The 55,351-nt window shown below is 60.1% G+C and carries 60 protein-coding genes and 4 tRNA genes (2 of these 64 running past the window's edge); 52 read left to right on the top strand and 12 right to left on the bottom strand.

The window, feature by feature from the left end; genetic code table 11:
• Positions 1-992: the beginning of a ribonuclease E/G gene (locus BSG19_RS11110; protein ID WP_170865930.1), read on the bottom strand. 2,188 nt of this gene lie to the left of the window's left edge; only the first 992 of its 3,180 coding nucleotides appear in the window; its start codon is at positions 990-992; the stop codon falls past the left edge of the window.
• A gap of 722 nt (positions 993-1,714) precedes the next feature.
• Here BSG19_RS11110 and BSG19_RS11105 point away from each other — a divergent pair.
• The 3 genes from BSG19_RS11105 to prfB all read left to right on the top strand — a co-directional run bounded on the left by BSG19_RS11105 (position 1,715) and on the right by prfB (position 7,167).
• Positions 1,715-3,013 (top strand): N-acetylmuramoyl-L-alanine amidase, encoded by a 1,299-nt coding sequence (locus BSG19_RS11105; RefSeq protein ID WP_092987816.1) that lies wholly within the window; start codon positions 1,715-1,717, stop codon positions 3,011-3,013.
• 473 nt (positions 3,014-3,486) lie between these two features.
• Positions 3,487-5,940 carry a penicillin-binding protein 1A gene (locus BSG19_RS11100; protein WP_092987814.1) on the top strand — a complete coding sequence of 818 codons (2,454 nt, stop codon included), beginning with the start codon at positions 3,487-3,489 and terminating at the stop codon, positions 5,938-5,940.
• A 95-nt stretch (positions 5,941-6,035) separates the two neighbouring features.
• A protein-coding gene (prfB, locus tag BSG19_RS11095; protein WP_170865929.1) for a peptide chain release factor 2 occupies positions 6,036-7,167 on the top strand; the annotation gives its coding sequence in 2 pieces (ribosomal slippage) (positions 6,036-6,104 and positions 6,106-7,167; 1,131 coding nt in all).
• Between the two features lie 176 nt (positions 7,168-7,343).
• Here the strand turns inward: prfB and BSG19_RS11090 are convergent.
• The 4 genes from BSG19_RS11090 to BSG19_RS25695 all read right to left on the bottom strand — a co-directional run bounded on the left by BSG19_RS11090 (position 7,344) and on the right by BSG19_RS25695 (position 10,224).
• Positions 7,344-7,793 carry a hypothetical protein gene (locus tag BSG19_RS11090; RefSeq protein WP_244529235.1) on the bottom strand — a complete coding sequence of 150 codons (450 nt, stop codon included), beginning with the start codon at positions 7,791-7,793 and terminating at the stop codon, positions 7,344-7,346.
• Between the two features lie 125 nt (positions 7,794-7,918).
• The gene (locus BSG19_RS11085) at positions 7,919-8,692 is read right to left on the bottom strand and encodes an NAD kinase (RefSeq protein WP_092987808.1); all 774 of its coding nucleotides are present in this window, start codon (positions 8,690-8,692) and stop codon (positions 7,919-7,921) included.
• 285 nt (positions 8,693-8,977) lie between these two features.
• Entirely contained in the window at positions 8,978-9,841 is an 864-nt protein-coding gene (locus BSG19_RS11080) for an SDR family oxidoreductase (RefSeq protein ID WP_170865928.1), read from the bottom strand.
• Positions 9,842-10,002: 161 nt separating this feature from the next.
• Positions 10,003-10,224, bottom strand: a complete 222-nt coding sequence (locus BSG19_RS25695) for a hypothetical protein (protein ID WP_139274753.1) — start codon at positions 10,222-10,224, stop codon at positions 10,003-10,005.
• Positions 10,225-10,488: 264 nt separating this feature from the next.
• Between BSG19_RS25695 and BSG19_RS11075 the strand changes: the two genes are divergently transcribed.
• Positions 10,489-10,950, top strand: coding sequence for a hypothetical protein (locus BSG19_RS11075; protein ID WP_092987806.1), 462 nt, complete (start codon positions 10,489-10,491; stop codon positions 10,948-10,950).
• Between the two features lie 237 nt (positions 10,951-11,187).
• On the opposite strand, the gene BSG19_RS11070 is transcribed toward BSG19_RS11075, so the two are convergent.
• Both BSG19_RS11070 and BSG19_RS11065 read right to left on the bottom strand, forming a co-directional pair.
• Positions 11,188-11,263, bottom strand: a tRNA-Thr gene (locus BSG19_RS11070).
• Positions 11,264-11,331: 68 nt separating this feature from the next.
• Positions 11,332-12,222 carry a TrmH family RNA methyltransferase gene (locus BSG19_RS11065; protein ID WP_092988449.1) on the bottom strand — a complete coding sequence of 297 codons (891 nt, stop codon included), beginning with the start codon at positions 12,220-12,222 and terminating at the stop codon, positions 11,332-11,334.
• A gap of 233 nt (positions 12,223-12,455) precedes the next feature.
• On the opposite strand from BSG19_RS11065, the gene BSG19_RS11060 reads away from it, so the two are divergent.
• Both BSG19_RS11060 and BSG19_RS11055 read left to right on the top strand, forming a co-directional pair.
• A tRNA-Tyr gene (locus BSG19_RS11060) sits at positions 12,456-12,540 on the top strand.
• Between the two features lie 24 nt (positions 12,541-12,564).
• Positions 12,565-12,638, top strand: a tRNA-Gly gene (locus BSG19_RS11055).
• Positions 12,639-12,742: 104 nt separating this feature from the next.
• Here BSG19_RS11055 and BSG19_RS11050 read toward each other — a convergent pair.
• Positions 12,743-12,982, bottom strand: a complete 240-nt coding sequence (locus BSG19_RS11050) for a DUF378 domain-containing protein (protein WP_092933378.1) — start codon at positions 12,980-12,982, stop codon at positions 12,743-12,745.
• Positions 12,983-13,338: 356 nt separating this feature from the next.
• Here BSG19_RS11050 and tuf (BSG19_RS11045) point away from each other — a divergent pair, with 356 nt between their 5' ends.
• From tuf (BSG19_RS11045) to rpoC, 12 genes are all read left to right on the top strand, one after another.
• Positions 13,339-14,514, top strand: coding sequence for an elongation factor Tu (gene tuf / locus BSG19_RS11045; protein WP_092987788.1), 1,176 nt, complete (start codon positions 13,339-13,341; stop codon positions 14,512-14,514).
• Positions 14,515-14,728: 214 nt separating this feature from the next.
• On the top strand, positions 14,729-15,643 hold the full coding sequence (locus tag BSG19_RS11040; RefSeq protein ID WP_092987804.1) for an NAD-dependent epimerase/dehydratase family protein: 915 nt from the start codon (positions 14,729-14,731) through the stop codon (positions 15,641-15,643).
• Positions 15,644-15,916: 273 nt separating this feature from the next.
• Entirely contained in the window at positions 15,917-16,576 is a 660-nt protein-coding gene (locus BSG19_RS11035) for a hypothetical protein (RefSeq protein WP_092987802.1), read from the top strand.
• A gap of 148 nt (positions 16,577-16,724) precedes the next feature.
• Positions 16,725-16,800 (top strand) — tRNA-Trp (locus tag BSG19_RS11030).
• A gap of 238 nt (positions 16,801-17,038) precedes the next feature.
• Complete coding sequence (gene secE / locus BSG19_RS11025; protein WP_062594489.1) at positions 17,039-17,239, top strand: preprotein translocase subunit SecE; 201 nt, start codon at positions 17,039-17,041, stop codon at positions 17,237-17,239.
• A 16-nt stretch (positions 17,240-17,255) separates the two neighbouring features.
• Complete coding sequence (nusG, locus tag BSG19_RS11020; RefSeq protein ID WP_092987800.1) at positions 17,256-17,786, top strand: transcription termination/antitermination protein NusG; 531 nt, start codon at positions 17,256-17,258, stop codon at positions 17,784-17,786.
• Positions 17,787-18,014: 228 nt separating this feature from the next.
• Positions 18,015-18,446, top strand: a complete 432-nt coding sequence (gene rplK, locus BSG19_RS11015; RefSeq protein WP_092987798.1) for a 50S ribosomal protein L11 — start codon at positions 18,015-18,017, stop codon at positions 18,444-18,446.
• Between the two features lies 1 nt (position 18,447).
• A complete protein-coding gene (rplA, locus tag BSG19_RS11010) occupies positions 18,448-19,146 on the top strand; it encodes a 50S ribosomal protein L1 (RefSeq protein WP_062693455.1) in 699 nt (232 codons plus the stop codon).
• A 327-nt stretch (positions 19,147-19,473) separates the two neighbouring features.
• Complete coding sequence (gene rplJ / locus BSG19_RS11005) at positions 19,474-19,995, top strand: 50S ribosomal protein L10 (RefSeq protein ID WP_062594492.1); 522 nt, start codon at positions 19,474-19,476, stop codon at positions 19,993-19,995.
• Between the two features lie 59 nt (positions 19,996-20,054).
• A complete protein-coding gene (rplL, locus tag BSG19_RS11000; protein ID WP_062472481.1) occupies positions 20,055-20,432 on the top strand; it encodes a 50S ribosomal protein L7/L12 in 378 nt (125 codons plus the stop codon).
• Between the two features lie 265 nt (positions 20,433-20,697).
• Entirely contained in the window at positions 20,698-24,837 is a 4,140-nt protein-coding gene (rpoB, locus tag BSG19_RS10995; RefSeq protein ID WP_092987796.1) for a DNA-directed RNA polymerase subunit beta, read from the top strand.
• A gap of 195 nt (positions 24,838-25,032) precedes the next feature.
• Complete coding sequence (rpoC, locus tag BSG19_RS10990; RefSeq protein WP_092987794.1) at positions 25,033-29,238, top strand: DNA-directed RNA polymerase subunit beta'; 4,206 nt, start codon at positions 25,033-25,035, stop codon at positions 29,236-29,238.
• Between the two features lie 101 nt (positions 29,239-29,339).
• Here the strand turns inward: rpoC and BSG19_RS10985 are convergent, their stop codons facing one another.
• Positions 29,340-29,636, bottom strand: a complete 297-nt coding sequence (locus BSG19_RS10985) for a transcriptional regulator (RefSeq protein ID WP_092987792.1) — start codon at positions 29,634-29,636, stop codon at positions 29,340-29,342.
• Between the two features lie 550 nt (positions 29,637-30,186).
• On the opposite strand from BSG19_RS10985, the gene rpsL reads away from it, so the two are divergent.
• The 34 genes from rpsL (at position 30,187) to sugE (ending at position 53,451) form a co-directional block, all read left to right on the top strand.
• A complete protein-coding gene (rpsL, locus tag BSG19_RS10980; protein ID WP_003507760.1) occupies positions 30,187-30,558 on the top strand; it encodes a 30S ribosomal protein S12 in 372 nt (123 codons plus the stop codon).
• Positions 30,559-30,615: 57 nt separating this feature from the next.
• A complete protein-coding gene (rpsG, locus tag BSG19_RS10975; RefSeq protein WP_018325882.1) occupies positions 30,616-31,086 on the top strand; it encodes a 30S ribosomal protein S7 in 471 nt (156 codons plus the stop codon).
• A gap of 30 nt (positions 31,087-31,116) precedes the next feature.
• Positions 31,117-33,216, top strand: a complete 2,100-nt coding sequence (gene fusA, locus BSG19_RS10970) for an elongation factor G (RefSeq protein ID WP_092987790.1) — start codon at positions 31,117-31,119, stop codon at positions 33,214-33,216.
• Between the two features lie 69 nt (positions 33,217-33,285).
• Entirely contained in the window at positions 33,286-34,461 is a 1,176-nt protein-coding gene (gene tuf, locus BSG19_RS10965) for an elongation factor Tu (RefSeq protein WP_092987788.1), read from the top strand.
• A gap of 140 nt (positions 34,462-34,601) precedes the next feature.
• Positions 34,602-34,910, top strand: a complete 309-nt coding sequence (gene rpsJ, locus BSG19_RS10960; RefSeq protein ID WP_003507767.1) for a 30S ribosomal protein S10 — start codon at positions 34,602-34,604, stop codon at positions 34,908-34,910.
• Positions 34,911-35,083: 173 nt separating this feature from the next.
• A complete protein-coding gene (gene rplC, locus BSG19_RS10955; RefSeq protein WP_062468299.1) occupies positions 35,084-35,779 on the top strand; it encodes a 50S ribosomal protein L3 in 696 nt (231 codons plus the stop codon).
• Positions 35,779-36,399 (top strand): 50S ribosomal protein L4, encoded by a 621-nt coding sequence (gene rplD / locus BSG19_RS10950; protein WP_092987786.1) that lies wholly within the window; start codon positions 35,779-35,781, stop codon positions 36,397-36,399. Before rplC ends, rplD begins: the two co-directional genes overlap by 1 nt.
• Positions 36,396-36,689: a 50S ribosomal protein L23 gene (locus BSG19_RS10945; protein ID WP_062468296.1), complete on the top strand. Its 294-nt coding sequence runs from the start codon at positions 36,396-36,398 to the stop codon at positions 36,687-36,689. Before rplD ends, BSG19_RS10945 begins: the two co-directional genes overlap by 4 nt.
• Positions 36,690-36,748: 59 nt before the next feature.
• Positions 36,749-37,585: a 50S ribosomal protein L2 gene (gene rplB, locus BSG19_RS10940; protein ID WP_092987784.1), complete on the top strand. Its 837-nt coding sequence runs from the start codon at positions 36,749-36,751 to the stop codon at positions 37,583-37,585.
• Between the two features lie 16 nt (positions 37,586-37,601).
• Entirely contained in the window at positions 37,602-37,880 is a 279-nt protein-coding gene (gene rpsS / locus BSG19_RS10935) for a 30S ribosomal protein S19 (RefSeq protein WP_092933401.1), read from the top strand.
• Positions 37,881-37,882: 2 nt separating this feature from the next.
• A complete protein-coding gene (gene rplV / locus BSG19_RS10930) occupies positions 37,883-38,272 on the top strand; it encodes a 50S ribosomal protein L22 (RefSeq protein WP_062596581.1) in 390 nt (129 codons plus the stop codon).
• Positions 38,272-39,003, top strand: a complete 732-nt coding sequence (gene rpsC, locus BSG19_RS10925) for a 30S ribosomal protein S3 (RefSeq protein ID WP_092987782.1) — start codon at positions 38,272-38,274, stop codon at positions 39,001-39,003. Before rplV ends, rpsC begins: the two co-directional genes overlap by 1 nt.
• Before the next feature lie 38 nt (positions 39,004-39,041).
• A complete protein-coding gene (gene rplP, locus BSG19_RS10920) occupies positions 39,042-39,455 on the top strand; it encodes a 50S ribosomal protein L16 (protein WP_062601052.1) in 414 nt (137 codons plus the stop codon).
• A gap of 11 nt (positions 39,456-39,466) precedes the next feature.
• Positions 39,467-39,667, top strand: a complete 201-nt coding sequence (gene rpmC, locus BSG19_RS10915) for a 50S ribosomal protein L29 (protein ID WP_062468286.1) — start codon at positions 39,467-39,469, stop codon at positions 39,665-39,667.
• Positions 39,668-39,679: 12 nt separating this feature from the next.
• Entirely contained in the window at positions 39,680-39,916 is a 237-nt protein-coding gene (rpsQ, locus tag BSG19_RS10910; protein WP_062468284.1) for a 30S ribosomal protein S17, read from the top strand.
• A gap of 440 nt (positions 39,917-40,356) precedes the next feature.
• Entirely contained in the window at positions 40,357-40,725 is a 369-nt protein-coding gene (gene rplN / locus BSG19_RS10905) for a 50S ribosomal protein L14 (protein ID WP_062468282.1), read from the top strand.
• A gap of 13 nt (positions 40,726-40,738) precedes the next feature.
• Positions 40,739-41,041, top strand: a complete 303-nt coding sequence (rplX, locus tag BSG19_RS10900) for a 50S ribosomal protein L24 (RefSeq protein WP_062596578.1) — start codon at positions 40,739-40,741, stop codon at positions 41,039-41,041.
• Positions 41,041-41,601, top strand: a complete 561-nt coding sequence (gene rplE, locus BSG19_RS10895) for a 50S ribosomal protein L5 (RefSeq protein WP_092987780.1) — start codon at positions 41,041-41,043, stop codon at positions 41,599-41,601. Before rplX ends, rplE begins: the two co-directional genes overlap by 1 nt.
• Positions 41,602-41,632: 31 nt before the next feature.
• On the top strand, positions 41,633-41,938 hold the full coding sequence (gene rpsN / locus BSG19_RS10890; protein ID WP_062596576.1) for a 30S ribosomal protein S14: 306 nt from the start codon (positions 41,633-41,635) through the stop codon (positions 41,936-41,938).
• Positions 41,939-41,950: 12 nt separating this feature from the next.
• Positions 41,951-42,349 (top strand): 30S ribosomal protein S8, encoded by a 399-nt coding sequence (gene rpsH, locus BSG19_RS10885; protein ID WP_062468274.1) that lies wholly within the window; start codon positions 41,951-41,953, stop codon positions 42,347-42,349.
• Positions 42,350-42,391: 42 nt separating this feature from the next.
• A complete protein-coding gene (gene rplF, locus BSG19_RS10880) occupies positions 42,392-42,925 on the top strand; it encodes a 50S ribosomal protein L6 (protein ID WP_062596575.1) in 534 nt (177 codons plus the stop codon).
• Positions 42,926-42,937: 12 nt separating this feature from the next.
• Positions 42,938-43,300, top strand: coding sequence for a 50S ribosomal protein L18 (rplR, locus tag BSG19_RS10875; protein ID WP_062468270.1), 363 nt, complete (start codon positions 42,938-42,940; stop codon positions 43,298-43,300).
• A gap of 190 nt (positions 43,301-43,490) precedes the next feature.
• Entirely contained in the window at positions 43,491-44,060 is a 570-nt protein-coding gene (rpsE, locus tag BSG19_RS10870) for a 30S ribosomal protein S5 (protein WP_092987778.1), read from the top strand.
• A 13-nt stretch (positions 44,061-44,073) separates the two neighbouring features.
• Positions 44,074-44,274 (top strand): 50S ribosomal protein L30, encoded by a 201-nt coding sequence (gene rpmD, locus BSG19_RS10865; protein WP_062596574.1) that lies wholly within the window; start codon positions 44,074-44,076, stop codon positions 44,272-44,274.
• A 13-nt stretch (positions 44,275-44,287) separates the two neighbouring features.
• Positions 44,288-44,770 (top strand): 50S ribosomal protein L15, encoded by a 483-nt coding sequence (gene rplO, locus BSG19_RS10860; RefSeq protein WP_092987775.1) that lies wholly within the window; start codon positions 44,288-44,290, stop codon positions 44,768-44,770.
• 315 nt (positions 44,771-45,085) lie between these two features.
• The gene (secY, locus tag BSG19_RS10855; protein ID WP_092987773.1) at positions 45,086-46,426 is read left to right on the top strand and encodes a preprotein translocase subunit SecY; all 1,341 of its coding nucleotides are present in this window, start codon (positions 45,086-45,088) and stop codon (positions 46,424-46,426) included.
• A complete protein-coding gene (locus BSG19_RS10850; protein ID WP_092987771.1) occupies positions 46,423-47,019 on the top strand; it encodes an adenylate kinase in 597 nt (198 codons plus the stop codon). The genes secY and BSG19_RS10850 overlap by 4 nt, the downstream gene beginning before the upstream one ends.
• A 242-nt stretch (positions 47,020-47,261) precedes the next feature.
• Positions 47,262-47,630, top strand: a complete 369-nt coding sequence (gene rpsM / locus BSG19_RS10845; RefSeq protein WP_062596570.1) for a 30S ribosomal protein S13 — start codon at positions 47,262-47,264, stop codon at positions 47,628-47,630.
• A gap of 233 nt (positions 47,631-47,863) precedes the next feature.
• Positions 47,864-48,253, top strand: coding sequence for a 30S ribosomal protein S11 (gene rpsK / locus BSG19_RS10840; protein ID WP_062468256.1), 390 nt, complete (start codon positions 47,864-47,866; stop codon positions 48,251-48,253).
• 100 nt (positions 48,254-48,353) lie between these two features.
• Positions 48,354-49,364 carry a DNA-directed RNA polymerase subunit alpha gene (locus BSG19_RS10835; protein ID WP_062468254.1) on the top strand — a complete coding sequence of 337 codons (1,011 nt, stop codon included), beginning with the start codon at positions 48,354-48,356 and terminating at the stop codon, positions 49,362-49,364.
• A gap of 136 nt (positions 49,365-49,500) precedes the next feature.
• Entirely contained in the window at positions 49,501-49,926 is a 426-nt protein-coding gene (gene rplQ, locus BSG19_RS10830; protein WP_062596569.1) for a 50S ribosomal protein L17, read from the top strand.
• 290 nt (positions 49,927-50,216) lie between these two features.
• Positions 50,217-51,722: a DegQ family serine endoprotease gene (locus tag BSG19_RS10825; RefSeq protein WP_092987769.1), complete on the top strand. Its 1,506-nt coding sequence runs from the start codon at positions 50,217-50,219 to the stop codon at positions 51,720-51,722.
• A complete protein-coding gene (locus BSG19_RS10820; protein WP_092987767.1) occupies positions 51,719-53,035 on the top strand; it encodes a replication-associated recombination protein A in 1,317 nt (438 codons plus the stop codon). Before BSG19_RS10825 ends, BSG19_RS10820 begins: the two co-directional genes overlap by 4 nt.
• A gap of 101 nt (positions 53,036-53,136) precedes the next feature.
• Positions 53,137-53,451 carry a quaternary ammonium compound efflux SMR transporter SugE gene (sugE, locus tag BSG19_RS10815; RefSeq protein WP_092987765.1) on the top strand — a complete coding sequence of 105 codons (315 nt, stop codon included), beginning with the start codon at positions 53,137-53,139 and terminating at the stop codon, positions 53,449-53,451.
• Between the two features lie 2 nt (positions 53,452-53,453).
• On the opposite strand, the gene BSG19_RS10810 is transcribed toward sugE, so the two are convergent.
• The 3 genes in view from BSG19_RS10810 to BSG19_RS10800 are tightly spaced (each overlapping or abutting the next) and all read right to left on the bottom strand, a layout consistent with a single transcriptional unit that may run on beyond the window.
• On the bottom strand, positions 53,454-54,245 hold the full coding sequence (locus BSG19_RS10810) for an ATP12 family chaperone protein (protein WP_092987763.1): 792 nt from the start codon (positions 54,243-54,245) through the stop codon (positions 53,454-53,456).
• Positions 54,238-54,894 (bottom strand): HAD-IA family hydrolase, encoded by a 657-nt coding sequence (locus BSG19_RS10805; protein ID WP_092987761.1) that lies wholly within the window; start codon positions 54,892-54,894, stop codon positions 54,238-54,240. Before BSG19_RS10805 ends, BSG19_RS10810 begins: the two co-directional genes overlap by 8 nt.
• On the bottom strand, positions 54,894-55,351 hold the end of the coding sequence (locus tag BSG19_RS10800; protein ID WP_092987759.1) for an RluA family pseudouridine synthase. 529 nt of this gene lie beyond the right edge of the window; only the last 458 of its 987 coding nucleotides appear in the window; its start codon lies beyond the right edge, outside the window — the gene reads right to left on this strand; it ends in the stop codon at positions 54,894-54,896. Before BSG19_RS10800 ends, BSG19_RS10805 begins: the two co-directional genes overlap by 1 nt.

Genomic DNA, 55,351 nt, shown 5'->3' with positions numbered 1-55,351 from the left:
CCGCGTTCTTCCTTAGCCACCTGCACGAGCAGGATCTGACGGCGCTTGATGACTTCCTGGATGCGATACTGCTTGCGGGGACGGCGTTCCTTCCGGTCCGGCACTTCTTCCATCGCGTCTTCGGCGCCAACCGATTCGATGACTTCCTTTTCCTCGTGATGACCGTCGTCATCGTCGTCGTCATGGCCACGGCGGCGGCTCGGCGCTTCGGAAATCGTGTCGGCATCGACCATTGCGGCCATCTCGCCGTTCGGGCCGCGGCCTTCGTCGGTTTCGTCCGCGTTTGCGCTGTCGTCATCAACGCCATCAGCGCCCGAAACGTCTCCGGCAGCAGCTTCCGCCTCGGCGGCCTCCGCAGCAATCGCCTTCTTGGAGCGGCGTGCGCGCTTCGGCTTCGCCTTGGGAGCCTCTTCCACGGCAGCCGGTTCGGCAGCGATCGTTTCCACGGGACCTTCGCTCGGCACAACGCCTTCGACGGCATCGGCGGCAGCGCCATCAGCGACGTCGGACACGACGAAGTCGGCAGCAGCCGTCTCTGCAACATCAACGTCTGCAGGCGTCTCTACGTCGGAAGGTGCGGCATCCAGTTCGGCAGAAGGCAACGCCTCTTCTGCGTCATCCGCAACCTCGCCTTCGGATGCGTCGTCGTCGGAGTCGAGGTCCGTGCCAGTCTCGACATGCTCGATATCGTCATCGCGACGGGCTTCTTCGGCCTCTGCGCGCAGCAGCGCCTGACGGTCGGCCAGCGGGATCTGGTAATAATCGGGGTGAATTTCGGCGAAGGCCAGAAAGCCGTGGCGATTGCCGCCGTAATCGACGAACGCGGCCTGAAGCGAGGGTTCGACGCGCGTTACCTTCGCCAGGTAGATGTTTCCGCGGATCTGTTTCTTGTGTTCCGACTCGAAGTCGAATTCTTCTATGCGGTTGCCACGTACGACAACGACCCGCGTCTCCTCAGCGTGAGACGCGTCGATAAGCATTTTCTCTGCCATGTAGGTTGTGCTCCTCGGCGTGAGCGTGACAGGGCAGGAAAAGGACGTCCCGGAGGCGGTTCCCCACGCAGGTCACGGCGGTCGCCGGATAGATAAATTCCCGATGGATACCAGCCATGGGCAAGCAGCCGGACGGCAGAGGCAAGCGTTCCGTTTCCGGTGCTTTCCGCTTCTGACCGAGCCTGCTGCGTCAACATGAGATACCAAACAAGGAATGCCAAAGTCATAGGCCTTTTGGCCCGATGAGTGTGCCCTTTGCGGGGCGTGGTGTCAGACACCGTATCTTCCGGCCACCGCCGGATTGTTCTCGATTCGGAATGCGGTGAAAAGCGAAGCGACGGCGGATGAAACACGCTTGCTGCGAGGACATGACGGCCGGAAGCGCGTAGTCCGCTTTCCGATCATGCTCTGGCGCCAGGATTTTGCCCTTGGCTGCCCGGTCGTGGAATCTATCCCGTCAACACTTTTTACCTCTGCTACGTTTATGGTTTTCATGTCACAATGGCAAGAGAAAAGCCCTTGCGCCTTAATATTGATGGAATTGCTTGTCTCGTTTTGGCGCAGCGATGTCGTGCCGGTCGAGAGACGCCGCGTTGGCCATACCCGCCGGTAAGATTTGATTAACCTCACTGCGGCAAGGATGCGGATCGAACGCATTGTAAGGCGGCGTAGCGAAGTGTTTGTCAGCCGTTGGCACACGTCGGGTTTGTCGCGAGGAGAAAATGTTGCAGCGAAAGACGGGGCAGGGGGCGAGCGGACAGTGCGCGGCAGGGCGAGCCCCGGCTGGCAGACGACCGCATTCTCACATCGCGTCCTCGTTCCTCGCGCTGGTTTCCAGCTTTGTCTTCATATGGGGAACGGCCGGTGCTGTTCAGGCAGAGCCGGTCGGCGGGCAGGGTCCGCTGCTGGCTTACGGCATGCGCATTGCCGGTGACGATGCCCGCACGCGTGTCGTCGTCGATTTCGACCGGAAGCCCGACATCTTCGTCCACTATGTCGATAATCCGCCGCGCGTCATCGTCGATCTCCCTGAAACGTCGTTTGGCGTGAAACCGGAAGACGCACAGGCGAGGGGCCTTTTCAAGGACATCCGCTTCGGTGCCATGGGCGCAAGCAGCGCCCGCATCGTGCTCACCGCGACGAAACCCGTCGAGATCACCGTTGCAGACGTGAAGACCGACGATGGCGGCAAGAGCTTTCGCCTCGTGCTGGATGCCGAGCGCGTCGATAAGAAGCGCTTTGCCGGACTTCTGACCGAGCAGACCTGGACAGGCAGCGTTGCGTTGACCAAGGCGGGGAGAGTCGATGAACCCGCACCGGCCTCCACCGACTTCATCATCGCGGTCGATGCAGGCCATGGCGGTATCGATACCGGCGCGATCGGCGTCGACACCAAGATGGAAGAAAAGGCCGTTACGCTCGCATTCGCGAGGGAACTGGCGGACACACTGAACCGCGAACCGGGAATCAAGGCGGTGCTGACGCGCGACGAGGATGAGTTCCTGTCGCTTTCGGAGCGCGTGCTCATCGCCCGCCAGAAGCAGGCGAAACTGTTCATTTCACTGCATGCGGACACGCTGAAGCAGCACGATATCCGCGGAGCGACCGTTTATACGATATCGGACAAGGCCTCCGACCATCTGGCGGCCAGCCTCGCCGAGCGCGAGAATCTCTCGGACCAGCTTGCGGGTGTGCCGCTGGCCGACGAGCCGGCCGAGGTGGCGGATATTCTCATCGACCTGACGCGACGCGAGACCCAGGCCTTTTCGGTCAATCTCGCACGGTCCATCATCGCGTCCTTCGAGGGGCAGATCAACCTGATCAACAATCCCCACCGTTTTGCCGGCTTTCAGGTGCTGCGTGCTGCGGATGTGCCGTCGATCCTGCTTGAACTCGGCTTCATGTCCAACAAGGAGGATGAGAAGCTGCTGGTCGATCCGGCATGGCGCAAGAAGGTCTCTGAGCGTATCGCCGCAGCTGTCAAGCGCTACCGCGGCGGCGCCGTTGCGGATGGCGGCTAACCGAGCCGGACAGAGGTCGGGCATCTCCAAGGCGGATGCGTCAATCAAGCTCAGGCGGAAGCCACATATCAAAAACCCTTAAAATTAAGGATCACGTGAAGTATTTCGTGTCGCCCGGGCCACAGGCGCGGTGGCTTCCGCACGTTGACGGGGTTAAACTCTACCAGAAGCCCTATTTTCCTCACATTCCCGTCGCTATCCCCTAGACTGAAAATGACCGTTTGGGAATCGCTGGAGGGCTCGTGTTGCCCCGTCAGGAGAGCCGAACGGATGTATCGCGGGCGACACGGATATGGTGTCGTTCCGGTTCGAGCATTTCCGGCAAACCATGCTACGACAGGTGCGGGTAGGCTGGAATTCTACGGTGATGAACATCGCAGCGCGCGACGCCGTGGGTGACGACATGCTGAAAGATGCGGCGGGATCGCAGCCTTTCATTTGATAGCGACGACGAAGGGACCGGTAGCCAACCGATGATCAGACTGATTGGATACTTCTTCGGCGCCGGCGCCTTTCTCGTCCTCATCGCGGCGGCGGCAGCGGCACTGTATCTCGGCAACCTCAACAAGGACCTGCCGGATTACGAGGTGCTGGCCAGCTATGCGCCGCCCGTCACCACACGCGTCCATGCAGGCAACGGCGAACTGATGGCCGAGTATGCCCGCGAGCGTCGTCTTTACCTGCCGATCCAGGCCATTCCGGATCGCGTCAAGGCGGCGTTCATCTCGGCTGAAGACAAGAACTTCTACCAGCATCCCGGCGTCGATCTGATGGGTCTCGGCCGCGCGATCCTCGTCAACGTGCAGAACATGGGCTCCGGGCGCCGCCCCGTAGGGGCTTCGACCATCACACAGCAGGTGGCCAAGAACTTCCTTCTCTCAGCCGACCAGACGATCGATCGCAAGATCAAGGAAGCGATCCTCTCCTTCCGCATCGAGCAGGCCTATTCGAAGGACCGTATTCTCGAACTTTATCTCAACGAGATTTTCTTCGGCCTGAACTCCTACGGTATCGCTGGCGCTGCGCTGACCTATTTCGACAAGTCGGTGACGGAACTGACGATCGCCGAAACGGCGTATCTCGCAGCCCTGCCGAAGGGGCCGTCGAACTATCACCCCTTCCGTCATGAAGCCGCAGCCCTCGAGCGCCGTAACTGGGTCATCGACCGCATGGTCGAGAACGGCTACGTGACACGGGCGGATGGCGATGAGGCGAAGACCCAGCCATTGGGCGTTTCCGTGCGTCGCGGCGGCTCGCATCTCTTTGCGTCCGATTATTTCGCCGAGGAAGTCCGTCGCCAGATCATCCAGCGCTACGGCGACAACGCATTGTATGAAGGCGGTCTCTCGGTCCGCACATCGCTCGATCCGAAAATCCAGGTTGAGGCTCGCAAGGCCCTTCACGATGGTCTCGTGAATTACGACGAGCGCCGTGGTTTCCATGGTCCACTGAAAAGCATCGAAATCGGTGGCGATTGGGGTGTTGCGCTCGGTAAGCTCGACGCGCTCTCCGACGTGCCGGAGTGGAAGCTTGCCGTTGTGCTCGCCGTGGACGAAAAGGGTGCCGAGATCGGCATCCAGCCTTCCAAGGACGGCGCCGGCAAGGTTGGTCCGGACCGCGTCACGGGCCATATCTCGGCGAAGAACATGCAGTGGGCCTACCGCTCATCGGCGGGCAACCGCCGCACGGCGCGCTCGCCGGAAGGGGTCGTCGGTCCGGGCGACGTCGTTTATGTCGAGCCTCTGGAAACCGATGGCGAATATCGTCTGCGCCAACCGCCCAAGGTTCAAGGCGGTCTCGTTGCCATGGACCCCCAGACCGGTCGCGTGCTCGCCATGGTGGGCGGCTTCTCCTACGGGCAGTCCGAATTCAACCGCGCGACGCAGGCCATGCGTCAGCCGGGTTCGTCCTTCAAGCCTTTCGTCTATGCAGCCGCGCTCGATAATGGCTATACTCCGGCCTCCGTTATTCTCGACGCGCCATTCGAACTGGTAACCGGTGGTCAGGTCTGGCGCCCGGAAAACTATGGCGGCGGTTCGGCCGGCCCATCGACGCTGCGTCTGGGCATCGAAAAGTCGCGCAACCTGATGACCGTGCGGTTGGCCAATGACATGGGCATGAACCTCGTTGCGGAATATGCCGAACGCTTCGGCATCTACGACAAGATGCTGCCCGTGCTCGCCATGTCGCTCGGCTCCGGCGAAACGACCGTCATGCGCATGGTTTCGGCCTATTCGGTCATCGCCAATGGCGGCAAGCAGATCAAGCCGTCGCTGATCGACCGGATCCAGGACCGCTACGGCAAGACGATCTTCCGTCACGAAGAGCGGACCTGCGAGACCTGTAACGCCCCCGACTGGCAGGAACAGGACGAGCCGACGCTGACGGACAACCGCGAGCAGGTGCTCGACCCGATGACCGCCTACCAGATCACCTCGATGATGGAAGGCGTCGTGCAGCGGGGAACCGCAGCCGGCAAAGTCACACTCGATCGTCCGGTGGCCGGCAAGACCGGCACGACCAACGACGAGAAGGACGCATGGTTCGTTGGTTATACCCCGGACCTCGTCGCCGGCCTTTATCTCGGCTTCGACAATCCGGCACCGCTTGGGCGCGGCGGCACCGGCGGCAGCCTCGCGGCGCCCGTGTTCAACGAATTCATGCAGGCAGCCCTTGCCGGCACCCGCCCGACCAAGTTCATTCCGCCGGCAGGCATGAGCCTCGTGCCCGTCAACCGCAAGACAGGCATGGCAGCGGCCGAGGGTGATCCGGACACGATCATCGAGGCATTCAAGCCGGGCACGGGGCCTGCGGCCACCTTCTCGGTCATCGGCGGTGCCGACGCCTATGTGCCGCCGGAAGAGATCCTGCGCACATCACCGCAGGCCAATCAGGCCGTCAATTCGGGCTCCAACGGCCTCTTCTAGCCAATGCTCGTTCGCGATACGCCCGCTGCCTTTACATCGGCGGCGGGCGTCGCTATTTCACGGGCACATCATCCGTACGATTAAGAAAAGAGACAATGCGCAACGAAATCGAGAACATCGTCGACGAAATCAAGCAGGCCGTAAGCCTGCTGAGGAGGCATCTTTGACTGGGATCAGGCGGTAAGACGACTGGACTGGTTAAATAACAAGGCCGAAGATCCCACCCTGTGGAACGATGCGGCAGAAGCCCAGAAGCTGATGCGCGAGCGCCAGAGCCTTGATGAGGGCATCAACAGCGTGCGCTCCTTCGAGCAGCAACTGAAGGACTGCATCGAACTGATCGAACTCGGCGAGGAAGAGGGTGATGCCGATATCATCCGCGATGCCGAAGACACGCTGAAGGGCCTGCGCACCGAGGCAGCGCGACGTCAGGTGGAAGCCATGCTTTCGGGGGAAGCCGACAGCAACGACACCTACCTTGAAGTGCATTCTGGTGCCGGCGGCACGGAGAGCCAGGACTGGGCGAACATGCTGCTGCGCATGTACACGCGCTGGGCGGAGCGTCAGGGCTACAAGGTCGAACTCATGGAAATCCATGACGGTGAAGAAGCGGGCATCAAGTCCGCGACGCTTCTCGTCAAGGGCCACAACGCCTATGGATGGATGAAGACGGAGTCGGGCGTTCACCGCCTCGTGCGCATTTCGCCCTACGACAGCAACGCCCGCCGCCACACGTCGTTCTCCTCAGTCTGGGTGTACCCAGTGGTGGATGATTCGATCCAGATCGACATCAACGAGAGCGATTGCCGCATCGACACCTACAGGTCGTCGGGTGCCGGTGGGCAGCACGTCAACACGACCGACTCGGCCGTCCGTATCACCCACATGCCGTCAGGTATTGTCGTTCAGTGCCAGCAGGAGCGCTCGCAGCACAAGAACAAGGCCAAGGCCTGGGACATGCTGCGCGCCCGGCTCTACGAGTCGGAACTGAAGAAGCGCGAGGAAGCTGCCAACGCGGAAGCGGCCTCTAAGACCGAGATCGGCTGGGGTCACCAGATCCGCTCCTATGTCCTCCAGCCATATCAGCTGGTGAAAGACCTTCGGACCGGCGTGGAGAGCACGGCACCGTCTGACGTGCTCGATGGGGAGCTGAACGACTTCATGGAAGCAGCGCTCGCACACCGCGTGAATGGTGGCGCCGACGCTGCTGTCGATGATCTGAACTGATCAGGGTGGCCGCGTATTAGCGCGGCCGCCACCTAGAGTATGTCCGGTGAACACGGGTTCACCGGACATACTCTATCCTCTTGTTTTTTCCGCATTGTCCGACGCCGAAGCGATCCCGCTTCGGCTGGAAATGCTTTATCCGCAGCGTGCTACATGCTGACTATCCTGATTCCCGTTCAGTTCGATTCGCGCTCGATGCGGATGTCGCCAAGCTCGTCGATCAGGACCGTCCAGGTCTCGATATCGGTAGCGGCGGGGTCCGTGCGCAGATAGACGGTCGCGAACAGTCCCGGCTGCTGTGTCACGCCGTCGGATGACTCCGGCCGGATATCGGTCACGAACGCCTTCATCTTGGAAAATTCGTCTAGCTCTGCGGAAGACACGATTTTCGGTCCGGCCGGATCGAGCGCGATCTGTTGCAGCACGATATGCGCCGTACCGTCGGGCTGGCGAAGGGCGATCAGCTTGTAGTAGCCCTTCTGCCCTGTGCCTTCCGGTGTCGCCGCGGTCGCTGGTTTTGCTTGGGGGTCGAGAACCGCGGACGGATCTCCACTGTCCTCCCAGAAGCCGGAGCTTGTCACGAAGGTAATGTTCGCAGGCAGCACGTCCTCCGCCTGAACGGTCATCGGACAGGCCGCCGCAGCTGCCGCGATCAGGGCGATCCCATATATGCGCATCATCAGACGACCTCGTCCCGCCGGCGATTCCATTCGGTTGCGTAAGCCTGCCATAGAATTTATCTCGAATCGAATCAGTTGGAGAACTGCTCCGCGAGAATGCGGTCCGACCAGGAGTAATCCGGGTCCGAGAGGATCCGGGCCGTCATCTCCTCGGATTCTGCAATGCGCACGGAGACGACAGACTTCACTTCGACATGGTCAGCCACCGCATTGACGGGTCGCTTGTCGGTTTCAAGGATTTCGATCTCTACCGTAACCTTATTCGGCAACAGTGCGCCGCGCCAGCGGCGAGGTCGAAACGGACTGACAGGCGTTAGTGCCAGAAGCGGCGCTTCCAGCGGCAGGATAGGGCCGTGGGCGGAGAGATTGTATGCGGTCGATCCGGCAGGGGTGGAAAGAAGAATGCCGTCGCAGATCAGTTCTTCCAGTCGCACGCGACCATCAACCGTGATCTTCAATTTGGCGGCCTGATAGGACTGACGGAAAAGGTAGACCTCGTTGATCGCAAGCGCACTGAACGTTCGACCCTCGCTATCGCGCGTTTGCATTTCCAACGGCCGGAACGCGTTTTCGACAGCATTTTCCAGCCGCTCGCGAAGGTTCTCTGTGCTGTAGCGATTCATCAGGAAGCCGACCGAGCCGCGGTTCATACCGTAGACCAGCTTGCCGGTATTCATCGTCTGGTGAAGTGTCTGCAGCATGAACCCGTCGCCGCCGAGCGCGACGATCACGTCGGCCGCTTCCAGATCGGCATTGCCATAGATGGCTGTCAGTTCCGCTGCCGCTTTCTGCGCTTCCTCCGCTTGCGATGGTGCAAAGGCGATCGTCTCGAAGGTGCGTAGCATGAGGTGCCTTGCCATTGCCTAGACAAGCCGCCCAGAGGCAGCCGGGGCCGATGTCGGCCGAGCGCCATCATGCATAAAATTCTTCAGTATGAAAGGGATAGCAAAAAGAAAGGCATTGGTGGACAAACCAGCTTCGGACCCGAAAGGCTGTTCCAGCCTCGTGCGGTACGAAAAACAACGACACCGCACGCGTCTGCATGCGTGCGATGCCGTCTCGTGAGCCGCCGAGCGTCCGACCGGCCTATTAGGCAAGGCTGCGGTGACGCAAGGCGTTGAAGGGAGCTGCTAGATCATGATCTCCCCGCCTGTCACCGGCACCACGGCGCCAGTCATGTAGCTGCCGAGTTCCGATGCGAGCAGGACATAGGCGCCCGCCAGTTCGGCGGGCTGACCTGCACGCCGGAGCAGCGTCTGCTTGCCGAACTGGGCTGCTTTTTCCGCAGGCATCGTGGAGGGAATGAGGGGGGTCCAGATCGGACCCGGCGCAACCGCGTTCACACGAATGCCCTTTTCCGCCAGCATCTCGGCAAGACCCGCCGTGAAATTGAGAATCGCGCCTTTGGTGGAAGCATAGGCGAGAAGCTGCGGCGAAGGCTGCTTGGACTGGATCGACGTCGTATTGATGATCGCGCTGCCCGGCTTCATGTGGGGAACGGCGGCCTTCGACAGGAAGAAGGACGCATAGATATTTGTGCGGAAGGTGGTGTCCCATTCGTCCGCCGTGATGTCGGCAATATCCGCATATGTCCGCTGGAAGGCGGCGTTGTTTACCAGGATGTCGATACGGCCGAGGTCTTTAACCGTCGTCTCGACCAGCGAAATGCAATGATCTTCCGATTGAATATCCCCTCTGACGAGGACGCACTTGCGCCCGGAGTCACGAACCCACTTCGCGGTCTCCTCCGCATCCTCATCCTCGTTCAGGTACGAAATCACAATATCGGCGCCTTCGCGGGCGTAGGCGATAGCGACGGCTCGCCCGATACCCGAATCGCCGCCGGTGATCAGGGCCACCTTGCCTTCGAGGAGATTGTTGCCTTTGTAGGTCTTTTCGCCATGATCCGGCAAAGGATCCATCAGGCGCGTCAGGCCGGGAGGGGCCTGCTGCTGTTCGGGATGGGGTGGTGTCGGTCTATGGGCCTCGGACATGGGCGTCTCCTTTTAGCGTTCGGTCGCTAACGAGATCATCCCCACAACGTTCCAGACGATATGATCTGCGGAGGGCAAGGCAGAGCAATGCGGCCAGGTTTGGCGCGCTGTCCTTTTCCAGCGCCTATGCCAGCGCCAGGGCGAACTGAAAGACGACGTAGCTAATAGCTGCGGTTGCCACCAGCGCGGTGACGATCAACGGGGCATTCTTCATGGCTTGCTTCCTCGCCACAAATTGAGACGGTATTTTGTCTGGCAGCAAGCCAGCTGTTACGTTCCCGCTGAATACCGTCCGCGACCATTTTCGTCGGGTCCGTATCGCCACGCGTCATATGCTCGGCAACAATGGCCCATGCCGTCCGCCAGATATCGTCTGAAGCCACAGGTCTCTCCTGATTGTCGTTCAGGGCTTACGCGTTGATGCTGAAGCGAGGCTTGCGTTCTCATCGAGATGCTGCATTTAGCGACATATATTTTATCGGAGGAACGTGATCTCGCTTGCCGGCGGTTCGCGCGTTGTCGCTGTGCCAGCCTGCTTACCGCAGGCATACGCAATGCCAGCAGATCTATGATTTTGCTGCAGGTGCGTTACCTTCCATCCATGCCCGCGAAATTCTTTCGACGCGCGGCTCGATGATGGAGAATGTATGTTCCTGCACACAGTGGATTGGCCGAAAGCTGTTGCCGTGGTCGGCGATCTCTCGAAAGGAACTGCATCCGTCACGCTACGCACCTATTCCCGGAAGGAACCGAAACCTGCCGATGCTATCGACACCTATGGCTGGACCTTTCATCAGGTTCAGGCTTACGGAGAGTCCGAGAGGCGATCCACCCGCCTTGTCGAGGCGGATCAACTCAGTCGCGCTTTGCTGAACATCGCAACGCCGGACGACGAGGTATTCGCTTATGAAGTGGATGGAGGGCTGGACTACGAGGCTGACGCCAAGCGCCTCGTCAGGGAGTTCAACGACATCGTCGTCACCGTCGTTTCGGTAACTGTCGGCGCGGTCTCGATCTCCTGGTTTCTCGTGGTCCTTCGGCAGAACAGCGACATCATCCACTGGAAGATGCGATACCATGAACGGGATCAGCGGCCTGACATATCCTGATGCTGACGTTCCTGCCAGCGGGTTGGTAACGCTACCGCACCAAACCTATCCGCCCTGTCGGAAGGCGGATAAGTCATTATAAAAGCGCACACGAACATTCAGCGAGGATGGTTCACGGAAAGCGTTGTCTGCACAGCGGCGCTCTCGGTTGGTTACCGCTGACTAACGCCACTGGCCGAGCTGCCAAAGACTGGCAGTTCGGCGATAAATGGCAAAAATTCGTGAAAGAGGAGAGAATGGTGCCCCCACCAGGACTCGAACCCGGGACCCCCTGATTACAAATCAGGTGCTCTACCAACTGAGCTATAAGGGCAGCTGCGGAGGAATTAGCATATTCCTCCGGCGTGTAAAGCAGGAAATGTTTCCGAGTGTGTCGCTTTTCTACCGTTTCAGATGGGCGCGGGCGGCGTAGAGAGCGATGGCGGCGGCGTTGGAGACGTTGAGGGACTTGATCGCGCCGGGCATGTCGAGCCGTGCGAGAGCCGAGACGGTATCGCGGGTCTTCTGGCGCAGGCCTTTTCCCTCCGCACCGAGGACGAGAGCGACGCGGTCGCCGACGAACGTGCTTTCCAGCGGTGCGGGACCGTCCGAATCAAGGCCGATGGAGTGGAATCCGAGGCCGTGCAGCTCTTCGAGAGCCTCGGCGAGATTGGTGATCTGGATATAGGGAATCAGCTCCATCGCTCCGGAGGCTGACTTTGCCATCACGCCCGATTCGGTCGGGCTGTGACGCATGGTGGTGATGACGGCACCGGCATCGAAGGCCACCGCCGAGCGCAGAACCGCGCCGACATTATGCGGATCGGTGACCTGATCGAGAACGAGGATCAGCGGGCTATCCTTCAGCGCGGAAAGCCGGCGGACGGGCAGGGGTTTCGTTTCCAGCATGACGCCCTGATGGATGGCATCGGGACCAAGAATCTTGTCGAGCATCTGCGGCGAGACGATCTCGACCGGAAAGGGCAGGGACTCGGTATCCTTGATGTCGAGGCGAACCAGCGCGTTCAGCGTGGCGGAGAGGCTGACGATCTTGCGCTCCGGGTTGGAGAGCGCCGCTTTGACGGTATGAATGCCGTAGAGCTGCACCTGATCGGGAGCGAGTGGCGGCGCCTGCCATTCTCCCTTCCCCCCGGCCGCGGCCTTCTGGCGACGGCGATCTTCCGCAGGTGTCGGGATTTCCCCGCGTTCGCGCTTCTGATCGCGGTGCGCCCGGCGCAGCGTTGCGTAATGTGTGTCTTTGGCGCTCTTGTCGCCGGAAGGATCTTTGCTCATGCCGGACTTATATCGGGCGAGGGCCGTCAGGGAAACCATTTTCCCATGTTCCCCATGAGGCGCGGACGGCGTGCGCGCCACCGCGGCTGTGGAAGAATTCCATCTTTTGAAAAAACTGAAGACGTTGTGTTGACAGGAGGAAACGAGGCGGTCATATACCCGGCGCAGATCAAGGGACGGCACAAACAGCCGCTTCCGAGATCGCACTGGTCGCTTGATCCCGACAGAATACTGGAGGGATGCCCGAGTGGTTAAAGGGGACGGACTGTAAATCCGTTGGCTCAGCCTACGTTGGTTCAAATCCAACTCCCTCCACCATTCTGTCGCACGGATCAAGACCCCGCGGGTATAGCTCAATGGTAGAGCAGCAGCCTTCCAAGCTGAATACGCGGGTTCGATTCCCGCTACCCGCTCCAGATTTGCTTCCTGAATTGCCGTCTTCACCCCACTCCACATGCATACGGCCGCCGATGCGTGTGCAAGGACGACCGTCTGCGTTCTTCGGCGTCAGATATAGATATCAGGTGCGGGTATAGTGGCCGGCTTCGGCAGCGGGTTCGCCGATCGAGAAGGCCTTGGAGAGCGGCATGATCTGCCACAGGGCGGAAAGTCCCACCAGAACATAGACGATCCGGGAGAGGGCGGCATCCTGACCGCCAAAGATCGCAGCGACGAGATCGAAGCTGGCGATACCGACCAGCAACCAGTTCACGCCGCCGACGATGACCAGAATGAGGGTGATGAGATTGAGTGCACGCATATTGTTCTCCTTGTGGGTTGCGTGCTCTTCGAACTAAGGCATTCCCGCCTTGTTCCCGCCCAATTCGCGTGATCACGCCAGACGTGATCCAGCGATTTTTCAGGTCGCAAGCGTCGCGTCGGGGGGCGTGCACCTTAAACGGGTCTTCCAACGGTTTCGACGGCATTGCATTCCCGAAGGGATGTTACCATTTACAGCCTTGAAAGCCCGCACCTCGCGAGCGAGACGATGGCCATTCCCTCTCGCGCAAATAGGCCTTGCGCAATTGTTTCGAAACCCTTAAACGCCTCCCCAAACCGGCCGGCGGCATACTGGCCTGCCGGGCCGTATCTCATTGATCACAGGAAAACATACCCATGGCAAAGAGCAAGTTTGAACGCAACAAGCCGCACGTGAACATCGGAACGATCGGTCACGTCGACCATGGCAAGACGTCGCTGACGGCAGCGATCACGAAGTACTTCGGCGAGTTCAAGGCGTACGACCAGATCGACGCTGCACCGGAAGAAAAGGCCCGCGGCATCACCATCTCGACGGCACACGTCGAATACGAGACGCCGGCCCGCCACTACGCGCACGTCGACTGCCCCGGCCACGCCGACTACGTCAAGAACATGATCACCGGTGCTGCCCAGATGGACGGCGCGATCCTCGTCTGCTCGGCAGCCGACGGCCCGATGCCCCAGACCCGCGAGCACATCCTGCTGGCCCGTCAGGTCGGCGTTCCCGCGATCGTCGTGTTCCTCAACAAGGTCGACCAGGTCGACGACGCCGAGCTTCTCGAGCTCGTCGAGCTGGAAGTCCGCGAACTTCTGTCGTCCTACGACTTCCCCGGCGACGACATTCCGATCGTCAAGGGTTCGGCTCTGGCCGCTCTGGAAGACTCCGACAAGAAGATCGGCGAAGACGCGATCCGCGAACTGATGGCAGCGGTTGACGCCTACATCCCGACGCCTGAGCGTCCGATCAACCTGCCGTTCCTGATGCCGATCGAAGACGTGTTCTCGATCTCGGGTCGTGGTACGGTCGTGACCGGTCGCGTCGAGCGCGGCATCGTCAAGGTTGGTGAAGAAGTCGAGATCGTCGGCATCCGCGCGACGTCCAAGACGACGGTGACCGGCGTTGAAATGTTCCGCAAGCTGCTCGACCAGGGCCAGGCCGGCGACAACATCGGTGCTCTCGTTCGCGGCGTCACCCGTGACGGCGTCGAGCGTGGCCAGATCCTGTGCAAGCCGGGCTCTGTCAAGCCGCACAAGAAGTTCATGGCTGAAGCCTACATCCTGACGAAGGAAGAAGGCGGTCGTCATACGCCGTTCTTCACGAACTACCGTCCGCAGTTCTACTTCCGCACGACGGACGTGACGGGCATCGTGACGCTTCCGGAAGGCACGGAAATGGTCATGCCGGGCGACAACGTCACCGTTGCCGTCGAGCTGATCGTTCCGATCGCGATGGAAGAAAAGCTGCGCTTCGCTATCCGCGAAGGCGGCCGTACCGTCGGCGCCGGCATCGTGGCTTCGATCGTCGAGTAATAGCGACGAATAACGCCGCGGCACTTGTGCCGTGACGTCGATCAACGGATCATCTATTGAAAGCGCCGCCCTCCGGGGTGGCGCTTTTCTCGTTTCACTCAACTGAATCGAAGTGCTTGACCGATCTCCTCTGCGTTCAGCAGAACTGTCGTTCTGCTGCTTGCTCTCCGCCGCCAATGCGTTAGATCCGCTCTGCCATCATGGAGGACTTCACGTGAAGAAACGCATTCTGTTTACCGGCGGCGCCGGCAAGGCCGGTCGGCATGTCGTGCCATATCTGGTGAACGCCGGTTACGAGGTGCACAATCTCGACCTCGTGCCGCTCGATCATCCCGGCGTCACCAACCTCACCGTCGACATCACCGATAGCGGGCAGGTTTTCAACGCGATGTCCATGCATGCCGATATGCCCGATCTCGACCGCGCGCCGATCGGCAATGGCAGGACCATGCGACCCTATGATGCGGTGGTGCACTTCGCCGCCATTCCGCGCATCCTGATAAAGCCTGACAACGAAACCTTCCGCATCAACACCATCGGCACGTACAACGTCATCGAGGCAGCGGCCAAATTCGGCGTCCGGAAGATCCTCGTCGCGTCCAGCGAAACGACGTACGGCATCTGCTTTGCCGAGGGACATCGAGACGTAGCAAAATTTCCATTGGAAGAGGACGACGATGTCAGCCCGATGGACAGCTATGGACTGTCGAAGGTCCTGAACGAGAAGACGGCACGCGCCTTTGCCGAGCGCTTCGGGATCGACATCTACGCGATCCGGATCGGCAACGTCATCGAGCCGCATGAATATGCGATGTTCCCAACATGGTTCGCCGACCCGACCATCCGCAAGCGGATTGCATGGAGCTACATCGACGCGCGCGATCTCGGGCAGATCTGCAAGCTCGGCATCGAAAAGGACGGTCTCGGGTTTCAGGTCTTCAACGCCGCCAACGATACGACGTCCGCGAACACGCCGACGGCGGACCTCCTTCGGGACTTCTTCCCGAATGTGCCGGTTTCCCGCGAACTCGGCGCCTATGAGAGCCTGTTGTCCAACCGGAAAATACGGGACATCCTCGGTTTCAGCCAGGATCATGACTGGCGGAACTACGTAACTGTTTCCAGCTGACACCCTCGCGTGGACTGCTGCGTGGCGCGCACGAAGCGCGCCACGTCGTCCGTGATAATGACCTACAGGTTTTTGGGGTTTCGCTGCGGCGCAACAGCATCTATCTTATAGAAGCTCCGACGCGCCAAAGCGTCGTGCCGTTTCCGCCTTCGGACGTGCCGAAAGTGCGGAACTCACGTCTCCTGTGCGGTCCGCGTTCCAGGTTACGAATTCTCAGCAGGGCATGTCCGTCGATTCACGTCGGACGGCGGCCCCGAACGGTGGAACGCAACCATGACCATGATATCCCGAACGGCTCTCGCCGGTGCTTGCCATGCGTTTGCGGTCCTGTGTCTGCCTCTCGCTGCACAAGCAGAAGACCGCCTGATCTGGCAGCCGACGAAATCGGGGGAGAACGGCATGCACCTCCGGATGGGAATCAAGCTGCCGGTGGAAGGCGAGGCCAGCGCAGGTGCCGACGTTTCCGTAGCGGCCACCCGTTCTGGCCGCGTCGAGGATACGCCGGTCGATATCTGGGTACGGGTTGCCGCGCGCCGCGGTACAAGCACGGCCGTCGTCACCAGCAGGACAGTCGATGGTGTCTTCGATCCGCGGACAGGGAGCGGCAACCTGGCTGTCGGTGTCGATCGAAAGCGAATCCTTACCGAAGGACTGGACCTCCAGCGCAGCCGCAATATCGATGTCTCCTGCAACGCGCATCTGCAGCGCTGCGAGAATGTCGTCCTCAGCCAGTCCGCCCGCCTTTCGGCCGTGGCAACAGGCACGGCTCTCGTTGCTGAAGGCAATTATTCCTCCGCATCGCTCGACTTCTCGAACGTTGTTCGTGTCGAGCAGAAGGTTACCCGCAAGATGAACGTCACGGCTGCGCTCGCCGCCCCGTTCAAGCGTGACCGTCAGGCGAGCCTCAGCCTGTCCTACGCCTTCAACTGGTGAGCTCTCGGCGTTCAAACCGTGCACGAGGGAGCGGTGAGGGTCGAAAAGATGAAAAGGGCTCTTGCCAATCCGGCGCGCCCGTCTTAAAGGAGCGCACGGTCGATACGACGACGATACGCTCTCCGGAGATGTTCTGTCTGCGTCGTGAAGGGGTATAGCTCAGTTGGTAGAGCGGCGGTCTCCAAAACCGCAGGTCGTCGGTTCAAGCCCGGCTGCCCCTGCCATTTCCATTAGAAGTCCGCACCGTTCTTTTCCTCATCAGATACTGCCGCGATTGTTGGATAGCAGTGTTTTGTGTGTCGAAAGAAGGCTTGGCATCTCGGGTGCCTGACGGCATAATTCGCTTAAAAGATCGGAAAGTCCTTGTGATTTTCGGAATCGGTCTTTATGTAGGGTCCAACAGACACGCGGCGCGTGGGGCTGAGCATTCAGCTTTACGGGCCGTCAAGGCGTGAGCAATCAATGGCAGCGAAGACTAATCCCGTAACGTTTCTGAAGCAGGTCCGCTCCGAGACGGCAAAAGTGACTTGGCCCTCCCGCCGGGAAACCGTGATCTCCACGCTGATGGTGTTCATCATGGTCATCATTTCTGCGGCATTCTTTTTTGCTGCGGATCAGTTGATGGGCTGGCTTATCGGCCTCGTCCTCAATGTCGGCATCTAATCGGGTGGGAATGAACATGGCTCCGCGTTGGTATATCGTTCACGCCTATTCGAATTTCGAGAAGAAGGTTGCCGAGTCGATCGAAGAGAAGGCCAAGCAGAAGGGCTTGAGCCACCTTTTTGAAAAGATCCTCGTGCCGACCGAGAAGGTCGTTGAGGTTCGCCGCGGCCGCAAGGTCGATGCCGAGCGCAAGTTCTTCCCCGGTTACGTGATGGTTCGCGCCAACCTGACGGACGAAGCGTACCACCTTATCAAGAACACGCCTAAGGTCACGGGCTTCCTTGGGTCCGACAATAAGCCTGTTCCGATTCCCGATTCGGAAGCCGAGCGCATTCTCGGCCAGGTTCAGGACGGTGTTGATCGTCCGAAGCCGTCCATCTCGTTCGAGGTTGGTGAGCAGGTCCGGGTTTCGGATGGTCCCTTCGCCTCGTTCAACGGGATCGTTCAGGACGTCGACGAGGAGCGTGCACGCCTCAAGGTCGAGGTTTCGATCTTCGGTCGCGCGACGCCTGTCGATCTGGAATTCGCTCAGGTCGAGAAGGTCTGAGCCGAAGCAATGACGGTCCGCCAAGTGTGGACCCTCAGGCGGCGATATCGCCGCCACCGCGTGGAAGGGGAAGGGCTCTTAGCCGGACCCGGGAACCGCACCACGCAACCGCAGCCGCCGCATTTCATCGAGATACGGCATCCGTGACCGGGAAACCGGTCGAACGCCCGGTTCATGATGTGCCACTACGGTGCATTCGCGGACCGGACAAAGAAAAGGCAGAGAGTAATGGCTAAGAAAGTTATGGGCCAGCTCAAGCTGCAGGTAAAGGCAGGGTCGGCCAATCCGTCCCCGCCGATCGGTCCTGCACTTGGTCAGCGCGGCATCAACATCATGGAATTCTGCAAGGCGTTCAATGCCGCTACGCAGGAAATGGAAAAGGGCATGCCGATCCCGGTCGTCATCACCTACTTCCAGGACAAGTCCTTCACCTTCGCAATGAAGAAGCCGCCGGTCAGCTACTTCCTCAAGAAGGAAGCGAAGATCACCTCGGGCTCCAAGACCCCGGGCAAGGGCGGCGCTGCCGGCACCCTCACCAAGGCTCAGATCAAGTCGATCGCCGAAGCCAAGATGAAGGACCTCAACGCAGCCGATATCGAAGGCGCAATGACCATGATCGAGGGCTCCGCCCGCGCCATGGGTCTGGAAGTGGTGGCGTAAGATGGCAAAGCTTGCAAAGCGCGTACAGAAGACCCGCGAAGGTGTCGATCCCACGAAGATCTACAGCCTGTCGGACGCTATCGGCATGGTCAAGGAACGGGCGATCGCCAAGTTCGACGAGACCATCGAAGTGGCCATGAACCTCGGCGTTGACCCGCGTCACGCAGACCAGATGGTCCGCGGCGTCGTCAACCTGCCGAACGGCACAGGCCGCGACGTTCGCGTTGCCGTCTTCGCACGTGGCGCCAAGGCTGACGAAGCCCGCGCTGCCGGTGCAGACGTCGTCGGTGCTGAAGATCTGGTCGAAATCGTTCAGGGCGGCAAGATCGATTTCGATCGCTGCATTGCCACCCCGGACATGATGCCGCTCGTCGGTCGTCTCGGTAAGGTTCTCGGCCCTCGCGGCATGATGCCGAACCCGAAGGTCGGCACCGTGACCATGGACGTCACCGGCGCCGTCAAGGCTTCCAAGGGTGGCGCCGTCGAGTTCCGCGTCGAGAAGGCTGGTATCATCCATGCCGGTATCGGCAAGGCCTCGTTCGCTCCGGGTGCTCTGGAAGAAAACATCCGTGCATTTGCGGATGCCGTCGTGAAGGCGAAGCCGGCAGGTGCCAAGGGCAACTACGTCAAGCGCATCGCGATTTCCTCGACCATGGGTCCGGGCGTCAAGATCGATCTGTCGACGCTGAGCGTCGCCTGATATCATCGGCGGGGCGAAACCCCTGCCGTTTAAGAATTCCGGTCCTTCGGGACCGGATATCCAGGCTTCGGCCTGGAACTCCTGTCCGAGATTGCAGGTGGTTATCCCTTAATCACTGATGCCTGCATGAGACGGGTGAGACCCGAATTTGTCCCAAGGCTCCGGCCAACGGAAACATCGGTTCGAACCTCGGCTTGCCTTGTGAGCGCCATGCGCGCTTCGCAGGGGACAGGATCCTCGAGCGTCGCACGGGATCGTTTTTTCCCGCGCGGCAAAGGCAAACCCGGCAGGCCTGCAGGATTGCGGTCTGCCTACTGGAGATAGGCAGTGGAAAGAGCGGAAAAACGCGAATTCGTCACGGAGCTGAACGAAGTCTTCAAGGCTTCCGGTTCGGTTGTCGTGGCCCACTATGCCGGCGTCACCGTTGCGCAAATGAACGATTTTCGTTCGAAGATGCGCGCAGCTGGCGGCACCGTCAAAGTCGCGAAGAACCGCCTGGCCAAGATTGCCCTTCAGGGTACGGAGTCCGAAGGGATCATCGATCTCTTCAAGGGTCAGACGCTCATTGCATATAGCAATGACCCGATCGTGGCTCCAAAGGTCGTCGTGGATTTCGCCAAGACCAACGACAAGGTTGTTGTTCTCGGTGGTTCCATGGGCACCACAACGCTGAATGCGGAAGGCGTCAAGTCGCTTGCGACCCTGCCTTCGCTGGACGAACTGCGTGGAAGGCTGCTGGGCATGATCCAGACTCCGGCCACCCGGATCGCAGGCGTTGTTGCAGCACCGGCAAGCCAGCTTGCCCGCGTGTTCGCGGCCTATGCCAAGAAGGACGAAGAAGCCGCGTAAGGCGGTTTTTCGCTGTTTATATCAACATCGGTTCGAATTGAACAAAAGGAACTATGACAATGGCTGATCTCTCTAAGATCGTTGAAGACCTCTCCTCGCTGACCGTTCTGGAAGCTGCAGAACTGTCGAAGCTTCTCGAAGAAAAGTGGGGCGTTTCCGCTGCTGCACCGGTAGCCGTTGCTGCTGCCGGCGGCGCTGGCGCTGCTGCTCCCGTCGAAGAAGAAAAGACCGAGTTCGACGTTATCCTGGCTGAAGCCGGCGCTAACAAGATCAACGTCATCAAGGAAGTCCGCGCGATCACCGGCCTCGGCCTCAAGGAAGCCAAGGACCTGGTCGAAGCTGCTCCGAAGGCCGTCAAGGAAGGCGTTTCCAAGGCTGAAGCTGCTGACCTCAAGAAGAAGCTCGAAGATGCTGGCGCCAAGGTTGACGTCAAGTAATCTGGCTTTATGACAGAGAGAGGCGGCCCGAAAGGGCTGCCTCTCTTTGACCGTTTTTCGAACGTATTACCCAAAAGCCCCCACATAATCGGCTTTTTGGTAATGGGTTCTTCAAGAGGATGGTCCCGGTACTTGGACGACACGGCATTCCGCGCTTTGTGTCCTGGGCCGCGAGACGAGATTGAGCAATCCATCTTAGACGGGGTCGACTGGCCATCGGTCCCCGTCCGTTGCAGGCCCGGATGCACATATTGAAGGAGCGACGATGGCTCAGACCCTTACGTTTAACGGTCGCAGGCGCGTACGCAAGTTTTTCGGCAAAATCCCTGAAGTCGCAGAAATGCCGAACCTCATCGAGGTTCAGAAGGCGTCTTACGACCAGTTCCTGATGGTCAAGGAGCCGGCCGGCGGCCGTCCTGACGAGGGACTGCAGTCGGTTTTCAAGTCCGTCTTCCCGATCAGCGACTTCTCCGGCGCCTCCATGCTGGAGTTCGTGTCCTATGAATTCGAGCCCCCCAAGTTCGACGTCGACGAATGCCGTCAGCGCGACCTGACCTACGCAGCGCCGCTCAAGGTGACGCTGCGCCTCATCGTATTCGATATCGATGAGGATACGGGCGCGAAGTCCATCAAGGACATCAAGGAACAGAACGTCTACATGGGCGACATGCCGCTCATGACGAACAACGGTACGTTCATCGTCAACGGCACGGAGCGCGTCATCGTTTCGCAGATGCACCGTTCGCCGGGCGTGTTCTTCGATCACGACAAGGGCAAGAGCCACTCGTCGGGCAAGCTGCTGTTTGCTGCGCGCGTCATCCCGTATCGCGGTTCCTGGCTCGATATCGAATTCGACGCGAAGGACATCGTCCATGCGCGTATCGACCGTCGCCGCAAGATCCCTGTCTCCTCCCTGCTGATGGCACTCGGCATGGACGGTGAAGAGATTCTGGAGACGTTCTACACGAAGTCCTTCTACAAGCGTGATGGCAAGGGCTGGCGGATTCCGTTCCAGCCGGAGGTCCTGAAGGGCCAGAAGGCCATCACCGAGATGGTTGACGCCGACACAGGCGAAGTCGTCGTGGAAAGCGGCAAGAAGCTGACCCCGCGTCTGCTCCGTTCGCTCACCGAGAAGGGCCTCAAGGCCATCAAGGCATCTGACGACGATCTCTACGGCAACTACCTTGCCGAAGATCTCGTGAACATGGAAACCGGCGAAATCTTCCTGGAAGCAGGAGACGAGATCGACGAGAAGACGCTTGGCGTGATCCTCGCTGCGGGCTTCGAAGAGATCCCCGTTCTCGACATCGACCATATCAATGTCGGTGCTTACATCCGCAACACGATCGCCGTCGATAAGAACGAGAACCGTCAGGACGCTCTGTTCGATATCTACCGCGTGATGCGCCCGGGCGAGCCGCCGACCATGGATTCGGCCGAAGCCATGTTCAACACGCTGTTCTTCGATGCCGAGCGTTACGACCTCTCGGCTGTCGGTCGCGTCAAGATGAACATGCGCCTCGACCTCGATTGCCCGGACACGGTGCGTGTCCTGCGCAAGGAAGACATCCTGGCTGTCGTCAAGATGCTCGTCGAACTGCGTGACGGCAAGGGCGAGATCGACGACATCGACAACCTCGGCAACCGCCGCGTTCGTTCCGTGGGCGAACTGATGGAGAATCAGTATCGTCTCGGCCTGCTCCGTATGGAGCGCGCCATCAAGGAACGCATGTCGTCGATCGAGATCGATACCGTCATGCCGCAGGACCTGATCAACGCCAAGCCGGCGGCTGCCGCCGTGCGCGAGTTCTTCGGTTCCTCGCAGCTGTCGCAGTTCATGGACCAGGTGAACCCGCTCTCGGAAATCACCCACAAGCGTCGTCTTTCGGCTCTTGGACCGGGCGGTCTGACCCGCGAGCGTGCAGGCTTCGAAGTCCGCGACGTTCACCCGACCCACTACGGCCGTATTTGCCCGATCGAGACGCCGGAAGGCCCGAACATCGGTCTGATCAATTCGCTCGCGACCTTTGCCCGCGTCAACAAGTACGGCTTCATCGAGAGCCCTTACCGCAAAATCGTCGACGGCAAGGTTACCCGCGAAGTGGTCTATCTTTCCGCCATGGAAGAGGCCAAGTACCACGTCGCACAGGCCAACTCCGTGCTGAATGCCGACAATGAATTCGAAGAAGAATTCGTCGTCTGCCGTCACTCGGGCGAAGTCATGCTGACGCCGCGCGACCAGATCAACCTGATGGACGTCTCGCCGAAGCAGCTCGTGTCCGTTGCTGCCGCTCTCATCCCGTTCCTCGAGAACGACGATGCGAACCGCGCGCTGATGGGCTCGAACATGCAGCGTCAGGCTGTGCCTCTGCTCCGTGCGGAAGCGCCGTTTGTCGGCACCGGCATGGAACCGGTCGTTGCGCGTGATAGCGGCGCTGCCATCGCGGCTCGCCGCGGCGGTGTCGTCGACCAGGTGGACGCGACCCGTATCGTTATCCGCGCCACGGAAGAGCTCGAAGCCGGCAAGTCCGGTGTCGATATCTACCGTCTGCAGAAGTTCCAGCGTTCCAACCAGAACACCTGCGTCAACCAGCGCCCGCTGGTCACCGTCGGTGACATCCTGAACAAGGGCGACATCATCGCGGACGGTCCCTCGACCGACCTCGGCGATCTGGCACTTGGCCGGAATGCGCTTGTCGCGTTCATGCCGTGGAACGGCTACAACTACGAGGACTCGATCCTGCTCTCCGAGCGCATCGTGCGCGACGACGTGTTCACCTCCATCCACATCGAAGAGTTCGAAGTGATGGCGCGCGACACGAAGCTGGGTCCGGAAGAAATCACGCGCGACATTCCGAACGTTTCGGAAGAAGCGCTGAAGAACCTCGATGAAGCCGGCATCGTGTATATCGGTGCGGAAGTGCAGCCGGGTGACATTCTCGTCGGCAAGATCACGCCGAAGGGCGAAAGCCCGATGACGCCGGAAGAAAAGCTTCTGCGCGCCATCTTCGGCGAAAAGGCTTCCGACGTTCGTGACACATCCATGCGCATGCCTCCGGGCACGTTCGGGACCATCGTCGAAGTTCGCGTTTTCAACCGCCACGGCGTTGAAAAGGACGAGCGTGCGATGGCGATCGAGCGCGAGGAAATCGAGCGTCTCGCAAAGGACCGCGACGACGAACAGGCGATCCTCGACCGTAACGTCTATGCCCGTTTGGTCGACATGCTGCGCGGTCATGCCGCTGTGGCAGGTCCGAAGGGCTTCAAGAAGGGCACGGAGCTGACCAACGCAATCGTCTCCGAATATCCCCGCTCGCAGTGGTGGATGTTCGCGGTCGAGGACGAGAAGGCTCAGGGCGAAATCGAAGCTCTGCGGGGCCAGTACGACGAGTCGAAGTCGCTCCTCGAGCATCGCTTCATGGACAAGGTCGAGAAGGTCCAGCGCGGCGACGAAATGCCTCCGGGCGTCATGAAGATGGTCAAGGTCTTCGTTGCTGTGAAGCGCAAGATCCAGCCGGGCGACAAGATGGCCGGCCGTCACGGCAACAAGGGTGTCGTGTCGCGCATCGTTCCGATCGAAGACATGCCGTTCCTGGAAGACGGCACGCATGTCGACGTGGTTCTGAACCCGCTCGGCGTGCCGTCGCGCATGAACGTCGGCCAGATCCTCGAGACGCATCTGGGCTGGGCTTGCGCCGGCATGGGTCGCAAGATCGGTGACATGCTCGACGCCTACAAGGCAGGCGCCGACATTCAGCCGCTGCGCGATACCATCGACAGCGTCATCGGATCCGGTGCGAAGGGCGAGCCGATTAAGGACTATGACGACGACAGCATCGTTCGTCTGGCCGAGCAGACACGCCGCGGCGTGTCGATCGCGACGCCGGTCTTCGACGGCGCCGTGGAAGCCGACGTCAACGAGATGCTGGAGCAGGCGGGCCTGAAGATCTCGGGTCAGTCCACGCTGTATGATGGACGTACCGGCGACCAGTTCGACCGTCAGGTCACGGTCGGCTACATCTACATGCTCAAGCTGAACCACCTCGTGGACGACAAGATCCATGCGCGTTCGATCGGTCCTTACTCGCTGGTCACCCAGCAGCCACTCGGCGGCAAGGCCCAGTTCGGCGGTCAGCGCTTCGGGGAAATGGAAGTCTGGGCTCTGGAAGCCTACGGCGCCGCCTACACACTGCAGGAAATGCTGACAGTGAAGTCGGACGACGTGGCGGGACGGACCAAGGTCTACGAAGCGATCGTGCGCGGAGACGACACGTTCGAGGCAGGCATTCCGGAGAGCTTCAACGTTCTCGTCAAGGAAATGCGCTCTCTCGGTCTGTCGGTCGAGCTCGAGAATTCGAAGCTCGAGGATCTCCAGCCGACGCAGCTGCCGGACGCCGCTGAATAAAACGCGATTTGACGCGCGCGCCTGAAAAAGGCGCGCGCATGTCCTGTCTTCGTCGTCATCAAAAGGATGACGGGGCAGGGCGTTGAGCCGCACCCGATGCGGTTATATCCGTTTGACGAGCAGAGGGGCCGGCGCCCCGGGAAATGCCGGCGACCCGCGCTCAAGATAAGGGGCTTTGCCCCAAAGGAGATAGGCATGAACCAAGAGGTCATGAACCTTTTCAATCCGCAGATGCCTGCACAGACCTTCGATTCGATCCGGATCTCGATCGCGTCGCCGGAGAAGATCCTCTCGTGGTCGTTCGGCGAGATCAAGAAGCCGGAAACCATCAACTACCGGACGTTCAAGCCGGAACGCGACGGCCTTTTCTGCGCGCGCATCTTCGGACCCATCAAGGACTATGAGTGCCTGTGCGGCAAGTACAAGCGCATGAAGTACAAGGGCATCATCTGCGAAAAGTGCGGCGTCGAAGTCACGCTGTCGCGTGTTCGTCGCGAGCGCATGGGCCACATCGAGCTTGCTGCCCCGGTCGCCCACATCTGGTTCCTGAAGTCCCTGCCGAGCCGCATCTCGACGCTGCTCGACATGACGCTGAAGGATATCGAGCGCGTTCTCTACTTCGAAAACTACATCGTCACCGAGCCGGGCCTGACCTCTCTGAAGGAGAACCAGCTTCTCTCGGAAGAAGAGTACATGATCGCCGTCGACGAGTTCGGCGAAGATCAGTTCACGGCGATGATCGGCGCGGAAGCGATCTACGAGATGCTCGCCTCGATGAACCTCGAGAAGATCGCCGGCGATCTGCGCCAGGACATGGCTGACACCACGTCCGAGCTGAAGCAGAAGAAGCTGATGAAGCGCCTGAAGATCGTCGAGAACTTCATGGAATCCGGCAACCGCCCGGAATGGATGATCATGAAGGTCGTTCCGGTGATCCCGCCGGACCTGCGTCCGCTCGTGCCGCTGGACGGCGGTCGTTTCGCGACGTCCGACCTGAACGATCTCTACCGCCGCGTCATCAACCGCAACAACCGCCTGAAGCGGCTGATCGAACTGCGCGCACCTGGCATCATCATTCGCAACGAAAAGCGCATGCTGCAGGAATCCGTCGATGCGCTGTTCGATAACGGCCGTCGCGGCCGCGTCATCACGGGTGCCAACAAGCGCCCGTTGAAGTCGCTGTCCGATATGCTGAAGGGCAAGCAGGGCCGGTTCCGCCAGAACCTGCTCGGCAAGCGCGTGGACTATTCCGGCCGTTCGGTCATCGTGACCGGTCCGGAACTGAAGCTGCACCAGTGCGGTCTGCCGAAGAAGATGGCGCTCGAACTGTTCAAGCCGTTCATCTACGCCCGCCTCGACGCCAAGGGCTTCTCGTCCACCGTCAAGCAGGCCAAGAAGCTGGTTGAGAAGGAAAAGCCGGAAGTATGGGATATCCTGGACGAGGTTATCCGCGAGCATCCGGTTCTGCTGAACCGCGCGCCGACGCTGCACCGTCTGGGTATCCAGGCCTTCGAACCCACGCTGGTCGAGGGCAAGGCTATCCAGCTGCATCCGCTCGTCTGCACGGCTTTCAACGCCGACTTCGACGGCGACCAGATGGCCGTTCACGTGCCGCTGTCGCTTGAAGCACAGCTTGAAGCCCGCGTGCTGATGATGTCGACCAACAACATCCTGCACCCGGCCAACGGCGCGCCGATCATCGTTCCCTCGCAGGACATGGTTCTCGGGCTCTATTACCTGTCGATCATGAACCAGAATGAGCCGGGCGAAGGCATGGCCTTCTCCGACATCGGGGAACTGCATCACGCGCTCGACAACAAGTCGGTCACGCTGCATGCCAAGATCCGTGGTCGCTTCAAATCGGTCGACGAGAACGGCAAGCCGGTTTCCAAGATCTTCGAAACGACACCCGGTCGTATGCTGATCGGCGAACTTCTGCCGAAGAACGTCAACGTTCCGTTCGACGTCTGCAATCAGGAGCTGACCAAGAAGAACATCTCCAAGATGATCGACACGGTATACCGCCATTGCGGCCAGAAGGACACGGTCATCTTCTGCGACCGGATCATGCAGCTCGGCTTTGCACACGCATGCCGCGCCGGCATTTCGTTCGGCAAGGACGACATGGTCATTCCGGAAACCAAGGCGAAGATCGTCGGCGACACCGAGTCGCTGGTGAAGGAATACGAACAGCAGTACAATGACGGCCTGATCACCCAGGGCGAAAAGTACAACAAGGTCGTAGACGCCTGGGGCAAGGCCACCGAGAAGGTTGCCGAAGACATGATGGCCCGCATTAAGGCTGTCGAGTTCGACGACAACGGCCGTCAGAAGCCGATGAACGCGATCTACATGATGTCGCACTCCGGCGCCCGTGGTTCTCCGAACCAGATGCGTCAGCTGGGCGGGATGCGTGGTCTGATGGCCAAGCCCTCGGGCGAAATCATCGAGACCCCGATCATCTCGAACTTCAAGGAAGGTCTGACCGTTAACGAGTACTTCAACTCGACCCACGGTGCCCGTAAGGGTCTCGCAGACACCGCCCTGAAGACGGCGAACTCCGGTTATCTGACGCGTCGTCTCGTTGACGTTGCGCAGGATTGCATCGTCAACTCGGTCGATTGCGGTACCGAGAACGGCCTCACCATGACCGCCATCGTCGATGCCGGTCAGGTGGTTGCCTCCATCGGCGCCCGCGTTCTCGGTCGGACGGCGCTCGACAACATCGATCATCCGGTCACGGGTGAGCGTATTGTCGATGCCGGACGCATGATCCTTGAAGCAGACGTTGTCGAGATCGAGAAGGCCGGAATCCAGTCGATCCGGATCCGCTCGGCTCTGACCTGCGAAATCCAGACCGGCGTCTGCGGCGTCTGCTACGGTCGCGACCTGGCCCGCGGTACCCCTGTCAACATGGGCGAAGCGGTCGGCGTCATCGCGGCTCAGTCGATCGGCGAACCGGGCACGCAGCTCACCATGCGTACGTTCCACCTTGGTGGTACGGCAAACGTGGTCGACCAGTCGTTCCTGGAAGCGTCGTACGAAGGCACGATCCAGATCAAGAACCGCAACATGCTGCGCAACTCCGATGGCATCCTCATTGCCATGGGTCGTAACATGGCGATTCAGATCCTTGACGAACGCGGCGTGGAACGGTCCTCGCAGCGTGTCGCCTATGGCTCGAAGATCTTCGTGGATGACGGTGACAAGGTTCGTCGCGGTCAGCGTTTCGCAGAGTGGGATCCCTACACGCGTCCGATGATGACGGAAGTCGAAGGTACGGTTCACTTCGAGGATATCGTTGACGGTATCTCTGTTCTCGAAGCGACGGACGAAGCGACGGGTATCACCAAGCGTCAGGTTATCGACTGGCGCTCAACGCCGCGCGGTATCGATCTGAAGCCGGCGATCGTGATCAAGGACAAGAACGGCGTCGTTGCCAAGCTGTCGCGTGGCGGCGAGGCGCGGTTCCTGCTCTCGGTCGATGCGATCCTGTCGGTCGAGCCTGGTACGAAGGTCTCCCAGGGTGACGTGCTCGCACGTTCGCCGCTGGAAAGCGCCAAGACCAAGGACATCACCGGTGGTCTGCCACGTGTTGCCGAACTCTTCGAAGCGCGTCGTCCGAAGGACCACGCGATCATCGCGGAGATCGACGGTACGATCCGTTTCGGTCGCGACTACAAGAACAAGCGTCGCGTGCTGATCGAGCCGGCGGAAGACGGTGTCGAGCCGGTCGAGTACCTGATCCCGAAGGGCAAGCCCTTCCACCTTCAGGATGGCGACTATATCGAAAAGGGTGACTACATCCTCGACGGTAACCCGGCACCGCACGACATCCTGGCGATCAAGGGCGTGGAGGCTCTGGCTTCCTACCTCGTGAACGAGATCCAGGAAGTCTACCGCCTGCAGGGCGTTGTCATCAACGACAAGCACATCGAGGTGATCGTTCGCCAGATGCTGCAGAAGGTCGAAGTCACCGATGCCGGGGACAGCACCTATATCGTCGGCGACAGCGTGGACCGGATCGAACTGGAAGACGTCAACGACCAGCTGATCGAACAGGGCAAGAAGCCGGCTTACGGCGATCCCGTCCTGCTCGGGATCACCAAGGCGTCCTTGCAGACCCCGTCCTTCATCTCGGCCGCGTCCTTCCAGGAAACGACCAAGGTGCTGACGGAAGCGGCTATCGCCGGCAAGACCGACGGTCTTCAGGGCCTCAAGGAAAACGTCATCGTCGGCCGCCTCATTCCGGCCGGTACCGGCGGGACCATGACGCAGATCCGTCGTATCGCTACGGCGCGCGACGAGATGATCCTCGAGGAACGCCGCAAGTCCACCGGCGCGGACACGGCAACGCCGATGCTCGCCGATATGGCCAGCGAGAACGCACCTGCCGAATAATCGGTAAGGTCGAGGAACAGAAAAGCCGCCCGGAGCGATCCGGGCGGCTTTTGACGTTTAGAGGCGTAGAGTAGCGAGGAGCAACGAGCCTAGCTGCCGGATCAGTTGAACCGGATGATCGCTACTTCGCCTTCCAGCGCGCCCTTGTAGGCAGAAGCATGCGGTTCGTCCTCAGGGACGTCTTCGAGCATGCCGATCTGGTCGAGGTCGGCCTCCAGAAAGCCCTCCTCGGCCAAAGCGTTCAGAGCTTCGCGGACAGCGGAGTCGTCGTCGGCAGCGCGCAGGACGACATGAATGTCCACGCCTTCCTTGCTGCCGTCCTGTTCGAAAGCCTTCCCGATAATGATGAAGACCATGGGATCGTCGGAATTGTTGTCGTTGTCGGGAAGGACCGTCATGGAGACTCCTCTTGTCGGGTCTTTTGAAGATACGGCATTGAGCGCCGGTGAAGTGATCTATATCAAAAGCAGCAGCGCCGACAATTCGTTCCAGCGGCATCTTCGAGCAGACGCGATTCTTTCTGCAAGCTGTTGCCGATTCTCATGGTGAGCTGCGACCTGCCGCTCGGCACTCCGTATCGCAACTGCCCCGGACGCGCCAAAAACCCCGCATTTGCAGGGTTTCGGCCGGGCAGGAGGGGAGAATCTTTAGGATTTGCCCTTGACGGCAGGGGGGTAAAACAGTACACCCCGCCTCATCGGAGCCCATGTGAGGCTGGCTGGTTCGGAACGACACGTTCTGGAGTTCGCCTCAAACAAGGTTCAAACGCACGCTGAAGACCAAGAATGCTGCACGCAAGACGCCTGAAAAAGGCGTCCTCTGCTTTTCATGGGGCATCTGCTGAAACGCGGATCGGCCCTTGTTCGCGCATTTCCACGCGTACGCAAAAGCCGGAGACGGCATTGATCCGCCCGAAAGGGTAACGAAGATTTTGCAAGGGATGGTTATATGCCTACCGTAAACCAGCTGATCCGCAAGCCGCGTCAGGCACAGGTCAAGCGCAACAAGGTACCGGCGCTTCAGGAAAATCCGCAGAAGCGCGGCGTCTGCACACGCGTCTACACGACGACCCCGAAGAAGCCGAACTCGGCACTTCGTAAGGTTGCCAAGATCCGTCTGACCAATGGCTTCGAAGTCATCGGCTACATCCCGGGCGAAGGCCACAACCTGCAGGAACACTCCGTCGTGATGATCCGCGGCGGCCGCGTGAAGGACTTGCCGGGCGTTCGCTACCACATCATCCGTGGTGTTCTCGATACCCAGGGTGTCAAGAACCGTAAGCAGCGCCGCTCGAAGTACGGCGCGAAGCGTCCGAAGTAATCGACCACCAGCGCCATTTCGCTGGGTTAACAAAGATAAAGTTGAGAGACGAAACATATGTCCCGTCGCCATAGTGCAGAAAAGCGTGAGATCAACCCGGACCCCAAGTTCGGCGATCTCGTTGTCACCAAGTTCATGAACGCCATCATGCTTCATGGAAAGAAGTCGGTTGCTGAAAACATCGTTTACGGTGCTTTCGATGCCGTACAGGGCAAGCTGAAGCAGGAGCCGGTCGCCGTGTTCCATTCGGCTCTCGACAACATCGCTCCGCACGTAGAAGTCCGTTCGCGCCGTGTTGGTGGTGCGACGTACCAGGTTCCGGTCGATGTTCGTCCGGAGCGCCGTCAGGCTCTCGCCATCCGTTGGTTGATCGCCGCAGCTCGCAAGCGCAACGAAACGACCATGATCGATCGCCTCTGCGGCGAACTCATGGACGCCGCGAACAATCGCGGTAGCGCAGTGAAGAAGCGCGAAGATACGCACAAGATGGCAGACGCCAACCGCGCCTTCTCGCACTACCGCTGGTAATCGACGTACATTTTCGAAAGGCAGTCCATCATGGCTCGCGAATATAAAATCGAAGACTACCGCAACTTCGGGATCATGGCGCACATCGACGCCGGCAAGACCACGACCACCGAGCGGATTCTTTACTACACCGGCAAGTCGCACAAGATCGGCGAAGTGCACGACGGCGCTGCCACCATGGACTGGATGGAGCAGGAGCAGGAACGCGGCATCACCATCACGTCCGCTGCGACCACGACCTACTGGAAGGGTCGCGACGGCAAGATGCGTCGCTTCAACATCATCGACACCCCCGGCCACGTCGACTTCACGATTGAAGTCGAGCGCTCGCTGCGTGTTCTCGATGGCGCGATTGCTCTCCTCGATGCCAACGCTGGCGTCGAGCCGCAGACGGAAACCGTCTGGCGTCAGGCTGAAAAGTACAACGTTCCGCGCATGATCTTCTGCAACAAGATGGACAAGACGGGCGCTGACTTTTATCGCTCTGTGTCCATGATCAAGTCGCGTCTCGGCGCGATCCCGGTCGTCATGCAGCTCCCGATCGGTGCGGAAACGGAATTCAAGGGCGTTATCGACCTGATCGAGATGAATGCTCTCGTCTGGCGCGACGAGTCGCTCGGCGCTCAGTGGGACGTCGTCGAAATCCCGGATGACATGAAGGACCAGGCTCAGGAATATCGTGAGCTTCTGATCGAGACTGTCGTCGATATCGACGAAGAAGCGATGGAAAACTACCTGAACGGCGTTATGCCGGACAACGACAAGATCCGCGCGCTCGTTCGTCGTGGCACCATCGACGTGAAGTTCCACCCGATGTTCTGCGGCACGGCCTTCAAGAACAAGGGCGTTCAGCCTCTGCTCGACGCCGTCTGCGACTACCTGCCGTCGCCGGCCGATATCCCTGCCATCAAGGGTATCGACGTCAAGACGGAAGCGGAAATCGAACGTCATGCTTCGGATGAAGAGCCGCTTTCCATGCTCGCATTCAAGATCATGAACGACCCCTTCGTCGGTTCGCTGACCTTCGCCCGCATCTATTCCGGCAAGCTCGAAAAGGGCACGTCGGTCATGAACACGGTCAAGGAAAAGCGCGAGCGCGTCGGCCGCATGCTGCAGATGCACTCCAACTCGCGTGAAGACATCGAAGAAGCCTTTGCGGGCGACATCGTTGCTCTCGCGGGTCTCAAGGAAACCACGACAGGCGACACGCTTTGCGATCCCCTGAAGCAGGTTATCCTCGAGCGGATGGAATTCCCTGAGCCGGTCATCCAGATCGCGATCGAGCCGAAGTCCAAGGGCGACCAGGAAAAGATGGGCCTCGCGCTCAACCGTCTGGCTGCCGAAGACCCGTCGTTCCGCGTCAAGACCGACGAAGAGTCTGGGCAGACGATCATCGCCGGCATGGGCGAACTTCACCTCGACATCCTCGTCGACCGCATGCGTCGCGAGTTCAAGGTCGAAGCCAACGTCGGTGCGCCGCAGGTTGCTTATCGTGAGACGATCACGAAGAAGCACGAGGAAGATTACACGCACAAGAAGCAGTCCGGTGGTACCGGTCAGTTCGCGCGCGTCAAGATCATCTTCGAACCGAACCCGGATGGCGACGAGTTCAAGTTCGAGTCCAAGATCGTTGGTGGTTCCATTCCCAAGGAATACATCCCCGGCGTTCAGAAGGGCATCGAAAGCGTGCTGTCTTCCGGTCCGCTGGCTGGCTTCCCGATGCTCGGTGTCAAGGCGACGCTCATCGACGGTGCCTTCCATGACGTCGACTCCTCGGTCCTCGCCTTCGAAATCGCATCGCGTGCCTGCTTCCGTGAAGCATCGCGCAAGGCCGGCGCTCAGCTGCTCGAGCCGATGATGAAGGTCGAAGTCGTCACTCCCGAAGATTACGTCGGCGACGTCATCGGCGACCTGAACTCCCGCCGTGGCCAGATCCAGGGCCAGGAAAGCCGCGGTATCGCCGTGGTGATCAGCGCCAACGTTCCGCTGGCCAACATGTTCAAGTACGTCGACAACCTGCGCTCCATGAGCCAGGGCCGCGCGCAGTACTCGATGGTCTTCGATCACTACGCACCGGTTCCGTCGAACGTCGCAACCGAAATCCAGGCGAAGTACTCCGGTCAGAAGTGACCGGAGCTTGACTGACGCCCGTTAAAACAGAATTGAACCCCGCAAGGGGCCACAGATGGAGAGCCGAAAATGGCAAAGAGCAAGTTTGAACGCAACAAGCCGCACGTGAACATCGGAACGATCGGTCACGTCGACCATGGCAAGACGTCGCTGACGGCAGCGATCACGAAGTACTTCGGTGAGTTCAAGGCGTACGACCAGATCGACGCTGCACCGGAAGAAAAGGCGCGCGGCATCACCATCTCGACGGCACACGTCGAATACGAGACGCCGGCCCGCCACTACGCGCACGTCGACTGCCCCGGCCACGCCGACTACGTCAAGAACATGATCACCGGTGCTGCCCAGATGGACGGCGCGATCCTCGTCTGCTCGGCAGCCGACGGCCCGATGCCCCAGACCCGCGAGCACATCCTGCTGGCCCGTCAGGTCGGCGTTCCCGCGATCGTCGTGTTCCTCAACAAGGTCGACCAGGTTGACGACGCCGAGCTTCTCGAGCTCGTCGAGCTGGAAGTCCGCGAACTTCTGTCGTCCTACGACTTCCCCGGCGACGACATTCCGATCGTCAAGGGTTCGGCTCTGGCCGCTTTGGAAGACTCCGACAAGAAGATCGGCGAAGACGCAATCCGCGAACTGATGGCGGCTGTCGATGCCTATATCCCGACGCCTGAGCGTCCGATCAACCTGCCGTTCCTGATGCCGATCGAAGACGTGTTCTCGATCTCGGGTCGTGGTACGGTCGTGACCGGTCGCGTCGAGCGCGGCATCGTCAAGGTCGGTGAAGAAGTCGAGATCGTCGGCATCCGCGCGACGTCCAAGACGACGGTGACCGGCGTTGAAATGTTCCGCAAGCTGCTCGACCAGGGCCAGGCCGGCGACAACATCGGTGCTCTCGTTCGCGGCGTCACCCGTGACGGCGTCGAGCGTGGCCAGATCCTGTGCAAGCCGGGTTCGGTCAAGCCGCACAAGAAGTTCATGGCTGAAGCCTACATCCTGACGAAGGAAGAAGGCGGCCGTCATACGCCGTTCTTCACGAACTACCGTCCGCAGTTCTACTTCCGCACGACGGACGTGACGGGCATCGTGACGCTTCCGGAAGGCACGGAAATGGTCATGCCGGGCGACAACGTCACCGTTGCCGTCGAGCTGATCGTTCCGATCGCTATGGAAGAAAAGCTGCGCTTCGCTATCCGCGAAGGCGGCCGTACCGTCGGCGCCGGCATCGTGGCTTCGATCGTCGAGTAATCAGCGGCTAGGCCGTTGACCTAGCAGGAACCGGGCGCTAACAACCCGGTTCCTGCGCTTTTTGACAAGACGCGGCCGACCGTAACAATTGAAGATTTGGCGTATGGCCAGTTGCCCATACGGAAAAAAGGACTAGTCGAATGAACGGCCAGAATATCCGCATCCGCCTCAAGGCGTTTGATCACCGGATCCTCGATGCCTCCACGCGCGAAATCGTGTCGACGGCCAAGCGTACGGGCGCCAGCGTCCGTGGCCCCGTGCCGCTGCCCACGCGTATCGAAAAGTTCACGGTCAACCGGTCGCCCCACGTCGACAAGAAGAGCCGCGAACAGTTCGAGATGCGCACGCACAAGCGTCTTCTCGATATCGTCGATCCGACCCCGCAGACGGTCGACGCCCTGATGAAGCTCGATCTGGCCGCCGGCGTCGACGTCGAGATCAAGCTCTAAAGGCCCCTCCCGGAACGCTTCGGACCGGGTGGATATAACAAGGAAGGTACGTGGACATTCCGTCCAACGACTTCCAGAAACGGGTGACCAATGGCGCAAATGCCGGATGGAAGCCTTGAACAAAGAGGCTGAAGGGGTTTTCCCCGACAGGGACTCTGAAGAGGAATGAACCGATGCGTTCAGGTGTGATTGCACAGAAAGTGGGAATGACCCGGGTCTACAACGACGCCGGCGAGCACATTCCAGTGACCGTGTTGCGGATGGAAAACTGCCAGGTGGTGGGCCAGCGCACGGAAGAAAAGAACGGCTACGTCGCCGTGCAGCTCGGCGCAGGCCAGGCGAAGGTGAAGAACACGCCGAAGGCGATGCGCGGGCATTTCGCCGCTGCAAACGTCGAGCCGAAGGCGAAGCTCGTCGAGTTTCGGGTTACCTCGGAAAACCTGATCGACGTCGGCTCCGAGCTGACGGCTAGCCACTTCGTCACCGGTCAGCTGGTTGACGTTACCGGTACTTCGATCGGTAAGGGCTTTGCCGGCGCCATGAAGCGCCACAACTTCGGCGGTCTGCGTGCAACGCACGGCGTTTCGGTCTCGCACCGTTCGCATGGTTCGACCGGTTCCAACCAGGATCCGGGCCGCGTCTGGAAGGGCAAGCGCATGGCTGGTCACATGGGCCAGACGCGCATCACCACCCAGAACCTCGAAGTCGTATCCACCGATGAAGACCGTGGTCTGATCCTCGTCAAGGGTGCCGTACCCGGCTCCAAGGGCTCCTGGATCGTCGTCCGCGACGCCATCAAGGCCGGCATCCCGGAAAACGCTCCGCGTCCGGCCGGCGTTCGCGCAGCAGCACATGAGGGAGCCGAATAATGGATCTCACCGTCACCACACTGGATGGTAAGGACGCAGGCACGGTTTCCCTGTCCGACGCCATCTTTGGCCTGGACGTACGCCAGGACCTGATCGCCCGCGTTATCCGCTGGCAGCTCGCCAAGAAGCAGCAGGGCACGCACAAGACCCTGACGCGCGGCGAAGTTTCCCGCACCGGCGCCAAGATGTACAAGCAGAAGGGTACGGGCCGCGCTCGTCACCACTCCGCACGCGCTCCGCAGTTCCGAGGCGGTGGCAAGGCTCATGGCCCGGTCACGCGCAGCCACGAGCATGACCTTCCCAAGAAGGTTCGCGCACTCGGCCTGCGTCATGCGCTTTCTGCCAAGCTGAAGGCCGACGAGCTGATCATCGTGGACAGCCTCGTTGCGGCTGAGGCCAAGACGAAGACGCTGACCGGTGCATTCGCATCGCTGGGTCTGACCAACGCCCTCTTCATCGGCGGCGCCGAGCTCGACAACAACTTCAAGCTCGCTGCCAAGAACATCCCGAACGTGGACGTTCTTCCGATCCAGGGCATCAACGTTTACGACATTCTGCGTCGTGGCAAGCTCGTGCTTTCCAAGGATGCGATCGAGGCTCTGGAGGAGCGGTTCAAGTGACGGATCTTCGCCATTATGATGTGATCCTCTCTCCGTCGATCACAGAAAAGTCCACGCTGGTTTCTGAACAGAACCAGATCATCTTCAACGTCGCCAAGGACGCATCGAAGCCTGAAATCAAGGCTGCGATCGAAGCTCTGTTCGGCGTCAAGGTTACGGCAGTGAACACGCTTCTCCGCAAGGGCAAGCTCAAGCGCTTCCGTGGCTTCGCTGGCCGGCAGCGGGATGTCAAGAAGGCGATCGTCACACTTGCTGACGGTCAGTCCATCGACGTCTCCACCGGACTCTAAAGGTTAAACCCAGAGCGGTTTCATAACCCCCGGGTAAGGACCCAAAAGGGAACAAGAAAATGGCATTGAAAAGTTTCAATCCGACGACCCCGAGCCAGCGTCAGCTGGTCATCGTCGACCGTTCTTCGCTCTACAAGGGCAAGCCGGTCAAGTCGCTGACACAGGGTCTCACCAAGAGCGGTGGTCGCAACAACCTGGGCCGCATCACCGCCCGCTTCATCGGCGGCGGTCACAAGCGGACCTATCGCCTGATCGACTTCAAGCGTCGCAAGTTCGACGTTGACGGCACGGTCGAGCGTCTGGAATACGACCCGAACCGTACGGCGTTCATCGCGCTGATCAAGTACGAAGACGGCACGCAGGCCTACATCATTGCTCCGCAGCGTCTCGCTGTCGGCGACAAGGTGATCGCCTCCGAAAAGGCCGTCGATGTCAAGCCCGGCAACACCATGCCGCTGCAGTTCATCCCGGTCGGCTCCATTATCCACAATGTGGAAATGAAGCCCGGCAAGGGTGGCCAGATGGCACGCTCGGCTGGCACCTATGTTCAGCTCGTCGGTCGTGACCAGGGCATGGCGATCCTTCGCCTCAACTCCGGCGAACAGCGCCTCGTTCATGCGAGCTGCCTCGCGTCGATCGGCGCCGTGTCCAACCCGGATCATGGCAACATCAACGACGGCAAGGCTGGTCGTACCCGCTGGCGCGGCAAGACCCCGCATAACCGCGGCGTCGTCATGAACCCGGTCGACCACCCGCATGGCGGTGGTGAAGGCCGCACCTCGGGTGGCCGTCATCCGGTCACACCGTGGGGCAAGCCGACCAAGGGCAAGCGTACGCGTTCGAACAAGTCGACCGACAAGTTCATCATGCGTTCGCGCCACCAGCGCAAGAAGTAAGAAGAGGTAGTCACAAATGGCTCGTTCAGTATGGAAAGGTCCGTTCGTCGACGGCTATCTTCTCAAGAAGGCTGAGAAGGTTCGCGAAGGCGGGCGCAATGAGGTCATCAAGATGTGGAGCCGTCGCTCCACGATCTTGCCGCAGTTCGTCGGTCTGACCTTTGGCGTCTACAACGGTTCCAAGCATGTTCCCGTCAATGTCAATGAAGACATGGTCGGTCACAAGTTCGGTGAATTCTCTCCGACCCGGACCTACTACGGTCACGGTGCGGACAAGAAGGCAAAGAGGAAGTAACGATGGGTAAGGCAAAAGCCGAACGTCGGCTGGCGGATAATGAAGCGCAGGCTGTTGCGCGCACGATCCGCGTCAGCCCCCAGAAGCTCAACCTCGTTGCCGCGATGATCCGCGGCAAGAAGGTCGACCGTGCTCTGGCCGAACTTGAATTCTCCCGCAAGCGTATCGCCGGCACGGTCAAGAAGACCCTGGAATCGGCCATCGCAAACGCCGAGAACAACCACGACCTCGACGTCGACTCGCTCGTCGTCGCGGAAGCTTTCGTTGGCAAGTCGATGGTGATGAAGCGCTTCCACGCTCGTGGTCGCGGCCGTGCATCGCGGATCGAAAAGCCGTTTGCACACTTGACGATCGTTGTTCGTGAAGTGGAAGCCAAAGGGGAGGCCGCATAATGGGCCAGAAAATCAATCCAATCGGTTTCCGTCTCGGCATCAACCGGACCTGGGATAGCCGTTGGTTCGCTGACAATGCCGAGTACGGCAAGCTGCTTCACGAAGACCTGAAGATCCGCAAGTATCTGATGGAAGAACTGAAGCAGGCCGGCATCTCGAAGGTCGTCATCGAGCGGCCGCACAAGAAGTGCCGCGTTACGATCCACTCGGCTCGTCCGGGTCTGATCATCGGCAAGAAGGGCGCAGACATCGAAAAGCTGCGTCGCAAGCTGTCCGAAATGACCAACTCGGAAACGCATCTCAACATCGTTGAAGTGCGCAAGCCGGAAGTTGACGCGACGCTCGTCGCGCAGTCGATCGCTCAGCAGCTCGAGCGCCGCGTGGCTTTCCGCCGCGCAATGAAGCGTTCGGTTCAGTCGGCCATGCGTCTGGGTGCCGAAGGCATCAAGATCACCTGCGCCGGCCGTCTGGGTGGCGCTGAAATCGCCCGCACCGAGTGGTACCGCGAAGGTCGCGTTCCGCTTCACACGCTTCGCGCCGACATCGACTACGGTGTTGCCGAAGCTGTGACGGCATTCGGTATCTGCGGCATCAAGGTCTGGATCTTCAAGGGCGAAATCCTTGAGCACGATCCGATGGCCTCCGAGCGCCGTGCGAGCGAGAGTGACAGTCAGGGTAGTGGTGGACGTGATCGCGATCGCGATCGTGATCGCCGTCGTGAAAACGCGTAACAGTCGCGTTTGGCAGCCAATATCGGAGAATTAAAAAAATGTTGCAGCCAAAGCGTACGAAGTATCGCAAGCAATTCAAGGGCCGCATCAAGGGCGTAGCCAAGGGCGGATCTGATCTCGCTTTCGGCGAATTCGGCCTGAAGTCCTTGGAACCGAACCGCGTCAATGCGCGCGAGATCGAAGCGGCCCGCCGCGCGATCACGCGTCACATGAAGCGTGCCGGCCGCGTTTGGATCCGCGTATTCCCGGATGTTCCGGTCACCGCGAAGCCGACCGAAGTCCGCATGGGTAAGGGTAAGGGCTCCGTCGAATACTGGGCGTGCAAGGTCAAGCCTGGTCGTATGATGTTCGAGATCGATGGCGTCAACGAGGAGCTCGCACGCGAAGCCCTTCGTCTTGGTGCTGCGAAGCTCTCCGTCAAGACGCGCTTCGTTCAGCGCATTGCGGAGTAAGGAGAAGCCCCATGAAAGCCAATGACGTTCGGGCGCTCAGCGCCGACCAGCTCAACGACGAGCTTGCCAAGCTGAAGAAGGAGCAGTTCAACCTGCGCTTCCAGAAGGCGACCGGCCAGCTTGAAAAGTCGTCGCGCATCAACGAGGTCCGCAAGGACATCGCGCGCATCAAAACCATTGCCCGCCAGAAGGCGGCAGAAGCCAAGGCCTAAGGACCAAGAAAAATGCCGAAACGCATTCTGCAGGGCACCGTCGTCTCCGACAAGAACGAGAAGACCGTCGTCGTACGGGTCGAGCGGCGCTTTGCGCACCCGATCCTCCAGAAGACCGTCCGTCGCTCCAAGAAGTACAAGGCGCACGACGAGAAGAACCAGTTCAAGGTCGGCGACCTTGTTTCCATTCAGGAATGCGCGCCGATCTCCAAGGACAAGTGCTGGACGGTTATTTCCGCCCAGGCTTAATTCGACCAGACGTCACGCCTTTGGCGCCGCGCAGTGTCGCAAGACATGGAAGCGCGGCGTCTTCGTAAGGTGCGGGTCCTGTTGCATTGGCCAATTTGGCCGGTCGGTGGGACACGCCCCTTGTAATCGGCGAGAATCTCTGTATTAAGCAGCCACGGAACGCTCGGGGTTACGAGCGTTCTTTTGCTTTGAGCGCACGGAAGGTCCTGTCTTCAGGAAACCACCCTGGCAAGACCGATCCCGCGCTGTCGCATCATGTCCCGCCCGTTTCTTCGAAAGAGGCGAGGGACTGGGAATGCCATTGAAAGCATTGTGGCGTGCCGCCCTTCGCAAGAGGGTGCAGCGCGCCGCTTGCAAATTTTCATAAGCCGGAACAGGGGGCTCTCTTTGAAGATAAGGAGATCCCAACCGGTTCGGTCACAACAAGAAGGCGACCTGACATGATTCAGATGCAAACAAACCTCGACGTGGCGGATAATTCCGGCGCACGTCGTGTCATGTGCATCAAGGTGCTGGGCGGCTCCAAGCGCAAGTATGCTTCCGTAGGCGACGTCATCGTCGTTTCGATCAAGGAAGCTATTCCGCGCGGCCGCGTCAAGAAGGGCGATGTGATGAAGGCGGTCGTCGTACGCACCGCCAAGGACATCCGTCGTCCGGACGGCAGCGTCATCCGCTTCGATAACAACGCAGCTGTTCTTATCGATAACAAGAAAGAGCCGATCGGCACCCGTATCTTCGGACCGGTTCCGCGCGAGCTTCGCGCCAAGAACCACATGAAGATCATCTCGCTGGCTCCAGAAGTACTGTAAGGGGCGATTAGAGATGAATAAGATTCGTAAGGGCGACAAGGTCGTCGTACTCGCCGGCAAGGACAAGGGCCGCACCGGCGAAGTTATCCAGGTCATGCCGAAGGACGACAAGGCTGTCGTGCGTGGCGTCAACATGGTGAAGCGTCACCAGCGCCAGACCCAGAGCCAGGAAGCCGGCATCATCAACAAGGAAGCCCCGATCCACCTGTCGAACATCGCGATCGCTGACACGGACGGCAAGGCCACCCGCGTTGGCTTCCGTATCGACGGCGACAAGAAGGTTCGCGTGGCCAAGCGTTCGGGAGATGTTATCTGATGGCTGAGACCAAGACCTATGAGCCGCGGCTCAAGAGCGAGTACAACGCTCGCATTCGTCCGGCGCTGCGGGAGAAGTTCTCCTACGCCAACGAAATGATGATCCCGAAGCTCGACAAGATCGTCATCAACATGGGTGTGGGCGAAGCGACCGGCGACTCGAAGAAGCCTTCGATCGCTGCTGCCGACCTCGCTGCGATCGCCGGCCAGAAGCCGGTTGTCACCAAGGCCCGTACCTCCATCGCCGGCTTCAAGCTGCGCGAAGACATGCCGATCGGCGCAAAGGTTACCCTGCGCGGCGCACGCATGTACGAATTTCTGGACCGCCTGATCAACATCGCGCTTCCGCGCGTTCGCGACTTCCGCGGACTGAACCCGAAGTCCTTCGACGGCCGTGGCAACTTTGCCATGGGCGTGAAGGAACACATTGTGTTCCCTGAGATCAACTACGACAAGGTCGATCAGATGTGGGGCATGGACATCATCGTTTGCACGACGGCCACGACGGACGACGAAGCGCGGGCTCTGCTCACAGAGTTCAACTTCCCGTTCCGCCAGTAAGCCGTAACGACAAGCAGAAGGATTACGTTTCATGGCGAAAACGAGCGCAGTTGAAAAGAACAAGCGCCGCCGCAAGCTGGTTACCCAGCAGGCCTCCAAGCGGGCCGAGCTGAAGGCGACCATCATGAACCAGTCTCTTCCGATCGAAGAGCGGTTCAAGGCAACTCTGAAACTGGCAAGCCTGCCGCGTGATGGGTCGAAGACCCGCGTTCGCAACCGTTGCGAAGTCACCGGCCGTCCGCGCGCCTACTACCGGAAGCTGGGAATGTCCCGTATCGCCCTGCGCGAACTGGGCAATTTCGGCAAGATCCCGGGTATCGTGAAGTCGAGCTGGTAAGGAGACGGGCAAATGACAATGACTGATCCCTTGGGCGATATGCTCACCCGTATCCGTAACGGCGCTGCACGCCGCAAGACGAACGTAACGACGCCGGCCTCCAAGCTTCGCGCTCGCGTTCTCGACGTGCTGCAGTCGGAAGGCTACATCCGCGGCTACTCCGAAGTCGATTTCGACAACGGCAAGTCCGAGCTCAACATCGAGCTGAAGTACTACGAAGGCGCGTCGGTGATCCGTGAGATCGGCCGCGTGTCCAAGCCGGGCCGCCGGGTTTATGTCTCGGTCAAGTCCATTCCGCAGGTCGCGAACGGTCTCGGCATCACCATCCTTTCGACTCCGAAGGGTGTGATGGCCGATCACCAGGCTCGTGAACAGAACGTCGGCGGCGAGGTCCTCTGCTCCGTATTCTAATACGGAACAGGGATCTCCAGAACGAACAGACAGGATTGAAACATGTCTCGTATCGGTAAGAAGCCCGTTCAGGTTCCCGCTGGTGTCACCGCGACTGTCGATGGACAGAAGGTGACGGCAAAGGGCCCGAAGGGCGAACTGTTCTTCGTCGCCAACGACGAAGTCTCTGTAAAGCTGGAAGACAACGCCGTTGTCGTCGAGCCGGTCAGCCAGTCCAAGGACGCTCGTTCCAAGTGGGGCATGTCCCGCACGATGGTCGAGAACATCCTGAAGGGCGTGAAGGATGGCTTCGAGCGCAAGCTCGAAATCAACGGCGTCGGTTATCGTGCGGCGCTGCAGGGCAAGAACCTGCAGCTGGCACTCGGCTTCAGCCATGACGTCGTTTACCAGACGCCGGAAGGCATCACGATCGCTGTTCCCAAGCCGACGGAAATCGTCGTTTCGGGTATCAACAAGCAGCAGGTCGGCCAGGTGGCCGCAGAGATTCGCGAATATCGCGGTCCCGAGCCCTACAAGGGCAAGGGCGTGAAGTACGCGGGCGAGCGGATCATCCGCAAAGAAGGCAAGAAGAAGTAAGGATCACGCGAAATGGCTAGCAGGAAAGATAATCTTGTACGTCGCGCTTCGCGCGTTCGTCGTCAAATCAAGGCGGTCGCCAACGGCCGTCCGCGCCTGTCGGTTCATCGCTCGTCGAAGAACATCTACGCACAGGTCATCGACGATGTCGCCGGCACGACGCTGGCGTCCGCTTCGACGCTCGACACCGGTCTCCGCACGTCGTTGAAGACGGGCGCTGACACGGCGGCAGCTGCTGCCGTCGGCAAGCTCCTCGCGGAGCGTGCTTCCGAAGCTGGCGTCAAGGACGTCGTCTTCGACCGTGGCGCCTTCATCTATCATGGCCGCATCAAGGCCCTGGCTGAAGCTGCCCGCGAAGGTGGCCTTAACTTCTAAGTTCGATAGGGAAAGTCCGAATGCGACTTTCCGAATCTGACGAAGACAAGTAAGGCTCCGATTTCCACGACGGGCCGGCCCGGTATATCCGGGCCGAAGCCTTGTTGGGAATTCGCCGTACTCTCGAACATCGAGGGGCGGCACCGATCAATCTGCCGATTGCACCCGGAAAAGAAAAAGGAAAAGGACAATGGCACAAGAAAGAAGAGGTTCTCGCGACGACCGCCAGAACCGCGAAGAGCGCGACAGCGAATTCGTTGACAAGCTCGTTGCTATCAACCGCGTCGCCAAGGTGGTGAAGGGCGGCCGTCGTTTCGGCTTTGCTGCTCTTGTCGTCGTCGGCGACCAGAAGGGCCGCGTCGGCTTTGGGCATGGCAAGGCGCGCGAAGTGCCGGAAGCCATCCGCAAGGCTACCGAAGCTGCCAAGCGCGAACTGATCTTCGTTCCGCTTCGCTCCGGTCGTACCCTGCATCATGACGTTCACGGCCGCCACGGCGCCGGCAAGGTCCTGCTGCGTGCCGCTAAGGCTGGTACCGGCATCATCGCCGGCGGCCCGATGCGCGCCGTTTTCGAAACGCTCGGCATGCACGACGTCGTTGCCAAGTCGACCGGTTCGTCCAACCCCTACAACATGATCCGCGCCACTTTCGATGCTCTGAAGAACCAGATGCACCCGAAGGATATCGCGGCACAGCGCGGCCTCAAGTTCGCTACGCTGCAGGCCCGTCGCGAAGCGGCTGGCGTCACGTCGGAAGAATAAGGGAGTCCGTACGATGGCCACTGAAACCACCGGTAAGACGGTTACTGTCGAGCAGATCGGCAGCCCCATCCGCCGCCCCGCCAGCCAGCGTGCAACGCTGATTGGCCTGGGTCTCAACAAGATGCACCGGGTGCGCACGCTGGAAGACACACCTTCCGTTCGCGGCATGATCCGGTCCGTCCAGCACCTCGTCCGCGTTATCGACGAGAAGTGAGGGAGATACCATCATGAAGCTGAATGAAATCAGAGACAACGAAGGTGCCACCCATTCGCGCAAGCGTCTTGGCCGTGGTATCGGCTCCGGCTCCGGCAAGACGGCAGGTCGTGGTGTCAAGGGTCAGAAGGCCCGTTCCGGCGTCGCGATCAATGGCTTTGAAGGCGGTCAGATGCCCATCTACCGTCGCCTTCCGAAGCGCGGCTTCAACAACATCTTCCGTTCGGATTTTGTTGTCGTGTCGCTCGGCCGTATCCAGACCGCCATCGACGCCAAGAAGCTCGACGCTTCCGCAACGATCGATGCTGCGGCCCTGAAGGCTGCCGGCATCATCCGTCGCGCACGTGACGGCGTTCGCGTTCTTTCGGACGGCGAGCTGACGGGGAAGGTGACGATCGAAGTCGCCGGCGCCTCGCAGTCCGCTATCGAGAAGATCGAGAAGGCTGGCGGCTCCATCAAGCTGCTGTCCGTCAAGCCGGTCGCTGCCAGCGAATAATCTTGAAGACAGGCCGCCCGGGGTGCTACACACCGGGCGGTTTATTGCGTCTGGAGGACGCGCGGTGCGCGCGGGCGAGACGTGAGGGGCAGGGGGAGGTCGGCCGCGTGGCCAGCGTCTCCATGCCGGATCTTCTGAGGCGAACGGTGGACATTCCCAGCGGATGTGACGATATGCCTGAAGATATCGACAAGCGCATGATTGCTCTTTCAATCGATTTGGTTCTAAGACGTCGTGCAGAAACGTAATTGAAGCTTTTCCGGAGTCGGCCGGGTCTGACGCCGCGGGTTCGGAACTGGCTACGCGGAGAATCGCATGGCTTCTGCAGCGGAACAGCTCGCCTCCAATCTCAATTTCAAGACGTTCGCGAAGGCGGAGGACCTCAAGAAGCGCCTCTGGTTTACGCTCGGCGCGCTGCTGGTCTATCGGCTCGGCACCTATATCCCGCTTCCGGGTCTCAATCCCGATGCGTTCGCCCAGGCTTTTCAGGGGCAGAGCGGCGGCATCCTCGGTCTTTTCAACATGTTTTCCGGCGGCGCGGTCTCGCGCATGGCGATCTTCGCTTTGGGAATCATGCCCTATATTTCGGCTTCGATCATTGTCCAGCTCATGACGTCCGTCGTGCCGTCTCTGGAGCAGCTGAAGAAGGAAGGCGAGCAGGGCCGCAAGATCATCAACCAGTACACGCGTTACGGCACGGTTCTGCTCGGTCTGCTGCAGGCCTACGGTATTGCAGTCGGCCTTGAGAGCGGCAGTGGCCTCGTGAACGATCCGGGCTGGTTCTTCCGCATCTCAACGGTCATCTCGCTGCTCGGCGGCACGATGTTCCTGATGTGGCTCGGCGAGCAGATCACCTCGCGCGGTATCGGCAACGGCATCTCGCTTATCATCTTCGCTGGCATCGTGGCGCATCTTCCCACGGCTCTTGCAGGCACTCTGGAGCTCGGCCGTACCGGTGCACTCTCAACGCCGCTGATTCTCGGCATCATCATCATGGTCGTCGGCGTCATCGCGCTCATCGTCTTCGTGGAGCGCGCGCAGCGCCGCCTGCTGATCCAGTATCCGAAGCGCCAGGTCGGCAACCGCATGTTCCAGGGCGACACGTCGCACCTGCCGCTGAAGTTGAATACCGCCGGCGTTATCCCCGCTATTTTCGCGTCTTCGCTACTCTTGCTGCCTGCAACGCTTGCCGGCTTCGCAGACAGCGCCACGCTTCCGGGCTGGGCAACCACGATCGTCGGTTCGCTTGCGCATGGCCAGCCGCTCTACATGGTGCTCTACGCCGCTATGATCGCGTTCTTTGCCTTCTTCTACACGGCGATCGTCTTCAATCCGAAGGACACGGCCGACAATCTGAAGAAGCACGGCGGGTTCATTCTCGGCATTCGTCCGGGGGAACGTACGGCTGAGTACATCGACTACGTCCTGACCCGCATTACCGTCATCGGGGCGATTTACCTGATCTTTGTCTGCATTCTGCCGGAATTTGTTATCGCGCAGACCGGGGTGCCGTTCTACCTTGGTGGTACGTCGCTTTTGATTGTTGTCAGTGTGACGCTTGATACCGTAGCACAGATCCAGGGTCATCTGATTGCCCAGCAGTACGAGGGCCTGATCAAGAAGTCGAAGTTGCGTGGAGGGAAGAGGGGCCGATGAGACTGATATTTTTAGGACCGCCCGGAGCCGGTAAGGGGACACAGGCCAAGCTTCTGACGGAGCGCTTCGGCATTCCTCAGTTGTCGACCGGTGACATGCTGCGCGCCGCTGTCGCGGAGGAGAGCGCTGTCGGTAAGCGGGCGAAGGCGGTCATGGACGCCGGTCAGCTCGTTTCCGACGAGATTGTCAACGAGATCGTCTCGGATCGCATCGATGCGGATGACTGTGCCAACGGTTTCATTCTGGATGGCTATCCGCGGACGGTTCCGCAGGCCGTAGCGCTGGGGCACATGCTCGAGAGCAAAGGGCTGAAACTGGATGCCGTCATCGAGCTTAAGGTCGATGAGGCTGCTCTTTTGCGGCGTATCGAGAATCGAGTCGCGGAAACTTTGGCCGCAGGTGGCAAAGTTCGCTCGGATGACAATCCAGAATCGGTTAAGAAGCGTCTCGTCGAATATCGCGAGAAGACCGCACCGCTTTCGCAGCATTATGCGAAGACCGGCCAGCTGAAGACGCTGGACGGAATGGCGCCTGTGGAGACTGTTACGCGACAGATCAACGAGATTCTTGCTTCGGCTGCGGCTGAAGCCTGACGATACCGGGCGCAAAGCCTTGTAGGATAAGAAAAGGACTGGCCGGGAGTTGACTTTTCCGGCCGATTCCGTCTAAAGACCGCCCTAACTCGCAACATGCAGGGGAATGGCGCGGATTTCATACGTGAAGTCCGGGCTCGGCATTTGTCCCGTGTTCCGAACGAGAATTGAAACTGACGGCTATTCAAGGCTGCATAGAAGCACCTATTGCCGGATGGCAACTGGAAGCAAGGAGAACAGACGTGGCTCGTATCGCTGGCGTCAACATCCCGACGGCAAAGCGCGTTGTTATCGCGCTGACCTATATTCACGGGATCGGACCGAAATTCGCACAGGAAATCGTCGCAAAGGTCGGTATCCCGGCTGAACGCCGCGTGCATCAGCTGACGGATGCTGAAGTTCTTCAGATCCGCGAGGCCATCGACCGCGAATACCAGGTCGAAGGCGACCTGCGTCGCGAGACGTCGATGAACATCAAGCGTCTGATGGACCTTGGCTGCTACCGCGGCCTGCGTCATCGTCGCTCGCTGCCCGTTCGCGGCCAGCGCACGCACACCAATGCCCGCACCCGCAAGGGCCCGGCAAAGGCGATTGCTGGCAAGAAGAAATAATCTCCCGGTGACGGGGGTGAGGAGGCTGGTGCAAAGCGCCGGCCTCTTTTTGGTATGTCGGAGATGGCTTGGCCATTATTCGGTGGAGCTGCTGGAAATACGGCAGCGTTGATATCGCCGCGATGCCGGGGAGCCTCTGGAAGGTTCCGGCGTCGCTGATGAAAGTGGGGAGCGAGTCTCCCCGGTGTAGCCGCTGGAATTACGGCGGTGCAGAGATCCGTGAAAGGGTAAACATGGCCAAGGAAGCCACACGCGTACGTCGTCGCGAACGCAAGAATATCTCGACGGGCGTCGCCCACGTGAACTCGTCCTTCAACAACACGATGATCACGATTACCGATGCGCAGGGCAATGCCATTGCATGGTCGTCGGCCGGCTCGAAGGGCTTCAAGGGCTCGCGCAAGTCGACGCCGTTCGCAGCTCAGATCGCCGCTGAAGATGCTGCCAAGAAGGCGCAGGAACACGGCATGAAGACGCTCGAAGTCGAAGTCACCGGTCCGGGTTCCGGTCGTGAATCGGCTCTGCGCGCACTGCAGGCAGCCGGCTTCATGATCACGTCCATCCGTGACGTGACGCCGATCCCGCACAATGGTTGCCGTCCTCGCAAGAAGCGCCGCGTCTAATACGCGCTCGTCATCAGGTCCGGCGGGAGATTGCTCTCGCCGGCGCTTCAGGGCTCCGTTGCCACGAATGGATGGTGGCAACGAACGGAAGGCAAAACATATGATTCAGAAAAACTGGCAGGAACTGATCAAGCCGAACAAGGTCGAGTTCACGTCTTCCGGTCGCACCAAGGTTAGCCTTGTCGCGGAACCGCTGGAGCGTGGCTTCGGTCTGACCCTCGGCAACGCGCTGCGCCGCGTTCTTCTCTCGTCGCTCCGCGGGGCTGCCGTAACGGCCGTGCAGATCGACGGCGTTCTACACGAATTCTCCTCGATCCCGGGCGTTCGCGAAGATGTCACCGACATCGTTCTGAACATCAAGGAAATCGCCATCAAGATGGACGGCGACGATGCCAAGCGCATGGTCGTTCGCAAGCAGGGCCCGGGTGTTGTCACGGCTGGCGACATCCAGACGGTCGGCGATATCGAGATCCTGAACCCGAACCATGTTATCTGCACGCTCGACGAGGGCGCGGAGATCCGCATGGAGTTCACGGTCAACAACGGCAAGGGCTATGTTCCTGCGGATCGCAACCGTTCGGAAGATGCACCCATTGGCCTCATCCCGGTCGACAGCCTTTATTCGCCGGTCAAGAAAGTGTCCTACAAGGTGGAAAACACCCGTGAAGGCCAAGTTCTCGACTACGACAAACTGTCGATGACCATTGAGACCGACGGTTCCGTGACTGGTGAAGATGCCGTTGCTTTCGCAGCGCGTATTCTCCAGGATCAGCTCGGCGTCTTCGTTAACTTCGACGAACCGCAGAAGGAAGCCGAAGAGGAAGCCGTTACCGAACTCGCGTTCAACCCGGCTCTTCTCAAGAAGGTGGACGAACTCGAACTGTCCGTTCGCTCGGCAAACTGCCTGAAGAACGACAACATCGTCTACATCGGCGACCTCATTCAGAAGACGGAAGCCGAAATGCTCCGGACTCCGAACTTCGGCCGCAAGTCGCTGAACGAAATCAAGGAAGTTCTCGCTTCCATGGGCCTGCATCTCGGCATGGAAGTGCCCGCATGGCCGCCTGAGAACATCGAAGATCTCGCAAAGCGTTACGAAGACCAATACTAAGAACAGACAAGGCAGGTCCAAACTCTGCCTTTCCCCGTCAAACAGCAGGCCCGGCCGGAAACGGCGCGGTGCCTGTATGTGCCAGGAAACGGCAGGTACTCCAGAGAGAGCGACACCTGCATAAAGGAGAATAGCCATGCGCCACCAGAAAGCCGGCCGCAAGCTGAACCGTACCGCCAGCCACCGTAAGGCGATGTTCGCCAACATGGCGGCTTCGCTGATCCAGCACGAGCAGATCATCACGACGCTGCCGAAGGCCAAGGAAATCCGCCCGATCGTCGAAAAGCTCGTCACGCTCGGCAAGCGCGGCGACCTTCACGCTCGTCGTCAGGCCATCTCGCAGATCCGTGACGTCACCGTCGTCGCCAAGCTCTTCGACGCCATCGCAACCCGTTACGCGACCCGCAACGGCGGCTACCTTCGCATCATGAAGGCTGGCTACCGTCAGGGCGACAATGCTCCGATCGCTGTCATCGAGTTCGTTGATCGTGACGTTGACGCGAAGGGCGCAGCCGACAAGGCCCGCGTTGCAGCTGAAGCGGACGCCGCCGAAGCAGCCTGATTCTTTCAGGCATGTGAGTTTGAAAACAGCCGGGCGAAAGTCCGGCTGTTTTCGTTTGTATAGGTCTACCGGCGGCTCACAGCCGGAAGAACGGTGCGCGCCATGCTTTTGCCGAAGACGATGTCTTTGCTTTCGCAGCGCTTCATCCTATTTCTCACGAAGAGTGCATTTCCAGGCGGTGCCTGTTCGCTTCGCCTTTGGACAATGCCATAGAACTAGAGACGGGAGTTTTGCGATGAGCCGATCATCGTCTAAACTTCTGGCTATCCTCGTTTCATCAAGGGTTCTCCATGCGCCGTTCGCCAGTGTCGCTCGTCCTATCCGGTATTGCCGGCCTCGTCATTATCACGTTCCTTGCGCACTTCGTCGCGCCCACCGATCTCAGTGTGTCCTATCCCACGGTCGACCAGTTGAAGACGAGCGCTGTGACGACACCCGTTGCCAGCAGGAGCACTGCGCCGGATGGGACGACCAAGGCGGTCCCCGAGAGCCGGGCGGACATGCAGATGTCGTTCTCACCGCTCGTCAAGCAGACGGCGAATGCTGTGGTGAACGTCTATGCGGAAAAGCTTGTGGAGAGCCGCTCTCCGCTCGCCGATGATCCTTTCCTCCAGCAGTTCTTCGGCCAGCGGATGCCGAACCGGTCGGAGAAACAGTCGTCGCTCGGGTCTGGCGTGATCGTCGGAGCGGATGGCATCGTCGTCACGAACAACCATGTCATCGAGGGCGCTGATGACATCAAGGTCGCGCTGGCGGATGGGCGCGAGTTCGAATCGAAGGTCGTGCTGAAAGACGATCGGCTGGATCTCGCTGTCCTCAAGATCGAGGGTAACGTCCCGTTTCAGACGATCCCGCTGGGTGATTCGGATAGCGTCGAGGTCGGAGATCTCGTGCTTGCCATCGGTAATCCGTTTGGCGTGGGCCAGACGGTCACAAGCGGCATCGTGTCAGCTCTTGCACGCAATCAGGTCACTCCGGGCAGCGATTTCGGCTTCTTCATTCAGACCGATGCCGCGATCAATCCGGGTAATTCGGGCGGTGGCCTGATAGACATGAAGGGGGAGCTGATCGGCATCAACACTGCGATCTTCTCTCGCGGCGGCGGGTCGAATGGCGTCGGGTTCGCTATTCCTGCCAATCTCGTCAAGGTCTTCATCGAGTCGGCAAAGGGCGGAACGGGCAGCTTCGTACGTCCCTTCATCGGTGCGAGCTTCGAGCCGGTGACGTCGGAAGTCGCCGACGCCCTCGGGCTCGATCGGGCGCGGGGGGCGCTGGTAAGTTCCGTGATCGAGGGTGGCCCGGCCGAGAAGGCCGGCATCCGTCCTGGTGAAGTCGTCACTGCCGTCAATGGTATCCCGGTCGAACATCCCGATGCGCTTGGCTACCGCCTGACCACTGTCGGCATCGGCAAGGATGCTCGGCTGAGCGTTGCTGATAACGGCAAGGTTCGCGATGTGGTGCTGCGGCTCGAACGGGCGCCGGAAACGGCTCCGCGCGATGAGAGGCTGATCGAGGGCCGTACGCCGTTTTCCGGCGCTGTCGTCGGTAATCTGTCGCCGCGGCTTGCCGATGAACTTCGCATGCCGGCAACGTCCGAAGGGGTCGTGATCACAGCGATCAACCGAGGTTCGCCAGCCGCGCGTGTCGGCTTTGCACCGAAGGACGTCATCATCGCGGTGAATGGCGTGCCCATCGACAAGACCGAGACGCTGGTCAAGGTGGCGGCGGGCGATCCCGCATTCTGGCGCGTCGAGATCCTGCGTGATGGGCAGCGGATCCGCCAGTTCTTCCGATGAGCGATCTGTTTGCGCCGCATGAGCCGGAGGGAATGCTGGCGAAGCGACCGCTTGCGGATCGGCTGCGGCCGCAGAGCCTGGCGGATGTGACCGGGCAGGCGCACCTGACGGGAGAAGACGGCGCGTTGCGGCGCATGATCGATTCCGGGTCTCTTGGCTCCATGATCTTCTGGGGCCCGCCGGGCACGGGCAAGACGACCGTGGCGCGGCTCCTTTCGGGCGAGACCGGGCTGGCCTTCGAGCAGATCTCGGCGATCTTTTCCGGCGTGGCCGATCTCAAGAAGGTCTTCGAGACGGCCCGTGCCCGGCGCATGTCCGGCCGGCAGACGTTGCTCTTCGTGGACGAGATCCACCGGTTCAATCGGGCGCAACAAGATAGCTTTCTGCCGGTCATGGAAGACGGTACGATCATCCTCGTCGGCGCAACGACGGAGAATCCATCCTTCGAACTGAATGCGGCTCTCCTGTCGCGCGCGCGTGTGCTGACCTTCCGCTCCCATGACGCGGAGAGCCTGGCAGAGCTTCTAGGGCGGGCAGAAGCGACGGAAGGCAAGCCTCTGCCGCTCGACGAAGATGCGCGGGCAAGCCTCATCCGCATGGCGGACGGCGACGGGCGCGCTGCTCTGACGCTGGCCGAAGAGGTCTGGCGTGCCGCGCGCAAAGGAGAGACCTTCGACGTCGCCGGGCTGCAGGAGGTGGTCCAGCGCCGGGCGCCGGTCTACGACAAGGGACAGGACGGCCACTACAATCTCATCTCCGCGCTCCACAAGGCGGTCCGAGGATCGGACCCCGATGCGGCACTCTATTATCTTTGCCGCATGTTCGATGCGGGGGAGGATCCGCTTTATCTCGGACGCCGGCTTGTTCGCATGGCTGTCGAGGATATCGGACTGGCCGATCCGCAAGCCCTTGTGATCTGCAACGCGGCCAAGGACGCCTACGACTATCTGGGCTCGCCGGAGGGGGAACTCGCGCTGGCGCAGGCCTGCGTCTACCTCGCGACCGCGCCGAAGTCGAATGCTGTCTATACGGCGTACAAGGCAGCCATGCGTGCGGCCAAGCAGAACGGATCGCTGCTGCCACCCAAGCACATTCTGAATGCGCCGACCAAGCTGATGAAGGGCGAGGGCTACGGGGATGGCTACCGCTACGATCATGACGAGCCGGATGCGTTCTCCGGGCAGGATTATTTCCCCGAAAAGATGGGCCGGCAGACCTTCTACGATCCCCCGGAACGCGGCTTCGAGCGTGATATTCGCAAGCGGCTGGACTGGTGGGACAAGCTGCGCAAGGAGCGAGGCGGAGCTGGCTGACGATTGCGCGATGCCAGCCGATGTGGCATAAGCGACGCAGCGGACGACCGCGAATTCATATCACCGCGGGGACGGCCTCGCTCCTAGCAGGAGTGATCTCCATGTCCTGGTTTCTGCTTTTCCTCGCCGGACTTTTCGAAATCGGTTGGGCTATCGGCCTGAAATATACCGAAGGTTTCTCAAAACCACTTCCCACCATGCTGACCATTGCCGCCATGATTGCGAGCATTGTGCTGCTCGGGATGGCCTTGCGCACCCTGCCGCTCGGAACGGCATATGCGATATGGACGGGGATCGGAACGGTCGGCACCGTCATCCTTGGCATCGTTCTGTTTGCGGAGCCGGCAACCGCCCTTCGGCTTGGCTGCATCGGCCTGATCGTCGCAGGCATTGCCGGGCTTAAACTGACGGCCTGAACTCAGGTCGTTCGGAGCGAATCAAGCACCGCGTTTGCCGCCTGCATGTCGCGCCAGCGCAGTTCGCGGCGCTGGAAGGCTTCGTCATCCGTGCCCCAATGTTCGATTTGCCAATCTTCGTCCAGATGGGCAAGCGCCCAGGCCTCAACCACGCTCAGACGACCCTCGGCGATGGCGAGTGGCAGGATGGCGGAGCCGGTCAGCGTCGTCATCGCGTGAAGAGCGGAGAGACCGAGCGGTGTCGCATAGGCCCGCAACGCTTCGGCAAAGGCCGAAATAGCCGCTTGCGGCTGACGCTGGTGAATCACGCCTTCGGCGAGAATAAACCGAGCGCCAAAGGTTTCCGAAACCCAGGAGAGAACAGGATCCCATTGCGCCTGCTGACGGGCGACAAGCCCTTCCGGCTGGTCTGCGCGATAACACAGCATATCCGTGCCGGCAAAGTTCAGAATGTCATCGAACACGCCGCGAATATCCTTCGCCACGCCATCAAGCGCGGTGTTGACCAGACGCGTGACGGGCATGGTGGCGGGATCGATGTTCTCGACCTGCGCTTCCCATTCCGCTGCCAGAAGCTCGGCCAGGCTTTCGGTCGGTACCGCCAGCACCTGCTTGGCGGGTGTCTTGACCGTGCGCCCGTCCAGCAGGACGGCAAAGCCGTCGCCCTCGCTGCGGCCGATCGAGACATCCTTGTAGAACCGCTTTGGCAGAGGCTTGAGCATCTGGATCTGTGCGCGGCGAACCGGGTCGGGATCGCTGAAGGTGTTTTCAAAATCGTCGCGGATATCAGGCATGCGCAGTCTCCAGCAGGGCAAGTATATCGTCCGGCGTCTGGACGATATGGTCGGCGCCGGCGGCAAGCAGGGCGCTTGTGGGCGCATAACCCCAGGAAACGCCGATCGCCGTCGCTCCCGCACTTTTTGCCATCTGCATATCGTAAATCGCATCGCCGATGACAAGCGTGTCGAGCGGATCAAAACCGGTTTCCGCGCAGCATTCGGTGACCATGGCAGGATGCGGCTTGGACGGACAATCGTCCGCAGTGCGCGAAACCTTGAAGTCGAAGCCGTGCGACGTGCGGATCATGTCCAGCCCGCGCCCGGATTTGCCCGTAACGGCACCGATCACCAGATCGTCCCGGTGCGAGAGCGTTTCCATCATGGCGGCGATGCCGGGGAATGGCGCTTCGGAAATGCCCGAGGCACGGACGTTCGTGTAGATGGCTTTGTAATGCGCCGTCATCGCAAGCGCCTGTTCGTTGACATGCGGTTCGCCCGTCAGTCGGGCGATTGCAATGTCCAAGGTCAGGCCAATGATCGACTTTGTGTTCTCAAGCGCCGGTGGCGCGAGGCCGAAGGTTTCGAAGGTCAGCGCCATCGTCGCATGGATCAGGCCGGCGCTGTCCACCAGCGTGCCGTCGCAATCGAACAGGACGAGCCGCATCATTCCTCTCCGGCATTGGCCATATCGAAACCGAAGAGGTTCCATGTCTGGACCATGTGCTGGGGCATCGGCGCCGTTATCGTCAGGCGGCCACCATCCGGATGCGGAATATCGATTTTACGGGCATGAAGGTGAAGGCGGTTCTGGACACCGCTTGGGAAATTCCAGCTGGGGGCATCGTCGAAATATTTGGGATCGCCGAGAATGGGATGGCCGATATGCAGGGCGTGGACACGCAACTGGTGCGTCCGGCCGGTATAGGGCTCCATTTCCAGCCACGCGAAGTTCTGGCCTGCCTGCTCCAGAACGCGGTAGTAGGATATCGCATGGTCCGCGCCATCGTCGCCGTGGCGGGCGATGCGCATCCGGTCGCCGTCCGGGGTCTGCTCCTTGACCAGCCAGCTGGAGATCTTGTCTTCGCGCTTGCGTGGCACGCCCTTGACCAGCGACCAATAGG

It is taken from the genome of Rhizobium sp. NFR03 (assembly GCF_900111275.1).
In the GTDB taxonomy this organism is placed as follows: Bacteria; Pseudomonadota; Alphaproteobacteria; order Rhizobiales; family Rhizobiaceae; genus Ferranicluibacter.
The sequence above is the reverse complement of the archived record's forward strand: the minus strand, read 5'-3'. Positions and strand labels throughout refer to the sequence as shown.

What these genes read in the sequence shown, in the direction of transcription:
- BSG19_RS11105 (WP_092987816.1), top strand. Translation starts at nt 1,715, where the DNA reads ATGTTGCAGCGAAAGACGGGGCAGGGGGCGAGCGGACAGTGCGCGGCA.
- BSG19_RS11100 (WP_092987814.1), top strand. Translation starts at nt 3,487, where the DNA reads ATGATCAGACTGATTGGATACTTCTTCGGCGCCGGCGCCTTTCTCGTC.
- BSG19_RS11090 (WP_244529235.1), bottom strand. Translation starts at nt 7,793, where the DNA reads ATGACCGTTCAGGCGGAGGACGTGCTGCCTGCGAACATTACCTTCGTG.
- BSG19_RS11085 (WP_092987808.1), bottom strand. Translation starts at nt 8,692, where the DNA reads ATGCTACGCACCTTCGAGACGATCGCCTTTGCACCATCGCAAGCGGAG.
- BSG19_RS11080 (WP_170865928.1), bottom strand. Translation starts at nt 9,841, where the DNA reads ATGTCCGAGGCCCATAGACCGACACCACCCCATCCCGAACAGCAGCAG.
- BSG19_RS11075 (WP_092987806.1), top strand. Translation starts at nt 10,489, where the DNA reads ATGTTCCTGCACACAGTGGATTGGCCGAAAGCTGTTGCCGTGGTCGGC.
- BSG19_RS11065 (WP_092988449.1), bottom strand. Translation starts at nt 12,222, where the DNA reads ATGAGCAAAGATCCTTCCGGCGACAAGAGCGCCAAAGACACACATTAC.
- BSG19_RS11050 (WP_092933378.1), bottom strand. Translation starts at nt 12,982, where the DNA reads ATGCGTGCACTCAATCTCATCACCCTCATTCTGGTCATCGTCGGCGGC.
- tuf (WP_092987788.1), top strand. Translation starts at nt 13,339, where the DNA reads ATGGCAAAGAGCAAGTTTGAACGCAACAAGCCGCACGTGAACATCGGA.
- BSG19_RS11035 (WP_092987802.1), top strand. Translation starts at nt 15,917, where the DNA reads ATGACCATGATATCCCGAACGGCTCTCGCCGGTGCTTGCCATGCGTTT.
- secE (WP_062594489.1), top strand. Translation starts at nt 17,039, where the DNA reads ATGGCAGCGAAGACTAATCCCGTAACGTTTCTGAAGCAGGTCCGCTCC.
- nusG (WP_092987800.1), top strand. Translation starts at nt 17,256, where the DNA reads ATGGCTCCGCGTTGGTATATCGTTCACGCCTATTCGAATTTCGAGAAG.
- rplK (WP_092987798.1), top strand. Translation starts at nt 18,015, where the DNA reads ATGGCTAAGAAAGTTATGGGCCAGCTCAAGCTGCAGGTAAAGGCAGGG.
- rplA (WP_062693455.1), top strand. Translation starts at nt 18,448, where the DNA reads ATGGCAAAGCTTGCAAAGCGCGTACAGAAGACCCGCGAAGGTGTCGAT.
- rplL (WP_062472481.1), top strand. Translation starts at nt 20,055, where the DNA reads ATGGCTGATCTCTCTAAGATCGTTGAAGACCTCTCCTCGCTGACCGTT.
- rpoB (WP_092987796.1), top strand. Translation starts at nt 20,698, where the DNA reads ATGGCTCAGACCCTTACGTTTAACGGTCGCAGGCGCGTACGCAAGTTT.
- rpoC (WP_092987794.1), top strand. Translation starts at nt 25,033, where the DNA reads ATGAACCAAGAGGTCATGAACCTTTTCAATCCGCAGATGCCTGCACAG.
- BSG19_RS10985 (WP_092987792.1), bottom strand. Translation starts at nt 29,636, where the DNA reads ATGACGGTCCTTCCCGACAACGACAACAATTCCGACGATCCCATGGTC.
- rpsL (WP_003507760.1), top strand. Translation starts at nt 30,187, where the DNA reads ATGCCTACCGTAAACCAGCTGATCCGCAAGCCGCGTCAGGCACAGGTC.
- rpsG (WP_018325882.1), top strand. Translation starts at nt 30,616, where the DNA reads ATGTCCCGTCGCCATAGTGCAGAAAAGCGTGAGATCAACCCGGACCCC.
- fusA (WP_092987790.1), top strand. Translation starts at nt 31,117, where the DNA reads ATGGCTCGCGAATATAAAATCGAAGACTACCGCAACTTCGGGATCATG.
- tuf (WP_092987788.1), top strand. Translation starts at nt 33,286, where the DNA reads ATGGCAAAGAGCAAGTTTGAACGCAACAAGCCGCACGTGAACATCGGA.
- rpsJ (WP_003507767.1), top strand. Translation starts at nt 34,602, where the DNA reads ATGAACGGCCAGAATATCCGCATCCGCCTCAAGGCGTTTGATCACCGG.
- rplC (WP_062468299.1), top strand. Translation starts at nt 35,084, where the DNA reads ATGCGTTCAGGTGTGATTGCACAGAAAGTGGGAATGACCCGGGTCTAC.
- rplD (WP_092987786.1), top strand. Translation starts at nt 35,779, where the DNA reads ATGGATCTCACCGTCACCACACTGGATGGTAAGGACGCAGGCACGGTT.
- rplB (WP_092987784.1), top strand. Translation starts at nt 36,749, where the DNA reads ATGGCATTGAAAAGTTTCAATCCGACGACCCCGAGCCAGCGTCAGCTG.
- rpsS (WP_092933401.1), top strand. Translation starts at nt 37,602, where the DNA reads ATGGCTCGTTCAGTATGGAAAGGTCCGTTCGTCGACGGCTATCTTCTC.
- rplV (WP_062596581.1), top strand. Translation starts at nt 37,883, where the DNA reads ATGGGTAAGGCAAAAGCCGAACGTCGGCTGGCGGATAATGAAGCGCAG.
- rpsC (WP_092987782.1), top strand. Translation starts at nt 38,272, where the DNA reads ATGGGCCAGAAAATCAATCCAATCGGTTTCCGTCTCGGCATCAACCGG.
- rplP (WP_062601052.1), top strand. Translation starts at nt 39,042, where the DNA reads ATGTTGCAGCCAAAGCGTACGAAGTATCGCAAGCAATTCAAGGGCCGC.
- rpmC (WP_062468286.1), top strand. Translation starts at nt 39,467, where the DNA reads ATGAAAGCCAATGACGTTCGGGCGCTCAGCGCCGACCAGCTCAACGAC.
- rpsQ (WP_062468284.1), top strand. Translation starts at nt 39,680, where the DNA reads ATGCCGAAACGCATTCTGCAGGGCACCGTCGTCTCCGACAAGAACGAG.
- rplN (WP_062468282.1), top strand. Translation starts at nt 40,357, where the DNA reads ATGATTCAGATGCAAACAAACCTCGACGTGGCGGATAATTCCGGCGCA.
- rplX (WP_062596578.1), top strand. Translation starts at nt 40,739, where the DNA reads ATGAATAAGATTCGTAAGGGCGACAAGGTCGTCGTACTCGCCGGCAAG.
- rplE (WP_092987780.1), top strand. Translation starts at nt 41,041, where the DNA reads ATGGCTGAGACCAAGACCTATGAGCCGCGGCTCAAGAGCGAGTACAAC.
- rpsN (WP_062596576.1), top strand. Translation starts at nt 41,633, where the DNA reads ATGGCGAAAACGAGCGCAGTTGAAAAGAACAAGCGCCGCCGCAAGCTG.
- rpsH (WP_062468274.1), top strand. Translation starts at nt 41,951, where the DNA reads ATGACAATGACTGATCCCTTGGGCGATATGCTCACCCGTATCCGTAAC.
- rplF (WP_062596575.1), top strand. Translation starts at nt 42,392, where the DNA reads ATGTCTCGTATCGGTAAGAAGCCCGTTCAGGTTCCCGCTGGTGTCACC.
- rplR (WP_062468270.1), top strand. Translation starts at nt 42,938, where the DNA reads ATGGCTAGCAGGAAAGATAATCTTGTACGTCGCGCTTCGCGCGTTCGT.
- rpsE (WP_092987778.1), top strand. Translation starts at nt 43,491, where the DNA reads ATGGCACAAGAAAGAAGAGGTTCTCGCGACGACCGCCAGAACCGCGAA.
- rpmD (WP_062596574.1), top strand. Translation starts at nt 44,074, where the DNA reads ATGGCCACTGAAACCACCGGTAAGACGGTTACTGTCGAGCAGATCGGC.
- rplO (WP_092987775.1), top strand. Translation starts at nt 44,288, where the DNA reads ATGAAGCTGAATGAAATCAGAGACAACGAAGGTGCCACCCATTCGCGC.
- secY (WP_092987773.1), top strand. Translation starts at nt 45,086, where the DNA reads ATGGCTTCTGCAGCGGAACAGCTCGCCTCCAATCTCAATTTCAAGACG.
- BSG19_RS10850 (WP_092987771.1), top strand. Translation starts at nt 46,423, where the DNA reads ATGAGACTGATATTTTTAGGACCGCCCGGAGCCGGTAAGGGGACACAG.
- rpsK (WP_062468256.1), top strand. Translation starts at nt 47,864, where the DNA reads ATGGCCAAGGAAGCCACACGCGTACGTCGTCGCGAACGCAAGAATATC.
- BSG19_RS10835 (WP_062468254.1), top strand. Translation starts at nt 48,354, where the DNA reads ATGATTCAGAAAAACTGGCAGGAACTGATCAAGCCGAACAAGGTCGAG.
- rplQ (WP_062596569.1), top strand. Translation starts at nt 49,501, where the DNA reads ATGCGCCACCAGAAAGCCGGCCGCAAGCTGAACCGTACCGCCAGCCAC.
- BSG19_RS10825 (WP_092987769.1), top strand. Translation starts at nt 50,217, where the DNA reads ATGCGCCGTTCGCCAGTGTCGCTCGTCCTATCCGGTATTGCCGGCCTC.
- BSG19_RS10820 (WP_092987767.1), top strand. Translation starts at nt 51,719, where the DNA reads ATGAGCGATCTGTTTGCGCCGCATGAGCCGGAGGGAATGCTGGCGAAG.
- sugE (WP_092987765.1), top strand. Translation starts at nt 53,137, where the DNA reads ATGTCCTGGTTTCTGCTTTTCCTCGCCGGACTTTTCGAAATCGGTTGG.
- BSG19_RS10810 (WP_092987763.1), bottom strand. Translation starts at nt 54,245, where the DNA reads ATGCCTGATATCCGCGACGATTTTGAAAACACCTTCAGCGATCCCGAC.
- BSG19_RS10805 (WP_092987761.1), bottom strand. Translation starts at nt 54,894, where the DNA reads ATGCGGCTCGTCCTGTTCGATTGCGACGGCACGCTGGTGGACAGCGCC.